This window comes from Aliarcobacter butzleri (genome assembly GCF_900187115.1).
Classification (GTDB): domain Bacteria; phylum Campylobacterota; class Campylobacteria; order Campylobacterales; family Arcobacteraceae; genus Aliarcobacter; species Aliarcobacter butzleri.
Genome location: NZ_LT906455.1, coordinates 1,557,130 through 1,614,800, shown reverse-complemented (window position 1 = coordinate 1,614,800; position 57,671 = coordinate 1,557,130). Strand labels below are relative to the sequence as shown.

At 27.6% G+C, this 57,671-nt stretch carries 60 protein-coding genes (1 of these 60 running past the window's edge); 49 read left to right on the top strand and 11 right to left on the bottom strand.

Annotated elements, in window-relative coordinates; genetic code table 11:
* Positions 1–217 precede the first annotated feature (217 nt).
* The 29 genes from CKV87_RS08025 (at position 218) to CKV87_RS07885 (ending at position 25,120) form a co-directional block, all read left to right on the top strand.
* Positions 218–919: a DUF5625 family protein gene (locus CKV87_RS08025; protein ID WP_012147592.1), complete on the top strand. Its 702-nt coding sequence runs from the start codon at positions 218–220 to the stop codon at positions 917–919.
* 93 nt (positions 920–1,012) lie between these two features.
* Positions 1,013–1,648, top strand: coding sequence for a biotin--[acetyl-CoA-carboxylase] ligase (locus CKV87_RS08020; RefSeq protein ID WP_012147591.1), 636 nt, complete (start codon positions 1,013–1,015; stop codon positions 1,646–1,648).
* Positions 1,645–2,421 (top strand): ParA family protein, encoded by a 777-nt coding sequence (locus tag CKV87_RS08015; protein WP_004509834.1) that lies wholly within the window; start codon positions 1,645–1,647, stop codon positions 2,419–2,421. Before CKV87_RS08020 ends, CKV87_RS08015 begins: the two co-directional genes overlap by 4 nt.
* 20 nt (positions 2,422–2,441) lie before the next feature.
* Positions 2,442–3,296, top strand: coding sequence for a ParB/RepB/Spo0J family partition protein (locus CKV87_RS08010; RefSeq protein ID WP_012147590.1), 855 nt, complete (start codon positions 2,442–2,444; stop codon positions 3,294–3,296).
* A gap of 118 nt (positions 3,297–3,414) precedes the next feature.
* Positions 3,415–3,837: a F0F1 ATP synthase subunit B family protein gene (locus CKV87_RS08005; protein ID WP_004509832.1), complete on the top strand. Its 423-nt coding sequence runs from the start codon at positions 3,415–3,417 to the stop codon at positions 3,835–3,837.
* Between the two features lie 13 nt (positions 3,838–3,850).
* The gene (locus CKV87_RS08000) at positions 3,851–4,363 is read left to right on the top strand and encodes a F0F1 ATP synthase subunit B (RefSeq protein ID WP_012147589.1); all 513 of its coding nucleotides are present in this window, start codon (positions 3,851–3,853) and stop codon (positions 4,361–4,363) included.
* The gene (locus CKV87_RS07995) at positions 4,363–4,893 is read left to right on the top strand and encodes a F0F1 ATP synthase subunit delta (protein WP_004509830.1); all 531 of its coding nucleotides are present in this window, start codon (positions 4,363–4,365) and stop codon (positions 4,891–4,893) included. The genes CKV87_RS08000 and CKV87_RS07995 overlap by 1 nt, the downstream gene beginning before the upstream one ends.
* Before the next feature lie 21 nt (positions 4,894–4,914).
* Positions 4,915–6,432 carry a F0F1 ATP synthase subunit alpha gene (atpA, locus tag CKV87_RS07990; protein WP_004509829.1) on the top strand — a complete coding sequence of 506 codons (1,518 nt, stop codon included), beginning with the start codon at positions 4,915–4,917 and terminating at the stop codon, positions 6,430–6,432.
* Positions 6,433–6,442: 10 nt separating this feature from the next.
* The gene (atpG, locus tag CKV87_RS07985) at positions 6,443–7,330 is read left to right on the top strand and encodes an ATP synthase F1 subunit gamma (protein ID WP_012147588.1); all 888 of its coding nucleotides are present in this window, start codon (positions 6,443–6,445) and stop codon (positions 7,328–7,330) included.
* A 19-nt stretch (positions 7,331–7,349) separates the two neighbouring features.
* Positions 7,350–8,744 (top strand): F0F1 ATP synthase subunit beta, encoded by a 1,395-nt coding sequence (atpD, locus tag CKV87_RS07980; protein ID WP_004509827.1) that lies wholly within the window; start codon positions 7,350–7,352, stop codon positions 8,742–8,744.
* Between the two features lie 23 nt (positions 8,745–8,767).
* The gene (gene atpC, locus CKV87_RS07975) at positions 8,768–9,145 is read left to right on the top strand and encodes an ATP synthase F1 subunit epsilon (protein WP_004509826.1); all 378 of its coding nucleotides are present in this window, start codon (positions 8,768–8,770) and stop codon (positions 9,143–9,145) included.
* A gap of 6 nt (positions 9,146–9,151) precedes the next feature.
* A complete protein-coding gene (locus tag CKV87_RS07970; RefSeq protein WP_004509825.1) occupies positions 9,152–9,712 on the top strand; it encodes a MotA/TolQ/ExbB proton channel family protein in 561 nt (186 codons plus the stop codon).
* A gap of 4 nt (positions 9,713–9,716) precedes the next feature.
* Positions 9,717–10,106 carry a biopolymer transporter ExbD gene (locus CKV87_RS07965; protein WP_004509824.1) on the top strand — a complete coding sequence of 130 codons (390 nt, stop codon included), beginning with the start codon at positions 9,717–9,719 and terminating at the stop codon, positions 10,104–10,106.
* Positions 10,107–10,111: 5 nt separating this feature from the next.
* Positions 10,112–10,843, top strand: a complete 732-nt coding sequence (locus tag CKV87_RS07960) for an energy transducer TonB (protein WP_012147587.1) — start codon at positions 10,112–10,114, stop codon at positions 10,841–10,843.
* A gap of 4 nt (positions 10,844–10,847) precedes the next feature.
* Positions 10,848–12,140 (top strand): Tol-Pal system protein TolB, encoded by a 1,293-nt coding sequence (gene tolB / locus CKV87_RS07955; protein ID WP_012147586.1) that lies wholly within the window; start codon positions 10,848–10,850, stop codon positions 12,138–12,140.
* Between the two features lie 160 nt (positions 12,141–12,300).
* Positions 12,301–12,825, top strand: coding sequence for an OmpA family protein (locus tag CKV87_RS07950; protein WP_004509821.1), 525 nt, complete (start codon positions 12,301–12,303; stop codon positions 12,823–12,825).
* Positions 12,826–12,829: 4 nt separating this feature from the next.
* The gene (locus CKV87_RS07945) at positions 12,830–13,771 is read left to right on the top strand and encodes a tetratricopeptide repeat protein (RefSeq protein ID WP_041645087.1); all 942 of its coding nucleotides are present in this window, start codon (positions 12,830–12,832) and stop codon (positions 13,769–13,771) included.
* A gap of 21 nt (positions 13,772–13,792) precedes the next feature.
* Positions 13,793–14,380, top strand: coding sequence for an FKBP-type peptidyl-prolyl cis-trans isomerase (locus CKV87_RS07940; RefSeq protein WP_012147584.1), 588 nt, complete (start codon positions 13,793–13,795; stop codon positions 14,378–14,380).
* A gap of 134 nt (positions 14,381–14,514) precedes the next feature.
* Positions 14,515–15,444 carry an ACP S-malonyltransferase gene (gene fabD, locus CKV87_RS07935; RefSeq protein WP_012147583.1) on the top strand — a complete coding sequence of 310 codons (930 nt, stop codon included), beginning with the start codon at positions 14,515–14,517 and terminating at the stop codon, positions 15,442–15,444.
* Positions 15,437–16,132: a 5'-methylthioadenosine/adenosylhomocysteine nucleosidase gene (locus CKV87_RS07930; RefSeq protein WP_012147582.1), complete on the top strand. Its 696-nt coding sequence runs from the start codon at positions 15,437–15,439 to the stop codon at positions 16,130–16,132. Before fabD ends, CKV87_RS07930 begins: the two co-directional genes overlap by 8 nt.
* 132 nt (positions 16,133–16,264) lie before the next feature.
* Positions 16,265–17,701 carry an alanine/glycine:cation symporter family protein gene (locus tag CKV87_RS07925; RefSeq protein WP_012147581.1) on the top strand — a complete coding sequence of 479 codons (1,437 nt, stop codon included), beginning with the start codon at positions 16,265–16,267 and terminating at the stop codon, positions 17,699–17,701.
* Between the two features lie 71 nt (positions 17,702–17,772).
* Positions 17,773–18,897 (top strand): sensor histidine kinase, encoded by a 1,125-nt coding sequence (locus tag CKV87_RS07920; protein ID WP_012147580.1) that lies wholly within the window; start codon positions 17,773–17,775, stop codon positions 18,895–18,897.
* Between the two features lie 2 nt (positions 18,898–18,899).
* A complete protein-coding gene (locus tag CKV87_RS07915) occupies positions 18,900–19,580 on the top strand; it encodes a response regulator transcription factor (protein ID WP_012147579.1) in 681 nt (226 codons plus the stop codon).
* Between the two features lie 65 nt (positions 19,581–19,645).
* Positions 19,646–21,052 (top strand): aspartate ammonia-lyase, encoded by a 1,407-nt coding sequence (gene aspA, locus CKV87_RS07910; protein WP_012147578.1) that lies wholly within the window; start codon positions 19,646–19,648, stop codon positions 21,050–21,052.
* Complete coding sequence (locus CKV87_RS07905; protein ID WP_041644969.1) at positions 21,039–21,542, top strand: asparaginase domain-containing protein; 504 nt, start codon at positions 21,039–21,041, stop codon at positions 21,540–21,542. The genes aspA and CKV87_RS07905 overlap by 14 nt, the downstream gene beginning before the upstream one ends.
* A gap of 5 nt (positions 21,543–21,547) precedes the next feature.
* A complete protein-coding gene (locus CKV87_RS07900; protein WP_012013207.1) occupies positions 21,548–22,147 on the top strand; it encodes a lactate utilization protein in 600 nt (199 codons plus the stop codon).
* 119 nt (positions 22,148–22,266) lie between these two features.
* On the top strand, positions 22,267–23,187 hold the full coding sequence (locus tag CKV87_RS07895) for a manganese-dependent inorganic pyrophosphatase (RefSeq protein ID WP_012013206.1): 921 nt from the start codon (positions 22,267–22,269) through the stop codon (positions 23,185–23,187).
* 71 nt (positions 23,188–23,258) lie between these two features.
* Complete coding sequence (locus CKV87_RS07890) at positions 23,259–24,467, top strand: mechanosensitive ion channel family protein (protein WP_012013205.1); 1,209 nt, start codon at positions 23,259–23,261, stop codon at positions 24,465–24,467.
* 77 nt (positions 24,468–24,544) lie between these two features.
* Positions 24,545–25,120 carry a superoxide dismutase gene (locus CKV87_RS07885; protein WP_012013204.1) on the top strand — a complete coding sequence of 192 codons (576 nt, stop codon included), beginning with the start codon at positions 24,545–24,547 and terminating at the stop codon, positions 25,118–25,120.
* 25 nt (positions 25,121–25,145) lie between these two features.
* On the opposite strand, the gene CKV87_RS07880 is transcribed toward CKV87_RS07885, so the two are convergent.
* Positions 25,146–27,263, bottom strand: a complete 2,118-nt coding sequence (locus tag CKV87_RS07880) for a TonB-dependent receptor (RefSeq protein WP_012013203.1) — start codon at positions 27,261–27,263, stop codon at positions 25,146–25,148.
* Positions 27,264–27,381: 118 nt separating this feature from the next.
* Between CKV87_RS07880 and CKV87_RS07875 the strand changes: the two genes are divergently transcribed.
* From CKV87_RS07875 to CKV87_RS07855, 5 genes are all read left to right on the top strand, one after another.
* Positions 27,382–28,335 (top strand): helix-turn-helix transcriptional regulator, encoded by a 954-nt coding sequence (locus CKV87_RS07875; protein WP_012013202.1) that lies wholly within the window; start codon positions 27,382–27,384, stop codon positions 28,333–28,335.
* Positions 28,336–28,403: 68 nt separating this feature from the next.
* Complete coding sequence (locus tag CKV87_RS07870) at positions 28,404–28,664, top strand: AbrB/MazE/SpoVT family DNA-binding domain-containing protein (RefSeq protein WP_004509806.1); 261 nt, start codon at positions 28,404–28,406, stop codon at positions 28,662–28,664.
* Positions 28,658–28,987, top strand: a complete 330-nt coding sequence (locus CKV87_RS07865) for a type II toxin-antitoxin system PemK/MazF family toxin (protein ID WP_012013201.1) — start codon at positions 28,658–28,660, stop codon at positions 28,985–28,987. Before CKV87_RS07870 ends, CKV87_RS07865 begins: the two co-directional genes overlap by 7 nt.
* A gap of 9 nt (positions 28,988–28,996) precedes the next feature.
* Positions 28,997–29,782 (top strand): helix-turn-helix domain-containing protein, encoded by a 786-nt coding sequence (locus CKV87_RS07860; protein WP_012013200.1) that lies wholly within the window; start codon positions 28,997–28,999, stop codon positions 29,780–29,782.
* A gap of 180 nt (positions 29,783–29,962) precedes the next feature.
* The gene (locus CKV87_RS07855; protein WP_012013199.1) at positions 29,963–31,264 is read left to right on the top strand and encodes a 2-isopropylmalate synthase; all 1,302 of its coding nucleotides are present in this window, start codon (positions 29,963–29,965) and stop codon (positions 31,262–31,264) included.
* A gap of 22 nt (positions 31,265–31,286) precedes the next feature.
* Here CKV87_RS07855 and CKV87_RS07850 read toward each other — a convergent pair whose 3' ends face one another.
* Positions 31,287–32,348: an agmatinase family protein gene (locus CKV87_RS07850; RefSeq protein WP_012013198.1), complete on the bottom strand. Its 1,062-nt coding sequence runs from the start codon at positions 32,346–32,348 to the stop codon at positions 31,287–31,289.
* A 136-nt stretch (positions 32,349–32,484) separates the two neighbouring features.
* Between CKV87_RS07850 and CKV87_RS07845 the strand changes: the two genes are divergently transcribed.
* Entirely contained in the window at positions 32,485–32,958 is a 474-nt protein-coding gene (locus tag CKV87_RS07845; RefSeq protein WP_012013197.1) for an RNA polymerase sigma factor, read from the top strand.
* The gene (locus tag CKV87_RS07840) at positions 32,959–33,933 is read left to right on the top strand and encodes a FecR family protein (protein ID WP_012013196.1); all 975 of its coding nucleotides are present in this window, start codon (positions 32,959–32,961) and stop codon (positions 33,931–33,933) included.
* Positions 33,934–33,937: 4 nt separating this feature from the next.
* On the opposite strand, the gene CKV87_RS07835 is transcribed toward CKV87_RS07840, so the two are convergent.
* Together CKV87_RS07835 and CKV87_RS07830 are read right to left on the bottom strand one after the other, a co-directional pair.
* Positions 33,938–34,282, bottom strand: a complete 345-nt coding sequence (locus CKV87_RS07835) for a type II toxin-antitoxin system HicB family antitoxin (protein WP_012013195.1) — start codon at positions 34,280–34,282, stop codon at positions 33,938–33,940.
* Between the two features lie 23 nt (positions 34,283–34,305).
* Positions 34,306–34,530: a type II toxin-antitoxin system HicA family toxin gene (locus CKV87_RS07830; RefSeq protein ID WP_012013194.1), complete on the bottom strand. Its 225-nt coding sequence runs from the start codon at positions 34,528–34,530 to the stop codon at positions 34,306–34,308.
* A gap of 167 nt (positions 34,531–34,697) precedes the next feature.
* On the opposite strand from CKV87_RS07830, the gene CKV87_RS07825 reads away from it, so the two are divergent.
* Positions 34,698–37,079 carry a TonB-dependent siderophore receptor gene (locus CKV87_RS07825; RefSeq protein ID WP_012013193.1) on the top strand — a complete coding sequence of 794 codons (2,382 nt, stop codon included), beginning with the start codon at positions 34,698–34,700 and terminating at the stop codon, positions 37,077–37,079.
* Between the two features lie 279 nt (positions 37,080–37,358).
* Here the strand turns inward: CKV87_RS07825 and CKV87_RS07820 are convergent, their stop codons facing one another.
* Complete coding sequence (locus tag CKV87_RS07820) at positions 37,359–38,018, bottom strand: class I SAM-dependent methyltransferase (RefSeq protein ID WP_004509797.1); 660 nt, start codon at positions 38,016–38,018, stop codon at positions 37,359–37,361.
* Between the two features lie 198 nt (positions 38,019–38,216).
* On the opposite strand from CKV87_RS07820, the gene CKV87_RS07815 reads away from it, so the two are divergent.
* The 4 genes from CKV87_RS07815 to CKV87_RS07800 all read left to right on the top strand — a co-directional run bounded on the left by CKV87_RS07815 (position 38,217) and on the right by CKV87_RS07800 (position 42,225).
* Positions 38,217–38,840 (top strand): DJ-1/PfpI family protein, encoded by a 624-nt coding sequence (locus CKV87_RS07815; protein ID WP_041644966.1) that lies wholly within the window; start codon positions 38,217–38,219, stop codon positions 38,838–38,840.
* Positions 38,841–38,850: 10 nt separating this feature from the next.
* The gene (locus CKV87_RS07810; RefSeq protein ID WP_012013191.1) at positions 38,851–40,215 is read left to right on the top strand and encodes a pentapeptide repeat-containing protein; all 1,365 of its coding nucleotides are present in this window, start codon (positions 38,851–38,853) and stop codon (positions 40,213–40,215) included.
* Between the two features lie 91 nt (positions 40,216–40,306).
* Positions 40,307–41,143, top strand: a complete 837-nt coding sequence (rhuM, locus tag CKV87_RS07805) for a RhuM family protein (RefSeq protein WP_041644963.1) — start codon at positions 40,307–40,309, stop codon at positions 41,141–41,143.
* 8 nt (positions 41,144–41,151) lie between these two features.
* Entirely contained in the window at positions 41,152–42,225 is a 1,074-nt protein-coding gene (locus CKV87_RS07800) for a DNA alkylation repair protein (RefSeq protein ID WP_012013189.1), read from the top strand.
* 1 nt (position 42,226) lies between these two features.
* Here CKV87_RS07800 and CKV87_RS07795 read toward each other — a convergent pair whose 3' ends face one another.
* A complete protein-coding gene (locus CKV87_RS07795) occupies positions 42,227–42,814 on the bottom strand; it encodes a YceI family protein (RefSeq protein ID WP_012013188.1) in 588 nt (195 codons plus the stop codon).
* 128 nt (positions 42,815–42,942) lie between these two features.
* On the opposite strand from CKV87_RS07795, the gene ybaK reads away from it, so the two are divergent.
* Together ybaK and CKV87_RS07785 are read left to right on the top strand one after the other, a co-directional pair.
* Positions 42,943–43,410, top strand: coding sequence for a Cys-tRNA(Pro) deacylase (gene ybaK, locus CKV87_RS07790; RefSeq protein ID WP_004509789.1), 468 nt, complete (start codon positions 42,943–42,945; stop codon positions 43,408–43,410).
* Between the two features lie 136 nt (positions 43,411–43,546).
* Positions 43,547–43,744: a hypothetical protein gene (locus CKV87_RS07785; RefSeq protein ID WP_004509788.1), complete on the top strand. Its 198-nt coding sequence runs from the start codon at positions 43,547–43,549 to the stop codon at positions 43,742–43,744.
* Here CKV87_RS07785 and CKV87_RS07780 read toward each other — a convergent pair whose 3' ends face one another.
* Complete coding sequence (locus tag CKV87_RS07780) at positions 43,745–44,686, bottom strand: DMT family transporter (RefSeq protein ID WP_012013187.1); 942 nt, start codon at positions 44,684–44,686, stop codon at positions 43,745–43,747.
* 103 nt (positions 44,687–44,789) lie between these two features.
* Here CKV87_RS07780 and CKV87_RS07775 point away from each other — a divergent pair, with 103 nt between their 5' ends.
* On the top strand, positions 44,790–45,272 hold the full coding sequence (locus CKV87_RS07775; protein ID WP_004509786.1) for an outer membrane beta-barrel protein: 483 nt from the start codon (positions 44,790–44,792) through the stop codon (positions 45,270–45,272).
* A 10-nt stretch (positions 45,273–45,282) separates the two neighbouring features.
* On the opposite strand, the gene CKV87_RS07770 is transcribed toward CKV87_RS07775, so the two are convergent.
* Positions 45,283–47,838, bottom strand: a complete 2,556-nt coding sequence (locus CKV87_RS07770) for a putative bifunctional diguanylate cyclase/phosphodiesterase (protein WP_012013186.1) — start codon at positions 47,836–47,838, stop codon at positions 45,283–45,285.
* A 72-nt stretch (positions 47,839–47,910) separates the two neighbouring features.
* Positions 47,911–48,345, bottom strand: coding sequence for a globin domain-containing protein (locus CKV87_RS07765; RefSeq protein WP_012013185.1), 435 nt, complete (start codon positions 48,343–48,345; stop codon positions 47,911–47,913).
* Between the two features lie 106 nt (positions 48,346–48,451).
* Between CKV87_RS07765 and CKV87_RS07760 the strand changes: the two genes are divergently transcribed.
* From CKV87_RS07760 to CKV87_RS07745, 4 genes are read left to right on the top strand one after another with little or no spacing between them, the layout of a single operon-like run.
* Positions 48,452–49,048, top strand: coding sequence for a paraquat-inducible protein A (locus CKV87_RS07760; protein WP_004509783.1), 597 nt, complete (start codon positions 48,452–48,454; stop codon positions 49,046–49,048).
* Positions 49,049–49,633, top strand: coding sequence for a paraquat-inducible protein A (locus CKV87_RS07755; protein WP_041644962.1), 585 nt, complete (start codon positions 49,049–49,051; stop codon positions 49,631–49,633). It abuts the gene before it with no gap.
* Positions 49,623–52,277, top strand: coding sequence for an MlaD family protein (locus CKV87_RS07750; RefSeq protein ID WP_012013184.1), 2,655 nt, complete (start codon positions 49,623–49,625; stop codon positions 52,275–52,277). The genes CKV87_RS07755 and CKV87_RS07750 overlap by 11 nt, the downstream gene beginning before the upstream one ends.
* Positions 52,278–52,298: 21 nt before the next feature.
* A complete protein-coding gene (locus CKV87_RS07745) occupies positions 52,299–52,769 on the top strand; it encodes an ankyrin repeat domain-containing protein (protein WP_012013183.1) in 471 nt (156 codons plus the stop codon).
* Positions 52,770–52,781: 12 nt separating this feature from the next.
* Here the strand turns inward: CKV87_RS07745 and ciaB are convergent, their stop codons facing one another.
* Positions 52,782–54,665 carry an invasion protein CiaB gene (gene ciaB / locus CKV87_RS07740; protein ID WP_012013182.1) on the bottom strand — a complete coding sequence of 628 codons (1,884 nt, stop codon included), beginning with the start codon at positions 54,663–54,665 and terminating at the stop codon, positions 52,782–52,784.
* Positions 54,666–54,775: 110 nt separating this feature from the next.
* Positions 54,776–56,983: a catalase/peroxidase HPI gene (gene katG, locus CKV87_RS07735; protein WP_012013181.1), complete on the bottom strand. Its 2,208-nt coding sequence runs from the start codon at positions 56,981–56,983 to the stop codon at positions 54,776–54,778.
* Between the two features lie 218 nt (positions 56,984–57,201).
* Here katG and htpG point away from each other — a divergent pair, with 218 nt between their 5' ends.
* On the top strand, positions 57,202–57,671 hold the 5' end (the start) of the coding sequence (htpG, locus tag CKV87_RS07730; protein WP_012013180.1) for a molecular chaperone HtpG. Its footprint extends 1,441 nt past the window's final position; the window shows 470 of its 1,911 coding nt (coding positions 1–470); the start codon lies at positions 57,202–57,204; its stop codon lies off the right edge, out of view.

The window sequence follows — 57,671 nt, the reverse complement described above, 5'->3', positions numbered from 1 at the left end:
TGAAATTTTAAAATAAAAGCTTGATTATAATTAATATAATCTTCCAATTTAATTATGTATGTTTATAAATAAAAAAATAAGATTAGATAAAATTAATTTTACACAAATTTGATAAATTAAAATAATTGTGACGCAAACTGTGACAATTTTTTGTTATAGTTTTGTATTAAAATAATAATTGATTTCAAAGTTAGTTTAAAAAGGAGAGAAATATAGAATGAAAACTTATATTAAAATATTTTTTTTACCACTTTTAATAGTATTTATTTTTAATGGATGTGTTCGAGTAGCATATGGATTAGTAAATCCTTTTACAGAAGAAACCGTAGTTTTAAAAGAGATAGATGTAGAAAAAGCAGGTGTTGTTGCAGATTTTGATATAGATATTTCAGAACCAGAATATTACGAATTTAATTTTAACTATATTTCAATTACTGAGGAATATAAAATATCACAAGAAAATTTTAAAAAAGGGATAAAAACTGAAAGTGATAAAATACGTAAAGATATTGTAGGTGATGAGTATGAAAATAAAAAAGGAACAAAAATAGTTTTAAAACTTACTATAACACCTTTATCTCTAGATAAAAGTGAAAATATATTTAGTTTAGGTAGTAGATACACAGAAGATAGAGCTAAAAATTTACAAGTTGGTAAAGCTATGGAATATACTATGGATTTATCTGAAATATTTGCTAATACATATAAAAGTTATTGTTTTGATAGTAAGAAATCTGAATGGAAAAAAGGTGATGTAAAAAAATGCAGGTATCTAAGTGCAGGTAAATTGATAACAGAAATAGTACTTTCAAAAGGGAAATATCATATAAAGCTAGAAAATTTAGAAGATGTTCCAGAAATAAAGAAAATAAAAACAACATTATTAGATATCTATTTTTTTAGACCAAATCTCTATTAAGGATTAAATATGAGTGAAAAATACTATTTTGCTTTAAATATGTTGTTTATTTAATTAATACATTATTCCAATTTAATTATATATAATCTCCAAATGAAAATAATAAGACTAGATGAAGTTGATTCAACTCATAAATATTTGAAAGAGTATATTTCAAAAAATGAATATACAAATCCTTTGTGTATAGTTACAGATTTGCAAACACAAGGAATTGGAAGTAGAGGAAACTCTTGGATAGGAAAAAAAGGAAATTTATTTTTCTCTTTTGCTTTGGATATAAATAGTTTGCCAAAAAATTTACCACTTCAAAGTACTTCTATATATTTTACCTATATATTAAAAAATATTTTAAAAAACTTAGGCTCACAAGTTTGGATAAAGTGGCCAAATGATTTTTATATAGAAAATAAAAAAATTGGTGGAACTATAACATCTATGTCAAAAAATCAGATTTTTTGTGGAATAGGATTAAATCTTTTAGATGTTGAAAAAGAGTATGAAAAGCTTGATATTAAAATAGATGTTGATGAAGTTTTAAAAAATTATTTTTTTGAAATTGAAAAAAAAATTTCATGGAAGCAAATATTTAGTGATTTTAAGATAGAATTTGAAAAAAGTAAGAAATTCCAAACAACCATTGATAATCAGAAAATATCTTTAGAAAGTGCAATTTTAAATGATGATGGTTCCATACAAATAAATAACAAAAAGGTATTTAGTTTAAGATGACAGAAATTATTTCAATAGCTAATCAAAAGGGCGGAGTTGGTAAAACAACAACTGCTGTAAACTTAAGTGCCGCACTGGCACTTGAGGGTAAAAAAGTTCTATTAATAGATGCTGATCCTCAAGCAAATGCGACTACATCTTTAGGATTTCATAGAGATACTTATGAATATAACATATACCATGTAATGCTAGGTACAAAAGAATTAAATGAAATTATTTTAGATTCTGAAATAGAAAATTTAAAAGTTGCACCTTCAAATATTGGTCTTGTTGGAATTGAAAAAGAGTTCTATAAAAATACTAAAGAAAGAGAACTTGTATTAAAAAGAAAAATTGATACAGTTAAAAGCGATTATGACTATGTTATCATAGACTCTCCTCCAGCACTTGGACCAATAACAATTAATACTTTGAGTGCATCAACTTCTGTTTTAATACCTATTCAATGTGAGTTTTTTGCATTAGAAGGGCTTGCACAGTTATTAAATACAATAAAATTAGTAAAACAAACTATAAATCAGTCTTTACAAATAAGAGGATTTTTACCAACGATGTATAGTTCTCAAAATAATTTATCAAAACAAGTTTTTGCTGATTTAGCACAACACTTTGAAAATAAATTATTTAAAATTGATGATGACTCTTATGTTGTTATTCCAAGAAATGTTAAACTTGCAGAAAGTCCAAGTTTTGGTAAACCAATTATGCTTTATGATACAAATTCTATTGGAACAAAAGCTTATGTTAATTTGGCAAAAGCAATTACAGGATAATTTTATTTATAGGAAATAGTATGGCTTTAGGTAGAGGATTAGGAGAATTATTAGGTGAAGTTGAGTCTGCTTATGAGAATTCAAATGGTAATGTTAAATCTGGAATAAGAAAAATCAATGTTTCATTGATTAAAGCCAATCCAAATCAACCAAGAAAAATATTTGATGAAGAAAAATTACAAGAGTTAAGTGAATCAATAAAAGAACATGGTTTATTACAACCAATAGTTGTTGTTGAAAATGATGATGGAACTTTTACTTTAATTGCAGGTGAGAGAAGATTAAGAGCTCATAAATTAGCTGAAATTGAAGAGATAAAAGCAGTTATTGTTGATGCTGAAGAGCTAAAATTAAGAGAATTAGCACTAATTGAAAATATTCAAAGAGATGATTTAAATGTTATTGAATTGGCATTTTGTTATGCACAATTATTAAATGAACATAATATTACTCATGAAGAATTATCAAAAAAAGTGTTTAAAAGTAGAACTTCTATAACTAATACTTTAAGATTATTACAATTAAACTCTTATGTTCAACAATTTCTTGCAACTGATAAAATTAGTGCAGGTCATGCAAAAATAATGTTGGGACTTGATAATGATGAACAAAAAATGATTTGTGATTCTATCATTGGACAAAAACTTTCTGTTAGAGAAACTGAAAAATTAGTTAAAGAAATAAAAGAAAAAAAAGAAGATAAACCAAAAAAATCAAAACCTACATCTGAATATAATTTTAGTTCTTTAGATAATATAGTACAAAAATTACAAGAAAATAATCTAAAAGTAAAAACTGAAAAAAATTACTTTAAGATTGAATTCAACTCACAAGAAGACATAGATAAAATATCTAGTTACTTTAATATACAATAGTTAAACTTTTTAAAAAAAACTAGAGTCTTATTCACTCCTTTAATATTTTTTTATATTTTATTTTGTTAGAATATTAGCGTTTTAGTTAAACTAAACTGTAAAAAATATGGAGGAATGAATGTTAGACATAAGTCCTGTATTATTGCTTAGCTCTGGTATCATCTTTCTTTTAGTTGTTGCTAGACTAAACAGTTGTCTTTTCAAACCACTATTAAAACACATGGATGAAAGAACATCTTCTATAAAAAAAGATTTAGAAGATGCAAAATCAAACGGTGCAGATGTAGAAGGGATGTTAGCTGAAGCAAATGAAATCATTTCTAAAGCTAAAAAAGAAGCGGCTGTTATTAGAGAACAAGCATATAAGGAAGCAAAAGAGAGTGCTGATGCGAAACTTGTAAGTGCTAAATTAAATTTAGAAGCAAAATCTGCTGAGTTTGCTAAAAATTTACAAGATGAAACAAAAGCATTAAAGGATTCTTTAATATCATCAATGCCTCAATTTAACGATAGCTTAAAAGCTAAGCTTAGTTCTATTTAAGGGGATTGGAAATATGAAAAGAATTTTATTACTTGGGTTAGCTTTAGCTCCTGTTGCATTATTTGCAAGCCAAGGTGCGGTAGAGACTGATATAGTACAAAGAACCGTTAACTTTATTATATTTGCTGCGATTTTATGGTATTTACTTGCTGATAAAATTAAAGCATTTTTTGCTAATAGAACTTTATCTATTCAAGCAGAACTTGATAAAGTTCAAGAAACTTTAAAAGCTTCTCAAGATAAAGTTACAGATGCACAAAAAAAATTAGAAGAAGCAAGAAAACTTGCTGCAGAGATTATTGAAAGTGCGAAAACTGATATTGATTCAGTTAAGCAAAAAGTTACAACTGCTGTAGATGCAGATATTACTAATCTAAATAGAAATTTAGAAGAGATGATGAAAATTGAGACATCAAAAGCTAAGAAACAAGTTGTTGCTGAAGTTCTTGAAGAGCTATTAAGTTCTGAAAATATTAAATTGACTCAACAAGAGTTAGTAGATGTTGTTCTTAAGAAGGTAGCATAATGAAAGATTTAGTAGCAAAAAGATACGTAAAAGCATTAATTGATGGTAGAAATAGTGAATCAATTAACACAATTAGTAATAAATTAAATCAAGTAGCTTCAGCTTTTGCTGATGAAAGATTTAATTCTATTATATCTTCACCAGAGATATCTGATAAATCAAAAGTAGATTTAATAATCTCTTTCGTTGATGGTACTGATAATTCATTAAATAATTTTATTAAATTGCTTGGTGAAAAAAGAAGATTAGATTTATTACCATTTATTGCAAAAGATTTAAATATCCAACTTGCAAAAATGAATAACAATTATATAGGTGTTGTTTATACTAATCAAGAATTATCAAGTGATTATATATCATCAATTGAAAAACAATTTAGTAAAAAATTTGATGTTAAATTATCTTTATCACAAAATGTTTGTGATTATGATGGTATTAAAGTTGATATTGATGGACTTGGGGTTGAAATATCTTTTTCTAAAGATAGATTAAAATCACAGTTAATTGATCATATTTTAAAAGCAGTTTAGAACTTATAAAGGAGAAATTGAATGGGTGCAAAAATTCAAGCTGATGAAATCAGTTCTATAATTAAAGAAAGAATTGATAACTTTGAATTAAATGTAGATGTAAATGAAACTGGTAAAATTATCTCTTATGCAGATGGTATTGCTCAAGTTTACGGTCTAAAAAATGTAATGGCTGGAGAAATTGTTGAGTTTGAAAATGGTGAGAAAGGTCTTGCTTCAAACTTAGAAGAATCTTCTGTTGGGGTTGTTATACTTGGAAAAGGTGAAGGTTTAAGAGAAGGTACTTCTTGTAAAAGAGTTGGAAAACTTTTAGAAACACCAGTTGGAGAAGCTTTAGTTGGAAGAGTTGTAAATGCACTTGGTGAGCCAATTGATGGTAAAGGTGCTATTGCTGCTACTGAAACAAGATTTGTTGAAGAAAAAGCTCCTGGAATTATGGCTAGAAAATCAGTTCATGAGCCATTACAAACAGGTATTAAAGCTATTGATGCATTAGTTCCAATCGGAAGAGGGCAAAGAGAGCTTATTATTGGTGATAGACAAACTGGTAAAACTACAGTTGCGATTGATACAATTCTTAACCAAAAAGGTGAAAATGTAATTTGTATTTATGTTGCAATTGGACAAAAATCATCTTCTATTGCTTCTGTTGTTAGAACATTAGAAGAATCAGGTGCTATGGATTATACAATTGTTGTAAATGCAAGTGCTGCTGATTCATCTGCTTTACAATTCTTAGCTCCATATACTGGTGTTACAATTGGTGAGTACTTTAGAGATAATGGAAAACATGCATTAATTATTTATGATGATTTATCTAAACATGCTGTTGCATATAGAGAAATGTCATTAATTTTAAGAAGACCTCCAGGAAGAGAAGCATACCCAGGGGATGTATTCTATCTACACTCAAGATTATTAGAAAGAGCTGCAAAAATGTCAGATGAAAGAGGTGCTGGATCAATGACAGCTCTGCCAATCATCGAAACACAAGCTGGAGACGTTGCTGCATATATTCCAACAAACGTAATTTCTATTACTGATGGACAAATTTTCTTAGAAACTAACTTATTTAACTCAGGTATTAGACCTGCAATTAACGTTGGTTTATCAGTATCAAGAGTTGGTGGAGCTGCACAAATTAAAGCTACAAAACAAGTTGCTGGTACTTTAAAATTATCTTTAGCACAATATAGAGAACTTGAAGCATTTGCACAATTTGCATCTGATTTAGATGAAGCAACAAGAAGAGAGTTAGAACTTGGACAAAGAATGGTTGAAGTTTTAAAACAAGGTGTTAATAAACCATTAGTTATTGAAAAACAAATTGTAATTATTTATGCAGGTACTAAAGGGTACTTAAATGATATTGCAGTTAAAGATGTTGTTAGATTTGAAGCTGAATTACATGCGTTCTTTGAACAAAAATATTCAAATATTTTAGAAGCAATTAAAGCAAGTCAAAAAATCGATGACAATACAGAGACACAATTAAAAGCTGCATTAGAAGAGTTTAAAACTGTATTCAATGCAAACTAAGGATTAGTCAATGGCTAACTTAAAAGAGATAAAATTAAAAATAGGTAGTGTTAAAAATACTCAGAAAACAACTAAAGCTATGAAGCTTGTGTCTTCTGCAAAACTTACTCGTACAAGACAATTGTCTGAACAAGCAAGAAGTTATGCACATAAGATAAATGATGTTCTTTCTGATATTGCTGCTAGAGTTAGCAAAGTTCAAGATGATGGAAATATTGGTAGATCATTTTTACAAAATGATAATCCAAAAACAGTTGATATTGTTTTTGTAACTGCTGATAAAGGGCTTTGCGGTGGTTTTAATATGGCAACAATTAAGACTGTTAGTAGATTAATTTCTGAATATGAAGCAAAAGGTACAAAAGTTAGATTAAGAGCTGCTGGAAGAAAAGGTGTTGACTTTTTCTCATTCCAAGGAATGACAATAGAGCAAAAAGCTACTGATTTATCATCTGCACCTGATTATGATAGAGCTGCTGAGTTTATTCATAATGTTGTTGAAGATTTTAAAAATGAAGTTACTGACAAAGTAGTAATTGTTTATAATGGGTTTTTAAATATGCTATCTCAAGAAATTAGGGTTAGAGATTTATTACCAATTAGTTTAGATGATGTTAAAATTCAAGATAATGCTTCTATGTTAAATATTGAACCAGAAGAAGACGAAGATGAAGTTTTAAATGAATTAACTGATAAATATATTGATTTTAATATGTATTACGCTTTAATTGATTCTTTAGCTGCAGAGCATAGTGCTAGAATGCAAGCTATGGAAGCTGCAAGTAAAAATGCGAAAGAAAAAGTTAATAGTTTAACGGTTGAATACAATAAAGCAAGACAAGCTGCAATTACAACAGAGCTGATAGAGATTATCAGTGGTGTTGAAGCATTAAAATAATTTATAAGGAGCTGCCCGTATGAAAGGTAAAGTTATTCAGGTAATGGGTCCTGTTGTTGACGTAGAGTTTGACGGATACTTACCAGAAATCAATGAAGCTATTGATGTTACATTAGCTGATGCTAGTAAAGATAGATTAGTACTAGAAGTTGCTGCACATATTGGTGATAGTAGAGTTAGAACTATTGCAATGGATATGACAGAAGGTTTAGTTAGAGGTCAAGAGTGTATAGCTACTGGTGGACCAATTAAAGTTCCAGTTGGTGAAGCTGTATTAGGAAGAATTTTCAATGTTATTGGTGATCCAGTTGATGAAGGTTCTGCTATTCCTGCTGACACTGAAAGATGGTCAATTCATAGATCTGCTCCAACTTTTGAAGAGCAATCAACAAAAACTGAAATGTTTGAAACAGGTATCAAAGTTGTTGACCTTTTAGCTCCTTATTCAAAAGGAGGAAAAGTTGGACTATTCGGTGGTGCTGGAGTTGGAAAAACAGTTATTATTATGGAGTTAATCCATAACGTTGCGTTTAAACACTCTGGTTATTCAGTATTTGCTGGAGTTGGAGAAAGAACAAGAGAAGGAAATGACCTTTATCATGAGATGAAAGACTCAAACGTTCTTGACAAAGTTGCACTGTGCTATGGTCAAATGAGTGAACCACCAGGTGCAAGAAATAGAATTGCATTAACAGGTCTTACAATGGCTGAGTACTTTAGAGATGAAAAAGGACTTGATGTTCTTATGTTTATTGATAATATCTTTAGATTTGCTCAATCAGGATCTGAAATGTCAGCTTTATTAGGAAGAATTCCTTCAGCGGTTGGATACCAACCAACACTTGCTTCAGAAATGGGTAAATTACAAGAAAGAATTACTTCTACATCTAAAGGTTCTATTACTTCAGTTCAAGCTGTTTACGTACCAGCGGATGACTTAACTGACCCTGCACCAGCTTCTGTTTTTGCTCACTTAGATGCAACTACAGTTTTAAATAGAAAAATTGCTGAAAAAGGTATTTATCCAGCGGTTGATCCACTAGATTCTACTTCAAGAATTTTAAGTGCTGATATCATCGGGCAAGAACACTATAATACAGCAAGAGGTGTTCAATCTGTATTACAAAAATACAAAGATTTACAAGATATTATTGCAATTCTTGGTATGGATGAGTTATCAGAATCTGATAAACTTGTTGTTGCAAGAGCTAGAAAAATTGAAAGATTTTTATCTCAACCATTCTTCGTTGCAGAAGTATTTACAGGAAGCCCAGGTAAATATGTTGAATTAAAAGATACTATCGCAGGATTCCAAGGAATTTTAGATGGTAAATATGACAACATTCCTGAAATGGCATTCTATATGGTTGGTGGAATCGACGAGGTTCTAGCAAAAGCTGAGAAAATGAAATAACAAAAAACCATTAAGGCATAACTATGGATACAATTAAACTATCAATCGTTACACCTAATGGAGAAATATTTAATGATGATGTGAAAACTGTAACTCTTCCTGGTAAAGAGGGAGAGTTCGGTGTTCTACCAGGACACTCATCATTAGTTTCTTCATTAACTGTAGGTGTTATCGTTATTGAAAAAGTGGATTCTACAGAAGCTGTTGCTATTAATTGGGGACATGTTAAAGTAGATGAGAAATCAGTTGATGTTTTAGCAGATGGAGCTATTGCATTAACGGCTGGAAAAGATTCTGAAATTGCTAAAAATATTGAAGCAGCAAAAGAGTTAGTTAATTCTGTAAAAGATTCTAACATTTCAGTTGCGGCAGTTGAAGCTAAAATCAATTCATTTGCATAAAAATACATGATTACTACATTACTAAATTATTTGGCAAATAGTAGTGCTATAACTTATATAGTTTTAGCACTATTGTCAGTTTATATCGTACTTACTTTTTGGATTTTTTTGCACAGAAATAATGTTCTAAGTTCACTTATTAGCAATGAAAAAAGATCTCTAGAGGCATTAACTTCAAGAGAAACTAGATTTTCACCTTTATCTGCACTTAATAAATGTTCAAACAATATAGCTTCAAAAGAGTTATTACATGCATGTGAAATTAATATAATTAAAGATGCAAGTTCTGGACTTTCTTGGTTAGCAATTATATCTTCAACATCACCATTTATCGGTCTTTTTGGTACAGTTATTGGTATATTAGAATCATTTGCAAAATTTGCAAATCAATCAAAAGTAGCATTTTCAATTATTGCACCAGCAATCAGTGAAGCATTAGTTGCTACAGCTGCAGGTATTTTAGTGGCAATTTTCGCTTATACATTCCATCAGATTCTTTCAAGAAAAGTTTATGAATTAAGCATTTTTCTTAAGGCTCAATCACAAATTTTAATAGCTAAAGGATAATCTAGTGTATGATTTTAATCAAAAACCAGATTTAAATATCACTCCTTTAGTTGATATCATGCTAGTTTTATTAGCAATATTAATGGTAACAGCACCTGTTATTGAGTTTGAAGAACCTATTAATCTTCCAACAGGAAGTAGAAGTCAACAAACTCAAGATGTTCAAAAAATTGATATTATAATTACAAAAGATAGAATAGTTACATTAAATAAAAATAAAGTAGAAATTGCAAATTTTGCAGATAGTTTTTTACTATTTTCAAATGGAAAAGATCAAAATACTCCAGTTCATATAAGAGCTGATAAAAGTTTAAAATATGATGATATTGTTTATGTTTTAAAATCAGTAAAAGAAGCTGGATTTTTTAAAGTAGCATTAGTTACAGATGGATAATATAGATGCAAAATAAAACTTCATTTATAATTTCAGGGATAATTGCAATTACAGTATATCTTTCTTTTTGTCTCTTAGTTATGATTTATATTTTTTCTCCAACTAAAGAACAAATAAATATTACACCAAGTTCAACAACTATTGAACTGGAGATGATAGAAGAAATAGCTGAGAAAAAAATGGTACAAAAAAAAGTAGAAAAAATAATTGAAAAAGAAGAAGTAGTTGAAAAAGCAACTTCTGCTTCAAATGAAAAGAGACCTGATTTAAAATCTTTATTTGCTAATGTAAAAGAGACAGCACAAAAAGTTGTAAAAGAAGAGGTTAATAATGTTGAAAAATCTATCGATCCTAAAAGATTTAAATCAAAATTTGAAAAAGAGAAAAAATCTACAAATATTAAAATCGATAGATTATTAGAAGATGAAAAAACTGCAACAGATTCAAAAGTAAAAAGCTCTTCAAAGGGTGAAAAAAATGATGATTATGCAAGTAAAATTTATGAAATATTACAATCAGGTGCACCTATTTCTCAAGACACTAATTTAGTAGCAAAAGTAGTTATAACGATTGATGAAAATGGGAAGTTTGATTATAAATTTCAAAAAGTATCTGGTGATGCAGCTTATGATGCATCTTTAAAAGCATATTTAGATGGACAAAGAAACGTGGCTTATCCTGTACCTCCAAGTGGAAAAGTCGTTAAGTATTCTGTTGATTTTAAATTTGAAGGATAAAATTATGTTAAAAATATTTTTATTTGTATCTTTAATGTTCTGCTCTGTTTTTGCAGAAGTTGATGGACATTTAGATATTGTAAAAAAAGGAATGGTTCTTCCAAAAATTGTGGTTACTATCGCGACTGATAGCCCTGAAAAAGGAACTCTAAGTAAAATTAAAAAAAGTTTGTCTGATGACTTAGGCATTAGTGGACATTTTGATGTTGCTACTTCAACTACTCAATTTTCATATAACGGAATGCCTGATTTAAGTTTAAGAAATCAAGGAATTAGCCTTGTTATAAATTTATCAGCAGAAAGAGAAGCTGGTGGTAACTATACATTAAAAACAAAGCTATATGATCTTAATGCTGTAAATGCATTAAGTGGAAATACTTCTGGGCTTGTTTTAGAAAAAAACTTTACAACTTCATTAGAAGAAAGATTTGTTTTTTTAGCTCATAAATCAGCAATAACAATAAATGATTATTTTAAAGCACCAAGTATTGCTTGGATGGATAAATTTGTTGTTTTTGCAGTATATGATGGACCAAGAAAATCAGATATTATGATTGGTGATTACTCTTTAACATATAAAAAGAAAGTTGTAACTGGTGGTCTTAATATTTTCCCAAAATGGGCAGATAAAGAACAAAAAACTATCTATTATACTTCTTATAACTATGATAAACCAACTTTGGTTAAATTAAATATTTATAATAGAAGTAAAGAAGTTATAATGGATTCAGATGGTATGTTAGCTTGTTCAGATGTAAGTAAAGATGGTTCTAAATTATTAATTACTGCTTCTCCTACTGGACAACCAGATATATTTTTATATGATGTAAATACAAGAACAAAAAAACAAGTTGCTGGTGGTCCTGGATGGATTGATGTTGGTGGACAATTTGTGGAAGATGATAAAGAAATAGTTTTTGTTTCTGATAGATTAGGAAATCCTAATATTTTTAAACAAAGAATTGGTTCAAGTTCTGTAGAAAGAATGGTTTTCCATAGTAAAAATAACTCTTCAGTTACATCAAATGGTAATAACATAATTTTTAGTAGTAAAGATTCTGATAATGAAATGGGTAAAAGTTTTAACTTATACTTAATTTCTACTAGAACTGACAATTTACAAAGATTAACAACTCAAGGAGTAAATCAATTTCCTAAATTTTCTCCAGATGGACAAAGTGTTTTATTTATAAAAACAGTTGGTGATGCAAGTGCGGTTGGTATTATTAGATTAGAATATAATAAATCGTTCTTATTCCCATTAACTGGTAAAAGAATTCAATCTATAGACTGGTAAAATACCTAATACAATTAATGTATTTTTACATTAATTGTATTTATTTCTCAAAATATCTTTTTATTTTTTAATTTATCCCTAATAATCTGCAAAATATAAACAATAATTAAGTTTCACTTTAGTAATATTTCTTGAAAATTTTAATTTCAAGGAAAAAACAATGAAAAAGTTAGGTCTTTATTCTGTATTAGTTTCAGCTTTATTATTTACTACTGGTTGTAGTGAAAAAAATGCTGATGTAGATAACGTAGTTGGTGCAAATGATGCAGCATCTGTTGAGGCTCCAATCCAAGATGGAACTTTATTAGAAAAAGCTTCAAATGGTAACTATTACATGATCAATGGACAAAGAGTTTTAATTGAGCACGTTTATTTTGGTTTTGATAAATACAATTTAACTGCTGACAATAAATCTAAAGCAGTTTCAAATGCATCTAAATTATCAGCTGTAAGTTCTGATACTACTGTTAAAGTATTAGGAAACACTGACGAATGGGGTTCAGATGAGTATAACTATGCATTAGGTTTAAAAAGAGCTAACGCTGTTAAAGATGTATTAGTTGCAAATGGTGTAACTACTAACATTTCTTTAGTTTCTTTAGGTGAGAGTAATCCAGTTTGTACTGAAAAAACAAAAGATTGTTGGGCACAAAACAGAAGAGTTGAGCACGAATTAGAAAAATAATTTGATGAAAAAATATCTTCCTTTACTACTAGTAGTAACTTCATTAACCGTAGCCGAAGAGGTTTCGGTTTATGGGGATTCAAGTGCTTCTTATAACCTTACTTCTACTGAAAAACATATTTTAAAAACACAAACAAGTGTTAGTAATTTATCGTCAAAACTTGATGAAATTAATAGTTTAGTCAATTCAATAAATAGTAGATTAAATGGTTTAGAGTCTACATATGAAGGTGATTCTGCAAGATTAAATTCAAAATTGAATGAATTGCAAAGAAATGGTGTATCTTCAGATTTAGGTTCTAATAATGATTCAACAGCTAATCAATCAGATTTAAATGCTTTAAAAGCTGCTATTACAAAATTAACTGCTCTTGTGAATAAAATAAATTCTGAGTATGTTTCTTCTACAGAGCTAGAAAAAAATATGCAACAATTTGTTACAAGAGAAGAATTTGAGGCAGTAAAAAAAGCTATGGGTGTAAAAACATCTTCGGTAGCTCCTACAAAAACTACAGAAACAAAATCAGCATCAATAGATGATAGTTCTTCTTCAACAGTAAGTATTGGAGAAGTTAAAACAGCTGAAGATAAAGCTAAATTGATGAGTGAAGCAAAAAAAGATTATGATGCAAAGGCTTATACTACCGCAATTCCAAAATATGAAAAACTTATTGAAGTTAATTATAAACCAGCAGAAAATAATTTTTATTTAGGAGAAATGTGGTATAAAAGAAAAAAATATGATACTGCAATAAGTCATTTTAAAAAATCTGCGATGTTAAATGACAAAGCAGCTTATATGCCAACATTATTATTGCACAGCGCTATTTCGTTTGAGAATGTAAAAGATAAAGAAAATGCAAAAAGTTTTTATGGTACTTTAATTGAGCTTTATCCAAACTCTTCTGAAGCAAAAGAAGCAAAAACTAAATTATCTAAATTATAAAATATAAAAGGAAAAAATATTATGTCAAATAAAGTTATAGGTATTGAATATACATTAAAAGATGCAAAAACTGGTGAACATTTAGATTCTAATGTTGGACAAGCTCCATTAGAATTTATTTCTGGAAAAGGGCAAATTATCCCTGGTTTAGAGTCAAAATTAGTTGATATGGCTGCAAATGAAGAAGCAGATGTATTAGTAGAAGCAAAAGACGCTTATGGTGAGTATAATGAAGAAGCTGTTCAAACTTTACCAAAAGAACAATTTGCAGGTATTGAATTAGTTGAAGGTATGTCTTTATATGGTACTGGTGAGCATGGTGAAACTGTACAAGTAGTTGTGAAATCTTTTACAGATTCAGATGTTACAATTGATTATAATCATCCAATGGCTGGAAGAACTTTAATGTTCTCTGTAGCAATTTTAAGTTTAAGAGATGCAACTGAAGAAGAAGTTCAAACTGGTGTTGTTGGTGGAATGGCTGCTATGGGTGGTGGTTGTTGTGGAGGTGGCGGACATAGTCACTCTAATGGAGGTGGTTGTTGTAGTTCAAATGATGACCATGGTCATGACCACGGACACTCTCATGGTGGTTGTGGTTGTCACTAATCTTTTAGTACAAAAACCTTTTCTTTTGCCCAAGTGTATTTATACATTTGGGCAAAACTATTTTTTAGAGTTAAGTTTTTTAGCTTTAAAAAATAGTTTTAAATAAATTTAACAATATGAAGAGGTATTTATTAATGAAAAAAGTTGCTTTTATATTCCCAGGACAAGGAAGTCAAACTGTTGGGATGGGAAAAGATTTTTTTGAAAATAGTCAAATAGCAAAAGATATGATTTCAAATGCAAGTAAAAGATTAAATATTAATTTTGAGAAATTACTATTTGAAGAGAATGAAAATTTAGGAAAAACAGAATTTACTCAACCTGCAATTTTACTTGTTAGTTCAATTGCAAATGCTATTTTTAAAGAAAAATTTGATATTCAACCAGAGTTTGTTTTAGGACATTCATTAGGAGAATTTTCAGCTTTAGTATCTGCTGGAGCAATTGATTATTTAGATGCTATTGAATTAGTTCATAAAAGAGGTTTATTCATGACTGAGGCTTGTAGTGGTGGAAGCGCAGGAATGATGGCATTAGTAGGAATAGATGATGAAACAGTTGAAAAAATTTGTAAAGAGCAAAGAGCAGAAGGAAAACAAGTTTGGCCAGCAAACTATAATATGGATGGTCAACTTGTTCTTGCGGGAGTTAAAGCTGATTTAGAATCTTTAGTTGATACATTTAAAGGTGCAGGAGCAAAAAGAGCAATCGTTTTAGATATGAGTGTTGCATCACATTGTGAATTATTAAGAAGTGCTGTTGAAAATTTAAAACCATATTTACAAGAGTATTTAAATGATGAATTTTTACCAGTTATTTCAAATGTTAGTACAGAAGTTTATACAACAAAAGATGAAGCAATCGAATTATTATCTTCTCAACTTGTAAGTCCTGTAAAATATAAACAATCAGTAAAAGCACATGATAACAAAGTTGATTTATTTATTGAATTTGGAAATGGTGCAGTTTTAAAAGGTTTAAATAAAAAGATTACAGAAAAACCAACTTTAAATGTTTCTGATATGGCAACACTTGAAGCGGTAATTGGTGAATTAAATGACTAAATTAGCGATAATGGGAGCGATGGAAGAGGAAATTGAGCCTCTTTTATCTTATTTTGACAAAATAAATGTTGTAGAGTTTGCTAATAATAAATATTATGAAGTAAATTACAAAGGTCTTGATATTGTAATAGCTTATTCAAAGATTGGAAAAGTACATGCAAGTTTAACAGCTGCAACTATGATTGAAAAGTTTTCTTGTGATACTTTACTTTTTTCAGGAGTTGCTGGGGCTGTTAATCCAAGTTTAAAAATTGGTGATTTGATAATTGCTGATAAACTTTGTCAACATGATTTAGACATTACTGCATTTGGACATCCTAATGGTTATGTTCCTGGAGGAAAAGTTTTTGTTGAAACTACAAGCTCTTTAAGAGACATAGCAAAAAAAGTTGCAACAAAAAGTAATCTAAAAGTTATTGAAGGAACTATTGCAACTGGTGATCAATTTGTTCATTCAAGTGAAAGAAAAGAGTTCATTCAAAATACTTTTAATGCTGATGCTTTAGAAATGGAAGGTGCAAGTGTTGCAGTTGTTTGTGATGCTTTAAATGTACCATTTTTTATTTTAAGAGCAATTTCTGATAGTGCAGATATGGATGCTGGATTTGATTTTGATGAATTTTTAAAATCAAGTGCGAAAAACTCTGCTGATTATTTGATGAAAATTGTAGAAGAATTAATCAAATAAATTTATTAAAAAATAGAGTTGAAATTATATAAATATTTCAACTTTATCTTTTTTGTCTATTTTTTCTTATTTAAAACCCTCTTTTAACACTCTTAGCAATGATAAAGTTTTCTAATAAAAAAAGGAGACAAAATGTTAGCTGAAATAAATACATTTTTAAGTGATCTGATTTGGGGTTCAATATTAATTTATTTACTACCAATATTAGGATTGTTTTTTACAGTAAGTTCTAGATTTGTACAATTTAGATATTTTTTTAAAATGTTTCATATTCTAAGAGAAACAGTTAGAGATAAAGAAGGGCATATTTCTTCATTTCAAGCACTGATGCTTAGTGTCGCTGGACGTGTTGGTGGTGGAAATATTGCTGGTGTTGCTGTTGCTATAACACTTGGTGGTCCAGGTGCTGTTTTTTGGATGTGGGTTATTGCTCTTGTTGGTATGGCTACAAGTTTTTTTGAATGTTCATTGGCTCAATTATATAAAGAAAAAGATGGTATTGATTCTTGTCTTTATAGAGGAGGACCTGCTTATTATGCTACCAAGGCATTAAATCAAAGATGGCTTGGTGTTGTTATTTCTGTTTTACTTTTAATTACTTTTGGTTTTGCATTTAATGCTACTCAATCATTTATTATCTCAACTTCTTTTCAAGCTTCTTTTAATCTTCCTACTTGGATAACGGGATTAGGATTAACTTTAGTTTTTGGTGTTACAATTTTTGGTGGAGTAAGAAGAATTGCTAAAATGTCTGAGGTTATAGTTCCAATTATGGCTTTAGGATATTTATTAATTGCTTTAGTTGTTATAGTTTTAAATATTGATAAAATTCCTTCTTTAATTGTTATGATAGTTACTGAAGCTTTTAATCCAAGTTCTGCTATTGGTGGAGGAATTGGTGCTGTTATTATCCAAGGTGCAAAAAGAGGAATGTTTTCAAATGAAGCGGGACTTGGAAGTGCACCAAATGTTGCAGCAGTTGCTTATGTAGCTCATCCTGTACAACAAGGAATTGTTCAATCTTTTTCAGTATTTATTGATACAATAATTTTATGTTCTTGTACAGCATTTATTATTCTTTTATCAGGTGCATATGTTCCAGGAATTAGTGGTGTTCAAGGAGTTTTATTAACTCAAAATGCATTAATTGAACACATTGGTCCACTTGGTGGAATTTTTGTAACTCTTGCACTATTTTTATTTGGTTTTTCATCTATGATTTATAACTATTATTTAGCTGAAAATAGTTTAAATTTCTTTAGTAAAGGAAATGCAACTGTATTTACTATTTTTAAAACATTATGTATTTTGCTTGTTATTTGGGGTTCTTTCCAAGATTTAAGTTCTATTTTTGCATTCTCTGATTTATCTATGGGATTACTTGCAATTATAAATATGATTGTTATAGCAATATTATATAAACCTGTACTTCAATTAATTAGAGGTTATGAAAGACAATTAAAAGAAGGAAAAGTTCCAGTTCTTAGATACAATGATTATACAGAATTTAATTTTGACAAAGAGACTTGGAAAGAGATAGTTGATAATATCAACGATAAAAAAGATTAAGAGTTATCTCTTAATCTTTTAAGCAATTTTTAGACATCATATAAACTAAAAGATATAAGTAAAGGTTTTTTATGTTTAATAAAGAAGGAATACCATTTTTTATTATAGTTATACCTTTTTTATCTATATTATTCTTGTCTTTTCTTTCAATCTCATACTATTTAAAACTATCAAATGAAACTTATGAAACTGAAATAAATGAGTATAAAAGAATTCATTTACAAAAATTAAGCAATACTGAGATTGTCGATAAAACCTTAGAAATAAAAATAAAATTGCATGAAGAAGAGGAAAAAAAATTTAAAAAATTTTTATTTACTGCAACAGGAGTAATTTTGATTTTTATGATACTTTTTACTTTTCTAATGTTATCAATTATAAGAGATGTAGTTAAAAAATATAAAAAGCAAGTTCAAAATAGAGAAAATGCACTTGAAAGTTTGAATCAGAATTTATCTTTAAAAGTTCAACAAGGAATTGAACAAGCTAAACAAAAAGATAAAAAAATCTTAGAACAAGCAAAATTAGCAAGAATTGGTTCTATGATTAGTATGATTGCTCACCAATGGAGACAAGCTTTAAGTCAATTATCTGGGATTTTGATGGAATTAGAAACTACAACAAGATTTAAAAAAGTTGATAACAATTATATTTTAAATGCTATTGATAAAAGTGATAAAATGATTGAATTTATGTCAAATACAATAGATGATTTTAGAAATTTCTATAAACCAGATAAGAAAAAAGAGGATTTTTATGTTTCTAATGCTTGCAAAAAGGCTATAAATATTATAGATGCAACTTTGGAAAACCTTGGAATAAATCTTATTTTAGATATAAAAGATGATAAAAAAATTTTTGGATATCCAACAGAATTTTCTCAAGTTATTTTAAATATTATAAGTAATGCAAAAGATATTTTGATTGAAAGAAATATAAAAAACCCAAAAATAGAGATAAATATAGAATCAAAAGGTGTTTTATCAATAATTACTATAAAAGATAATGCAGGTGGAATTGAAGAAAAAAATTTAGAACAGATTTTTGACCCATATTATAGTACTAAAGATTTATCAAAGGGAACTGGACTTGGACTTTATATCTCAAAATTAATAATTGAGCGAAATATGGGTGGAGATTTGAGTGTATCAAATAACAACGAAGGTGCTGTTTTTAAAATAGTTGTAGTAGGATAGAAATGAGACCAGAATTAATTGAAGAGTTAAAAAATATATCTATTTTATGTGTTGAAGATGAAGATGGAATAAGACAAACAATTGTAAACACGTTAAATTACTATTTTAAAGATGTTTATGAAGCAACAAATGGAAATGAAGGTTTTGAACTTTATGAGTATTATAAACCAAAAATTGTGATAACAGATATTCAAATGAGAGATGGAAATGGTCTTGAATTAGTTAAACAAATTAGAGAAAATGATACTGAAACAATGATTATTATGTTAACTGCTTATTCAAATGAAGAGTATTTAATGGAATTAATAAATTTAAATATAAATTATTATATTTTAAAACCTTTAAATTTAAAGAAATTATTTGAAGCTTTAGAGAAATATCTTGTAAAATCTTCAAAATTAGTAATGTTATGTGAAGATTTACTTTTTGATTTACAAAAAAGAGAATTGATATATAAAAATAGTGAAATAATTCCTTTAAGAAAAAGAGAAAAGGATTTTTTATATCTTTTATATGAAAGAAAAGGTTCGATTTTAAAATATGAAGACATAGAATTTGAACTTTGGAATGATAAAGAGATGACAACTCATGCATTAAAATCTTTTATAAAAGAATTAAGAGCTAAATTACCAATAAATGTAATCAAGAATATACCTCAAGAAGGGTATACTTTACAGAAATAATAAAAGACACTTTTTACATACTTTTATTTTATAAAATTTTAAAATATATTAATTAAGGATTAACAATGGAAAAGCAATATAGAATTGAAAAAGATTTTCTAGGTGAAAAAGAGATTGAACTTGATAAATATTATGGTGTTCAAACTTTAAGAGCAAAAGAAAATTTTAATATAACTACTCTTGGAATATCTATATTTCCAACTTTTATAATATCTTTAGCAAAAGTAAAAAAAGCTTGCGCTTTAACAAACTATGAGCTAGGTGACCTAACTGATATTCAAAAAAATGCTATTGTTGAAGCTTGCGATAGGATTATTGCAGGTGAGTTTCATGATCAATTTATAGTTGATCCTATTCAAGGTGGAGCTGGAACTTCTACAAATATGAATGCAAATGAAGTAATAGCAAATGTTGCTTTAGAGATTTTGGGTTATCCAAAAAGTTCTTATGACATTATCCATCCAAATAATCATATAAATATGAGCCAATCGACAAATGATGTTTATCCAACAGCAATAAAAATTGCTTTATATGAGTTAATTTTTAAACTTCAAGATAGTCTTAAAATTTTAAGAGATTCTTTTCACGATAAAGCAGTAGAATTTAAAGATATTTTAAAAATGGGAAGAACTCAACTTCAAGATGCTGTTCCTATGACTTTAGGACAAGAATTTAAAACTTATGCAACAATGATAGATGATGATATTTTTAGGCTGTCACGAGCACAAGATATGCTAAAAGAGGTAAATCTAGGAGCAACAGCTATTGGAACTGGTATTAATACAAAGCCAGAATATCAAGAATTAGTTATAAAAAACTTAAGAATAGTTACTGGAACAGAATACTATAAAGCAAATGATATGATAGAAGCTACTCAGGATACGGGTTCTTTTGTACAAATTTCTGGAAGATTTAAATCTATTGCAATAAAAGTTTCAAAAATTTGTAATGATTTAAGACTTTTAAGTTCAGGTCCAAGAGCTGGATTAAATGAGATAAATCTTCCTCCAATGCAACCTGGAAGTTCAATAATGCCAGGAAAAGTAAATCCAGTTATGCCAGAAGTTGTAAATCAAGTTGCTTTTGAAGTAATTGGTGCAGATACAACTATCGCAATAGCTAGTGAACACGGACAACTTCAACTAAATGTTTTTGAACCAATAATTGCATATAAATTATTTATTTCTATAAATATGATGAGAAGAGCATTTGAAAGTTTAGCTGAAAAATGTATCAAAGGAATTACTGCAAATCCTGAAATTTGTATGAATAATGTTTTAAACTCTGCTACTTTAGTAACTTCTTTAAGTCCAATTATTGGATATGAGAAAAGTTCAGCAGTTGCAAAAGAAGCATTAAGAACTGGAAAAAGAGTTTATGATATTTTATTAGAACAAAATCTTTTTACAAAAGAAGAGTTAGATGAACTTTTACAACCAAAAAATATGGTGCAAAACTATGATAAAATCTAAAATAACAGTTTTAAATACAGGTGGAACTTTCAATAAAAGATACAATCCACTAAAAGGAGAACTTGAAGTTCCAAGTGATAATATCGCACTTGATGAGATAATCCAAAGTTGTTTTAATATAGATTTTGAAATCATAAATATCATTTCAAAAGATAGCTTAGAAATAGTAGATGAAGATAGAGATATTTTGGTAGAAACTATAAAAAAACTTGAAAATGAAAATATTATTATAGTTCATGGAACAGATACTATTGATATTACAGCAAAATATTTGAGTGATAGAATAGAAAATAAAAAAATAGTATTAACAGGTGCAATGGTTCCTATGAGTATAAAAAAAGTTGAAGCAACTTTAAACTTTGCACAAGCAATAGGGTTTTTAAATGCTTCAATTCAAAATGGTGTATATATTTCTATGCATGGATGTGTGACAAATTATGCTAAACTTTTAAAAAATAGACAATTAGGACAATTTTTAATAGAGGAATAAATAAGATGAAAGAGTTTTTAGCAGTTTTAAAATCTTGTGGTTATGATGCTTATTTTGTAAAGGATAAAGCGGAAGCTTTATCTTTAGCAAAAAGTTATATTAAGCCAAATATGAGTGTTGGACTTGGTGGAAGTGAAAGTGTAAAAGAGATAGGTTTACTTGACTTTTTATTGGACAATAAAGAGATTACTTTACATAATCAATATGAAGCTGGTATTTCTATGGAAGAGAACATCAAACGAAGAAAACAAGGATTAATTAGTGATATTTTTGTAACAAGCACAAATGCAATTACAAAAGACGGAAAACTTGTAAATGCTGATGGAAGTGGAAATAGGGTAGCAGCACTTTCTTATGGTCCAACAAATGTTTTATTAATCGTTGGAATTAATAAAATAGTTGATTCTTTAGAAGATGGTTTTAAAAGAGTTATGGATGTTGCTGCAACAAAAAATATAGACAGAATGAATAAAAAAGCTATCTCTTTTGGAAAAGAACCAAAATATAACTTAGACAATATTGCACGAAAATTCTCTTGGATAAAAGCTGATGATGAAATAGGAAGAATAATCATCATTTTAGTTGATGAAGAGTTGGGATATTAATACTAATTTTTTTATTTAAAAGTAACATAACTTCTTTTTAGATAAAATGCCCGAAAATTTAACAAACAAAATTTATGGTTTCCCTTTTTTATCGGAAACCAAAAAAAAGGATACAATTTATGGCATTATATACATGTGGACATATTATTCCCGATTCTGATTCAATCTGTTCAGCAATCTCTTTAGCTTACCTTTTAAATAAAATTGGGCGTCCTGCAATTCCAGCACGTCAAGGTGAACCAAATCCAGAAACAAAATTTATTTTAGAAAAATTTGGATTTGAAGCACCACTACTTAAAACATCTTTTGCAGGTGATGAACTATTTATCACTGATTATTCAGATGTTGCTCAAGCTCCACAAGAACTTGATAAAACTATAATTGTTGGAATAGTTGACCATCATAAACTTGGTGACATCACAACTTCTGCTCCATTAGAGTGTTGGATTAGACCAGTTGGGTGTACAAATACAATTGTAAAAGAGATGTATGATTTTCATAAAGTTGAAATTCCTGCAAACATCGCTGGAATTATGATGTGTGCGATTTTATCTGACACAGTAATTTTTAAATCTCCAACATGTACAGAAACAGATATCAAAGCTGTCAGAGAGTTAGCAAAAATCTGTGGAATAGAAGATTTTGGTGCACTTGGAATGGAAATGTTTAGAGTAAAATCAGCAGTTGCAGGAACTCCAATTAGAGAGCTTGTAATGAGAGATTATAAAAACTTTGATATGCACGGAAAAAAAGTAGGTGTTGGACAACTTGAAGTTGTTGATGGAAGTGTTTTTGATGCAATCAAAGATGAATTAATGGCTGATATTAAAAAAGTAAAAGAAGAACAAGGTTTACATACTGTTGCTTTACTTTTAACTGACATTATGAAAGAAGGAAGTGAAGTTTTAGTAACTTCTGATGATACTTCAATTTTTGAAAAAGCATTTAACTGTAAACTTGTAGATAATAAAGTTTGGTTAGATGGTTGTTTATCAAGAAAAAAACAAATTATTCCTTTCTTAGAACCTGCATTCGCTTAAAATTTTACAAAGCCATTAAGGCTTTGTAAGCAAATATAAATTTCTCAATAAAAAACTTGTAGGAGAAAAAAATGAAAAAATACTTAATAGAATTTTTAAAAGATATAGGTATTGAACCTACATTTATTACTGTAAGTTTTATATTTATTGGGATTATTGTTTTAACTGCTATTGTTGTTCATATAATACTTCATAAAATTATTTTAAAGTCTATAAAAAAAGTTGATAGAAAAAGACATAATTTTATAACTCAAAGCTTATTAGAATATAACCTTTTCCAAAGATTAGCGCTCGTATTTCAAGGTTTGGTTGTATATTGGCAAACATCAATTTGGGTAGATAAACAAAGTGTCTTTTATGAAATATTTCAAATATTTTCACTTATTTGGATATCTATTTTTGGGCTTTTATCTTTTTATTCGATAGTTGATAAAAGTTTCAAAACACTTCATAATAAAACAAAAACACCATTTTTTGCTATGCAAAGTGTTATTCAAAGTATAAAACTTATCTTTGGAATAATATGTTTTATATATGTAATTTCTATAATAATGGATAAATCACCAGTTGCAATTTTGAGTGGACTTGGAGCAATGTCTGCTGTTTTAATGTTGGTATTTAAAGATACTATTTTAGGGTTTTCAGCTGGGCTTCAACTTTCAACTAACAAAATGGTTCAAGTTGGAGATTGGATTGAAATGCCAAAATATGGTGCTGATGGAGACATTATAGATATTGGTTTAAATGTTGTAAAGGTTAGAAACTTTGATAAAACGATAACAACAATACCAACTTATGCTTTAGTATCAGATTCTTTTAAAAACTGGCAAGGAATGAGAGAATCAGGTGGAAGAAGAATAAAAAGAGCAGTTTTAATAGATATTAATTCAATATCTTTTTTAAGTGAAGAAGATATAAAAAGATTAGAAAAAGCAAATCTTTTGATACCATATTTACACACTAAACAATCAGAAATAAAAAATTATAACGAATCGCATAATTTTGATTTAAGTGTAGCAATGAATGGTAGAAGACTTACAAATATTGGAACATTAAGAGCATATTTGGTTACATATTTAAAAAATCATCCAAATATAAACAAAGATATGACAATTATGGTAAGACAATTAGCTCCTAATGAATATGGAATACCTTTAGAAATATATTGTTTTACGGCTACAACAGTTTGGATTGATTATGAAAATATTCAAGCAGATATTTTTGATCATGTTTATTCTATATTGAAAGAGTTTGGTATAAAACCATATCAATATGGTTAAGAAAAATTATTAAGTGAAAAAATATATAAAAAAGGGTATTCTTAGGTTCAATTAATTTTTTTTAAAAGGATAATAATATGAAACACGAATTAATGAAATTACCTTATGCAATAGATGCATTAGCACCATGTATGTCACAAGAAACTTTAGAGTTTCACCACGGTAAACACCACCAAACTTATGTAAACAATTTAAATAATTTGATTCCAGGAACTGAGTTTGAAAACTTATCTTTAGAAGATATCGTAAAAAAATCAAGTGGTGGTATTTTTAATAATGCCGCTCAAGTATTTAACCATGATTTTTTCTTTAGTGGTCTAACTCCAAATCAAGGTGCTATTCCAGCTTCTGTTGAAGCAGCTTTAACAAAAGCTTTTGGTTCAGTTGAAAAATTTAAAGAAGAGTTTACAGCTAAAGCTATCGGACAATTTGGTTCAGGTTGGGCTTGGTTAGTAAAAGATGCAAGTGGTGATTTAAAAATCGTTACAACTTCAAATGCAGGCTGTCCTATAACTGAAGGTTTAACTCCAGTTTTAACATGTGATGTTTGGGAACATGCTTACTATATTGATGTTAGAAATGCAAGACCTAAATTCTTAGAAAACTTCTGGCAATTAGTAAACTGGGATTTTGTAGCTAAAAACCTAGGATAGTAAAATATGAAATTAAAATACTCTTTTAAAAAGAGTATTTTAATCCAACACCTATAAATCTTCCTTTTCCATAAGTTAATTGTCTAAATTCAGCCATTTCTTCAAGAGCAACTATATAACTTTCATCTGTAATATTTTTAACATAAGTATATACATCAAAATCATCAAATAAATAACCAATTTTTGCATTTGCAATAGTATAAGAGTCTTGTTTTAAACTATTTTGTGCATTAAAATACATATCTCCTTGATTTTTTACATCAACTCTTCCATATAATCCACTATCACCATAGTATGAAACTCCAAAGTTAGCTGAGTGAGAAGGTGTTCTTTCTATTTTATTATCTTTATTATCATTTCCATTTGCATCTATATAATTTGAATAAGTTGCTTTCATTATACCAATAGAAGTATCTACTTTCCAATTATTATTTATGTTATATGATACTTCCAATTCTATTCCTTTAGAATCAGCCTCTCCTGCATTTGAAGTGTACATCATACCTGTTGTTTTATCTGTACTATAAACATGAATATCTTTAATATCTAAATAAAATAATGATGTTGCAAATAAAAGTTTATCATCTAAGAATGAACCTTTTAATCCAATTTCATAGTTCATAGATGTTTGTGCATCAAATCTATTGTCTTCCTCATTACCTGAAGAAGCAAAGTTATTATATCCTCCTGGAAGATAGCCTTTTGAAGCACTTATATAAGTAGTTAATTTATCATCAAATTTTTTTGAAATAGCAATTTTTGGTAAAAAGATATTCCAAGTATTCTCTTCATCAAATTGAAAAATTGGATTTGTTGATATATTAATAGGATTAAAATAGTAATCTAAATTCATCTCTTTTTTTATTTTTTGATATCTTCCTCCTAAAGTTAATTCATAAGTTTCTAAAAAAGGAATAATTACTTGCCCAAAAGTTGCATAAGTTGAACTATCTGCTTGGGAAATAGAGTTAAATTCTGCTCCAACTCCTGTACCAAAAGGATTTCCTACTAGATAACTTGGATATTCCATGCCATAATTGTCAAAATCAAAACTATCTTTTTCAAAATATATTCCCGTAACATATCTAAATAGATTATTCTCACCAGTTAGTCTAATTTCTTGAGAAAAATTTTTTGATTTTGCATCCTGATACATAGACATTTCATCATAACTTCGATTATTTCCATAATCAACATCCCACGTTCCATCTATATTCATGTGTTTATTTGCAGTTATTGAAGTCAAGGTATTATTTTCATCAAATGAATACTCCATTTTAAGTGATTGAGCATTTGATTTATTTTTCATATAAGAATCTGTTTCAAAATTTACATCTTTAAAATCTTTTCTTTTATAATTATTTATATTTTGTGTTTGAGGTACAGCTCCACCTTCAAAACCATACTTATAGTCTTTGTCATTAAAAATATTTAAAACCATACTAAAATTATCTGTTGCATTATATTTTAGATTTGTATTTAGTTGATGAAACTCTTTTCTTGTAGAATCTTTATCTTGGTTTGGATTGTGATTTGTTTGCCAGCCATTATCTTTTCCTACTTTACCATTTATTCCTAAAAAAAGTTTATCAGCAATTACTGCACCATTTGCATTAAAACTTGTTTGCATAAAGTTATTTATTCCATACTCTACACCAACAAAACCATTTAATTCATTTTTTGGCTCTTTTGTAATTATATTTATAACTCCTCCAATACTATCTTTACCATATAAAGCCCCTTGAGGTCCTCTTAAAACTTCAACTTGTTGTGCATTTTGTAAAGATGCATCAAAGCCATAAACACTACTATGTGGAACTCCATCTATATAAATAACAACTGGATTGTTATTTGTAAAAACTGAAGTATTTATACCTCTAAAATTAACTCTTTCAGAATACATATATGTTGAAGATAGATTTGGTATTTTTTCAATAACATCTGAAACATTTTTTATACTTTTTTCTTCAATGTCATTTTCTGTTACAACACTTATACTTTGTGGTACATCTTGGATATTTTCTTCCATTTTATTTGCACTAACTGTTATTTCATCTAAAGTAGTAGTTTTTTGTTCATTTGCCAAACATATTTGACTTGTAATGAGTGAAATAATAGTAAATTTTGTAAATGTTTTGTACATCTTTTCTCCCTAAATTTTATTTAATGAAGATTATAAGCAATAATCGTTATCATTAGCAATTAATTTTTTAATCTGTTAGTATTTGTTTTTATTCTAATAGTATTTTTAAAGGGGAACTATGTCTTTAAATGAAACTATTTTTCAGTTTGATGATGAAGGATTTATGTCTTTTCCCAAAGAAAAAGTGGAAGCTTCTATTTTTGGTAAAAAAGTTATTGACGAGGTATATTTTGTAAAAGCAAACTTGACTTTAAAAGATGATATTACCGTTCAATCAAAGTCAAAAGTTGATGGAATATTACTTGATTTTAATCTTATTGGAGATGTAAGTTATAAATCAAAAATCCATAACTATGGCTTTTCAACTTCAAAGAATAGAACAGATATAGAACTAATCAAAGAAGAAAATACTGAATCAAAAGCAAAAAAAGGTGAAGTAAATAAAATTTCTTTGATTGTAAAAAAAGATTTTTTAGCTAAGAATTTACCATTAAACAAAAAGAGTGAGTATGTTTTAAATGCTTTAGAAAAAAATAGTTGTCAGGAACTTTTAAAAAGTGAAGCTACAAATTTTTTAACAAACAAAATTTTAAATCAACTTTATCATTTTGATATGTATGAAGGAAATTTAGGAGATATTTTTTTACAATCAAAAGTTTTAGAACTTTTGTATTGTGAATTTTTTGAACTTTTTAAAGAAGAAACAATATCTAAAAATAGTATTGTAAAGTTTGATGAAAAAGATATGCAAGCTTTGTATAAAGCAAAAGATTTGATTTTATCTTTCGAAGAAGATTTTACAATAACGACTTTATCAAAAAAAGTTGCATTAAATGAATTTAAACTAAAAACTGGATTTAAAAAATATTTTAATACAAGTCCTGGAAATTTGATAATTGAGCAAAAAATGTTAAAAGCTAAACAACTGCTTGAAACAGGTGATTATAATGTCAATGAAATTTCACAACTTGTTGGATATAAGTATCAACAAAGTTTTACAACTACTTTTACAAAATATTTTGGAGTTAATCCAAAAACTGTTATAAAGACAAAAAGTATATTTTATAAGTAAAAATAATTGACTAACAAATGTTATTACAATATAATTACAAAATAAAATAAAAATTGTAGGATTTAAAAATGACAATGCTTACAAAAATAGGAAATTCACAAGGTATTAGAATACCAAAAGCTCTTATAAAAGAAGCTCAACTCGAAAATGTTGAAATAGATTTAGAAGTAGTCGAAAATGGTTTACTTTTAAAACCTGTTAAAAAAACTGCTAGAGAAGATTGGGAAAAAAATATTAAAAAAGTTATTGAAAAAAATAAAAATAAAAAAGATGATGGAATTCTTGAAGATTTTTTAAATGATAGTGATTTGGAAGATTATGAATGGTAGAAGAAACAATAAAAAGATTTGATATTTATTTAGTAAAATTAAATCCAACAATAGGAAGTGAAATTCAAAAAACTAGACCTTGTATAATTATTTCTCCCAATGAAATGAACGTTTTAAATACAGTTATAGTTTCTCCTCTTACAAGTAAAGGCTTTGATTTTATATTTAGACCAAAAATAAATTTTGAAGGAAAAAAAGGTTTAATTTTACTTGACCAGATTAGAACTGTCGATAAATCAAGACTTTTAAAAAAAGTTGGAACTGTTGATATTGAAAAATCAAAAGAGATTTCTTCAACACTAGTAGAAATTTTTAAATATTAAACCAAATAGATGAAATCAGATATCTTTAAAAACCCAAAACTAGACTTTATCGAGTTACGATATGTAGAAGATATCGAAGATTGTGTAAAGATGCATTTACATGAAGAACTTACAATCACTGCAATAAAAAAAGGTTCATTAACTCTTATTTTTAATGATACTTTTATTGGACTAAACCCAAATGAAATTGCTATCATAAATAGTCAAATTCCTCATAGTGCAACAACAAATGAAAAGTCAAAAGATGGATATGTTTTATACTTGAAAAAAGATTATTTAAAGAATTTAGATTTTAATTTCTCATCAGCTTTTGAGTTAATCAAAAATAAAAACATCTATAAAAGTTTTATAAAGTTATGTGATTGTTTACTTGATATTAAAGTTTCTTTGATAGAAAAAGAAGAAAATATTTATCTATTTTGTCTGGCATTTTTCTCTTTTGAACAAACAGAACAAAACTATAAAGAAGAATCAATTTTAGCAATGAATATAAAAAAATATTTAGATGAAAGTTATCTTGAAGAGTTTATTTTAGATGAGTTAGCTTTGAAGTTTGATTTAACAGTTGTTCATCTAATACGAGTATTTAAAAAAGAGTTTGGACTTCCAATTCACTCATATATTTTAAATAAAAAAGTTCATCTAGCAAAAGAGTTATTGACTTCAAATATTTCTATTTCTCAAATAGCACAAAATAGTGGTTTTTTTGACCAAAGCCACTTAAATAGAAGTTTTAAAAGAATCTTTCAAATTACACCAAAAGAGTATCAAAAAAATATTTTTTCAAAATGTTAATTTTGTACAAGATTTTATTTTTTGTAAAAGTTATAATTTGCAAAATTTAAAAAGGAGTTTATCATGGATGTAAATATTATAAAACAAATTATCTCTTTTTCTCTCCTCTGCCTCAAAACTTTCTAATACTTAAAACATAAAAAAACAAATCAAAAAATAAAAATCATAACGGAGTAAACCATGAGTTTCAAAAAATATCAACAATATCCAATTGTCAAAAATTTTAAAAGAGAGTGGGCAGATAAAACTATAACACACGCACCAATTTATTGTAGTGTAGATTTAAGAGATGGAAATCAAGCTTTGATAAATCCTTTAACTGTTGAGCAAAAATTGGAGTATTTTAAAGCTTTAGTAAAAATGGGCTTTAAACAAATAGAGGTTAGTTATCCAAGTGCTAGTGATACAGATTTTAACTTTACTAGAAAATTAATCGAAGAGGATTTAGTGCCAGATGATGTGGCTATTCAGATTTTAATTCCTGCAAAAAAAGAGTGGATTAAAAAAAGTGTAGAAGCTATGAAAGATGTAAAAAATGGAATCTTTCATTTATACAATCCAACGAATGAGTTTCAAAGAAGAGTTGTTTTTCAAAAAAGCGATGATGAGATAATACAAATGGCTATTGAAGCTATGCAATATTTAGTTGAACTTACAAAAGATTTTAAAGGAAAAGTAACTTATCAATATTCACCAGAGAGTTTTTCTCAAACAGATTTAGAGTTTGCTGTAAAGATTTGTAATGAAGTTATAAATGTGGTAAAACCAACAAAACAAAATAAGATGATAATAAACTTACCAAATACTCTTGAGGCTTGTACAGCAAATATTTATGCAGATAGAATAGAGTGGATGTGTAAAAATTTACACAATCGTGAAGCTTTGATTATTAGTGTTCATCCACACAATGACAGGGGAACTTCTGTATCAAGTGCAGAGTTAGCTGTACTTGCAGGGGCAGATAAGGTTGAGGGAACATTGTTTGGAAATGGTGAAAGAGCAGGGAACTTAGACATAATAAATTTTGCTTTTAATATCTATTCGCAAGGAATTGACCCAAAACTTGATTTATCAATAATTGATGAGGTAAAAGCTATGTATGAAGAAAAAACACAACTTTTTGTGCATCCAAGACATCCATTTGTTGGTGATATGATATTTACTGCTTTTAGTGGTGGACATCAAGATGCTATCAAAAAAGGAATAGATTTTTATAGACAAACAAATAGCCAAAGTTGGAATGTGCCATATTTACCAATTGACCCAAAAGATATAAAAAGAGGATATGAAAAAGTAATACGTGTAAACTCTCAATCAGGAAAAGGTGGAGCAAGTTTTATAATAAGTGAATTCTTAGGCGTAAATATGAGTAAAAATGAAGCTATAAAATTTGGTTTAGTTATAAAAGAAGAATCTGATAGATTAAAAAGAGAGTTAGAAAAAGAAGAAATAATCGAACTATATAAAAAGTTAAATAGTTAAAAGTAAGTTTTAAAACTTACTTTTATTTGTATTCTATTTTCCCTTGACTTGCAAGTAATGCACCACATAATTGGTATAAAACTCTTGAGCCAACATTTGCATCCCAACCATCAGCACTATCGCCAACTTCACAAAGGTCAAATCCTATGATATTTTTACCAGCTTTTACAACCATAAATATTAGATGCTCAAGCTCTCCATATCTTAATCCTCCTGGAACTGGAGTTCCTGTATTTGGACAGTTTAATGGCTCTAATCCATCAATATCTATTGATAAATAAACATTTTGTGGAAGTTGATTTATATATGGTGCAAAAACCTCTTCAAGCGATTTTCCACTAGCAAGTTCTGATTGCATTAAAGTATCATATAAACAGGCACCTTTTGAACCATAATTAATCATTCTAGTTGCTTCTTCTTTACTATAATCACGAATACCAACTTGAACTAGATTTGAAACTTTTTCACATTCTTTCATAACGTTATAAAAAATTGAAGCGTGAGAGTAAGTAAAACCTTCATAAGCTTCTCTTAAATCGTGGTGAGCATCAACATGTAAAATCCCAAAAGACTCTTTTTGAGTATCACTTAAAGCTTTGATAAGTCCAAGAGGACAAGAGTGATCACCTCCAACAACTGCTACAAATTTCCCTTTTTTTATTTGTTCAAGAGATTTTTCATAAACTGATGAGTTTAGAGTAGCTGAAGCTTCATTTACATATTTTAATGCTTTTTCATTTGTATTTCCATCTTCAAGAGCTTCAATAACTTTTAAAGCTTTTTTTCTTGCTTTGTTGCTAAGTTTATGTAAACTTTTATCAGTCTCAAGCATAGCAATACCAGCAGTATATGGTTTGATATAGTGATAGTTTTCTACATCTAATTGATGGCTTGAAGTTCTGATTGCATCAGGAGCATTTGCAGTTCCTTGTCCAAATGAAACAGTAGCTTCCCAAGGAACAGGAACTAAAACTAAACTAGCTTCCTTTGGGTCTAATCTTCCACCGATAAATCCATCACCTTCTTGTGGAGGAAGACCTAGTTCTAATACTTTTATCTCTTCTTCTAAAGTTCTATAAGACATCTTATTTCCTAATATTATTTTTTTAATTATAAAATAATTTTGGAAATAACAAAGTTAATTTGTCATGACATAACTTTTATAATAACTTTTTTAAGATAATTTATGATAACCTCTATCAAAAAAAATAGGTAAATAGATGTTGAGATATTATGATGAACTTTTGTATTATGCTCAAAAGTTAGTTGGAGATAAAGAAAAAGCCAAAGATATTATTCAAGAAGCATACATTAGAGTTCTTGAATCAAAAGACAAATATGAAATTGAAAACCAAAGAGCATATTTATATAAAATAGCAAAAAATATAGTTGTTAAAGAGGCTTTAGAAAATCAAAAAATACAAACTACACTATTTGAAGAAAACTTACATTTTGGACCAGCGTGTGAACAACCAGAAGAGATAATATTTCAAGAAGACCAAGAAAAGATTTTTATGCAGATTATAGAAGAACTACCACAAAGAGCAAAAGAAGCTTATATTTTACATACTATTGAAGGATATAGTAGAAAAGAGATAGGAAATATGCTTGATATAACTTCAAATGCAGTGGAAAAACTTATAAAAAGAGCATCTTTAAAAGTAGAAGAAGAATTAGCAAAGAGAGGATTTTAAGTGAATATTGAAACTAAAATCAAAGAAGAAGCAACATATTGGCTAATACTTGAAAAAGAGGGCTTAAATAATGAACAAAAAGAGAACTTAAATCTTTGGTTAAAAGATGATAATAATAAAAAAGCATATAATAGAATAAAATTTGTACATCAAATGTCAAAATCTTTATCAAAAGAAAATAGCCAAATTCTAACACAAGAAATACACAATAAAATAAGCAAAAAAAAGCTTTCAAGTAGAATAAAACATTTTTCAAGTGCAGCTGCGATTTTACTAATATTCTGTTTTTTTGCTTTTAAAGTTTATGAATATAACTTTAAAGTTCAGTTTTCACAAAATTTGATGACAGATAAAAGTAGCTTAAGTAGAGAACTTCCTGATGGTTCGATTATCTTTGTAGATGCAAAAACAAATCTAAATATAGAGTATTTTAATGGAAAAAGAGAAGTAAATCTAATAAATGGACGAGCTATGTTTGAAGTAGCAAAAGATGAAAATAAACCATTTATCATAAAAAGTAAAGATATAAATATAGAAGTGGTTGGAACAAAGTTTGAAGTTATACATAAAGAAGATACGACTACAATAAATGTAGAAAATGGTGTAGTAAAAACTTACTACTCTAAATATTTTTTTGATAAAAAAAATCAAGCTATTTTGACAAAAGCTCAAAGTTTGACTTACTCAAATGAAATAGGTGCTATAAGTCAAATAAAAATTATTGAACCAGAAAAGATAGCTCTTTGGAGAGAAAATAAAATCTTATTTGATAAAACAACTCTAAAAGAGGCTTTGGAAGAGTTTTCAAAATATAGTGATATTTCAGTTTTATTTTTATCAAAAGAGTTAGAAAACTACTCTATAACTGGTGAATTTTCATCAACTCAACTTGATATATTTATAAAAACTATCTCAAAAATATATCCAATAAAAATAGAAAAAAATGAAAAAGAGTTAAGAGTTTCAAAAAGATAATAAACTAATTTAAAGATAGTTTATTATCTTTTTCTATTAAACTTTTGATATAAGTATTCAAAGAAACCCCAATTTTAGTAGCATTTAATACAGCGAGTCTATGAAGTTCACTTCCTGTTCGTACATTAAAAACACCTTTAAATGCTTTTTGTGGTTCTCTATTTAGTTGTTTACATGTTTGTACATATTCATCAACTGCATTTTTAAAATTTTCTTCCAGTTCTGTAGCATTTTGGGCTTCAAATGTTATTAAATCATTTATCATATCAATTTTTCCAAAAAAACATTTATCCTCTTGAGAATACTCTATAGTACCTATATATCCGTTATATTCGATGATATTTGACATTAGATAATCTCCTTTAATTTATTTTAAATTTGTTTTATTAGATAAACTTTTAAAATATCACTTGGATGTGGTTTATGAAGATTTATTAATAAATCTTTTTCTTTATTGTAAAACTTTACAGCAGAACCAGCTCCTTCGATTTTCTCAAAACCTAAAGATATAAGTAAAGTACTTAGTTCTTTAAAAGTTAAATCTTTCCTTGGAGGAATTTCCAAAAATTTTATTAATAGTTTATCTTTTTTACTCATAATAAAATGATACCATATTTTAGTTGCATATTATTAAATTTATCTAAAATTTTTACAAATTTCAAAATTTATAAAAATTAGTGTCCGTTTTTTGAAAATTTTTTACTCTTACTAAATATGAAAACAATTATTATAATTGTTAGAATGTATATATAGGAGAAAACTAAATGAATTTATTTAAGAAAAGTTTATTAAGCCCAGCTGTTGCTTTACTTATTTGCTCAAATATTTATGCAGATAATATAAGCTATTCAATAGAAAAACAATCTTTAAAAGACGCTATTGAAAAAATATCTAAAAAAGCAAATAAACCATATATTGCAAGTGGTGAAATCTTTGATGGAAAAACTTCAAATGCTATCAAAGATATAACAGGTACACAAAATGCCTTAGATGAGGTACTAAAAAATAGTGGATTAGAAGCTGTACTTGAAGATGGTGCTATTATCATAAAAAAATTGCCTGTTATAGGACAAGGTACAGTTTTAGAGCCAATTTCTGTTAATGAAAAATCATTAAATACCACAGAAGGTACAGGTTCATATACAACAGAACGAATGAATACAGCAACAAAGTTAAATCTCTCACAAAGAGACACTCCACAATCAGTTAGTGTTATGACTAGACAACAAATAGAAGATTTTGGATATACAACACTCGATGATGCTATGCAAAATATGACAGGTATAGTATTAGAAAAAGGTTATGATGCTGGAGATTCTGCAAGATTTAATGCTAGAGGGTTTGAAATATCAAATATTATGTTAGATGGAATACCTACAAGCACAGAATCAAATGGAACTTATAATGCAAATAATGATTCTTTAGATATTTATGATAGAGTTGAAGTAGTACGTGGAGCAACAGGACTAACTACAGGTACAGGAACACCATCTGCAACAGTAAACCTAGTTAGAAAAAAACCAACAAAAGAGACAAAAGGGAATGCTAGTATAAGTTATGGTAGTTATGATAATTATCGAGGAACTTTTGATGTTGGTGGAGCTTTAAATGAAGATAAAACTATAAGAGCAAGAACTGTAATAACAGCTCAAGATAGGGATATGTTTTATGATAATGCAGAACAAAAAAATTATCAATTTTATAGTGTTGTAGAAGCAGATATAAATGATAATCTTATGGCAACTTTAGGATTCCATTATAGAAAAGTTGATAATACAGGTGGTTATGCATACTTACCAACAAATGAAGATGGTAGTTTTTTAGATATTAGTAGAAAAACAAACTTATCAAATGACTTTGATTATTGGAAACAAACAGATAAAACAGTTTTTTCAGAATTAGAATATAACTTTAATAATGATTGGAAAGCAAAACTAGCAGGAAATTGGAAAAGACCAGAACAAGATATTTTGTTTTCAACTTTAAGTAGAATTTCTGGAGATTTGTATCAAGGTACACAAGGATATAAACTTGATAATAAACAAGATTCTTATGATGTATCATTAAGTGGACCATACTCTTTATTTGGAAGAAATCATGAATTAATGCTTGGTACAGATTATAGAAAATTTGAAAATAGAAACTGGGGAGGTTGGGCTCCTTATGAATGGACAAGTAATGGTCCTTTAGTTGATCCATATAATTGGAACTCTTCTTCTGTGTCAAAACCATATATTGATATGAACAAATGGAAATATGACTTCGACCTAACTCAAAAAAGTACATATCTAGCAACTAGATTGAATTTAACTGATTCTTTAAATTTTATTTTAGGTTCAAGATTGAGTTGGTATGAAAATGAAAATTTGGGAACAAATACTACATATAAAGCAACAGCTGAAGTTGTTCCTTATGCTGGAATTGTTTATGATATAGATGATAATCACTCTATTTATACAAGTTGGACACAGATTTTCCAACCACAAAGTAGTAAAGATAAAAGTGGAAATTTATTAGAACCAATTACTGGAACAAATTATGAAGCTGGTATAAAAGGTGAGTATTTTGATGGGGCATTAAATGCAAATATAGCAACATTTTTAATTAAACAAGAAAATAGAGCAGTTAATGATTTAGAAGGACCAAATCCTTGTCCTGGAAGTGTTTCAGGATTTTGTAAAAGAGCTTCTGGAGAAGTTGAAAGTAAAGGTTTTGAAACAGAAATTAGTGGAGCTGTTACTGATAATTGGCAGTTAATTGCTGGATATACTTATGTAAAAACAGAATATACAAAAGATGCTGATAGCAATAATATAGGTAAGATTTTTGATGCTACTTTACCAAAGCATCAATTGAAACTTTCAACTACGTATAGATTACCTGCTGAGTTTAATAAATGGATAGTTGGAGCAAATATTTATGCTCAAAATGATATAAAATCAAATGATTTTGATAAGATAAAACAAAGTGGATATTACACTCTTGGGGTTAATACAAAATATCAATATAGTAAAAATCTTGATGTATTATTGAATGTATATAATTTATTTGATAAAGAATATTATCAAACTTTAGGTTGGGATACTGGTGGAAATGCAATAGGAACTCCTAGAACATTTTTGTTATCTATGAATATGAAATTTTAATTTAAGAATTTATAAAGAGAGCTTTCTCTCTTTATAAATTTAAGTGTAGAAATTTATTAATTTTTAGTTAATTCTATATTAATGCTTATGATTTATAATTTCTTTACTTAAGTTTATAACTTGTTTTGTAAACTTAACTCATAGGTGTATGGATTAAACTCTTTGTACGTTCGTTTCCTTGACTACAAAGTTTTATATTTAATTATGAGAATTTTGAGAATTACTTCTTTCCCCCCCACTTAAAATCCATCACCTATGATTTTCTCTAAGGCTTTCGCCTTAAAGATTTCTAGTATATTTAAAAATTTTTCCTTTATACGGTTCATCCAAATAATCTGTATTTGTAGGCTCAAAAGATATACAAGAAAAACCATATTCTTCCATTTTGCTTGTAAATTTTCCTTGATGTCCTCTATTTGGATTAACTAAAATAACTTTACATTTTGGATTTGCATGAGCATTTATAAAAGCTGATAATAGTTCAGCATGATTTCTTTCATATAGTAAATCACTACCTATTATAAGGTCAAACTTTCCTAGTTCTTCTGTAAATTCATCACTCCAACTAGTTCTTACAAAGGGTATTTCATCATCTTGATTTAATTGAGTATTTATATCTAAAAAGTTTTCTGCTTCAGGATGATAATCTGTTGCAGTTATATCAGCATTTAGTCGATTTAGAACCAAACTTGAAAGTCCTATTCCACAACCAACTTCTAAAATTCTTTTATTTTCAAAGTCATAGTCATATATAAAATTTGCCAAAACTTCACTAGAAGGCCAAACAATTCCAAACAAAGGCCAAGTCGCACTTGAAATTCCTAGTTTTTCAGCTTTTTTTTCTTCATCACTAAATTGTTGTTTATCTCTTAGTGTCCTTAGATGTATATCATCTTCCCCAAACTCTATGGTTTGATATTTAAATCTAATATCTTTCATGACTCTGGTAAAGCTCTAATATTTTTTCTAAATTTAACCATTTAGTAGGTGTTATATTTTGTTTTTTCATCGCAATTCCTTATATCTCGCGTTTTGATTCATTCTATCCAAAATATAGTATTAAAGCAAATTTGTAGGCTAAAATACTCAATTATACTCGACCAATAGGATATAATAGTGTTAAAAAAAAGGAGATTTATGCAAAAAGTAGTTGGGATTTTTGTTTTTGATGATATAGAAGTTTTAGATTTTTGTGGACCATTTGAGGTTTTAAGTGTAACAAGACTTGATGAATCAAAGAGATTAGAATCTCTTTCTCCTTTTGATGTAAAACTTGTAGCTATGACAAAAGATGTTATTTTTACAAAAGGAAATATGAAAATAATACCAGACTTTGATTTTAAAACTTGTCCAAAACTTGATATTTTGATAGTTCCAGGTGGAATGGGTACAAGAAAACTTATGTATGATGAAAGAGTTTTAGATTTTATAAGTAAAAAAGCAAATGAGGTAGAATTATTGACTTCTGTTTGTACGGGTTCTCTTATTTTAGCAAGTGCAAAACTGCTTGATGGTGTAAATGCCACAACACACTGGAAAAGTCTTCAAAGAATGGAAGATGAATTTAAAAATGTAAAAGTGTGTAAAGATAAACACTATGTAGAAGATGGAAATATCATCTCAAGTGCAGGAATCTCAGCAGGAATTGATATGGCACTTTATATTGTAAAAAGATATTTTGGAGAAAATGTTTCAAGAGCAACTGCAAAACATATGGAATATCCATATTTAGAAGAGAATAAAAGAAGAATAGAAATATAAAGAGTAATAAATGTCAAAAAATATATGTAATGTTTGCAATAAAGAATTTGAAGATAAATATTTTGATAAAAAGCAAAATAAATGTATTTTACATTGTGAAAAAGATGGTTGGTATGAAATTGATGATAGTGGAAATAAAAACTGGTATAAATCAAAAGGAAATATAAACTTATTTTGGGAAAAATTCTATGAAGAATATGATTCAAGACAAATTTTATTTGGAATAAAAAATGTTGTATTTCCTAAATTTGAATCGCAAGGTGGCTTAGCTGAAGGAAGTTCTAGAAAAATAGTATTTGAAGAAATAGATAATTCTTTAACATTTGAAAATTGTACTTTTGAAGGTAAAATATCTTTATATAAATATATAAATAAATTAGAATTTAAAGAATGTAAATTTTTAGCTAATTTAGAATTATCAAGAAATGATATTCAAAAAGGACTTACTTTTATAAATTGTACTTTTAACAAAAACTTAATTTTAAAAAATCTTACATTTAAAATAGGTTCAAAACTTAGAATTAAGGATTGTTCGATAATTAAAAATGTAAATTTTGAGAATACTACATTTGAAGATTTAGCTGATTTTAATAAAACACGTTTTAATGAGATTAATTTTTATAAAACTACATTTAAAGATATATCAGTTTTTACTGAAACGATATTTAATAAAAAAGTAGATTTTAAACATACTACTTTTGAGAAACTATCTATCTTTCGAAATTCTGAGTTTAAAGATTCAATAAATTTAAAAGATGCAATTTTTAAAGAAAAAGCAAATTTTTTAGAAATAAAAACAGATGTCTCAAATCGTGAAACAGCAAGAATAATAAAAGACTCTTTTGAACAACAGAACAACATCATAGAAGCAAACAAATATTATGCCTTAGAGATGAAAGAAAGAGAAAAAGAGCTAGATTTTAAAAAAGATTTTTTTGAATGGTTGGTTTTTAAAATTCATGGTTTATCTTCAAATCATTCTCAAGATTGGACTTTAGCTTTATTTTGGATTATTAATCTAACATTTTTTTATTCATATTTGAATATTCAACCAAATGATAAAATATTAGTATTTAAAATTATATTTTCATTTATAGCTATTATTCTTATAACTTGTATGATAATTAAAATACCAAAGAATTTAGAAAGACGCTGGCTTACAACTATTCCAACAACAATAATATGTTATGTTCTTTATGGATATTTAGTTGAAACTGATTGGAGTTTAGCTGAGTTTTCAAAAAATTTAAATCCCTTTTCAATTATGAGAGGTGATGAACCAATAACATTAGGAACTTTGATTTTCAAAATCATCATCGCATATCTAATATATCAATTGATTATCTCTATTCGCCAAAATACAAGAAGAAAATAGATGATAATAAAAATCTTTCAAAATGCAATATTTTAGAAGTTAAATTTATTTTTACGTTAGAATTTATTTGATTCTACATAAAGGTAATATTATGAGTGATATATCAAATCTAGTAGTTTATTCTGATGGTGAGTTAGAACTCAAAGTTTCGGTAAATAATCAAACAGTTTGGTTAAGTGCAGATGAAATTGCATATATTTTTGATGTAAATAGACCAGCTATCGTGAAACATATTGGAAATATTTACAATGATGAAGAATTAGAACAAAATTCAACTTGTTCCATTTTGGAACAGGTTGCAAAAGATGGAAAATTAAGAAAGATAAATTTTTATAATCTCGATGTAATAATTTCTGTTGGATATAGAATAAATTCTAAAAAAGCAACAAAATTTAGAAAATGGGCTACAACAATACTCAAAGATTATATAAATGATGGCTACGCTATAAATCAGCATAAAATAACAGAACAAAGATTACTATTATTAGAAAACGATGTAAATGTTATAAAATCTAAAATAAAAGATAATAAACTAGAAACTAATCAAGGAATATTTTATGATGGACAAATATATGATTCATACTCTTTTATAAATGATTTATTAAAGTTAGCCAATAATGAAGTAATTTTAATAGATAACTATGTAGATGATACTGTATTAACTTTATTTTCAAAATATCAAAATATTAATTTTATAATTTATACAAATAATATTTCAAAGCAATTAAAACTTGATTTTGAAAAGTATTCTAAACAATATAAAAATATCACTCTAAAAACTTTTAAAAGTTCTCATGATAGATTTTTGATAGTTGATAAAAAAGAGATTTATCATATTGGTGCAAGTTTAAAAGATTTAGCAAAAAAATGGTTTGCTTTTTCAAAAATAAACTTAAGTGTTAAAGAAATTTTAGAAAAATTAAATTAGGAAAAAATATGGCAGAACTTTTAAAAGATTTATATTCAAAAGAGTTTATTGAAAAATTAGGTGAAAAACTTTTTATGGTTTATCCCAATTTTCAAAAAAAAGAGTTTATAGAAAATGTATTTTGTTCTACTTGGCAAGAGTTGGAATTAAAACCTAGAATGAGACATATTTCTACGACTTTGCACAAATTTTTGCCTTTTTCTTATAAAGAACAACTTGATATATTAAAAAAAGTAAAAGAAGATTTTGGTGGACTTGAAGCTATGATTTTTCAAGATTTTGTTGAGGTTTTTGGACTTGATGATTTAAAAGAGTCTTTAAGAGCTTTGAAAGTTTTTACTATAGATTCAAGTAGTGAATTTGCAATAAGACAATTTATACTTAAGTATGAAGAAGAGACTATGAATCAAATGAAACTTTGGGCAAAATCTTCAAATGAGCATTTAAGAAGATTAGCTAGTGAAGGTTGCAGACCTAGACTTCCTTGGGCTATTGCATTGCCAAAGTTTAAAGAAAATCCAAAAAAAGTGCTTGAAATAATAGAACTTCTAAAAAATGACAAATCAAAATATGTTCAAAAAAGTGTAGCAAATAATCTAAATGACATTTCAAAAGATAATCCTACTTTTGTAATAGAATTTGTAAAAGATAATTTAGGTTTTTCAAAAGAGCTTGATTTTATTTGTAGGCATGGAAGTAGAACACTACTTAAAAGTGGAAATATAGAAGTTCTAAAGCTTTTTAGTTTTGAAAAAGTAAATCATATAAATTTATCAGATTTTTATTGCGATGAGAGTGTAGAAATAGGGCAGGATTTGAACTTTTCTTTTGAACTTAATTCTGATGAAAAACTAGGAAGTATAAGAGTTGAATATATAATAAAATATTTAAAACAAAAAAACAAATATAGTCAAAAGATATTTATGATAACTCAAAGTGATTTTAAAGAGAAGTTAAAAAGATTTAATAAAAAACAGAGTTTCAAAGATATGACTACACGAAAACATATAAGAGGAGAACATAGTTTAAGTATAGTCATAAATGGAGAAAAAGTTATCGAAAAACCTTTTGTTGTAAATTAGATTATTTACAACTTGCAGGAACTTCGAAATTTATATCAATTTCATTCCAAGATTTACCGTGGTGGAAACTTTTGCAAACGGCAGTAAATTGTGCCCAAGCTTTATCAACACCAAAAGCTAAAACATCAAGTTTTCCAGTTGCTTTGATAGTATCACCTTCTGTTTTATAAGCAAATGGAATAACTTTTGTAATACCATTCATTTTAAACTCAACATCCATTGAATTTGCTGCAATTTTTACGATTTTTACATCAACTTTACCTGCATCTTTTTCAAATAGTTTGAAAAAGTTATTTGAAATATTGTTATTTCTAACTGTAACCATAGCTGCAGGCCATTTTGCTGCACCATTATTTAAATCAGCACTTGTATCAATAGAAAAAGCATCTATATTTAGTGTTGCATTTAATAATTTTTCACTTGGGAAATTGCTCGTTGCAGTTTTGAAAGTATTTTTTGTAACTACATAAGATTTATCTTCAGCTCCATAAAATGTGAAGTCATATTTTAATTTGTCTGAGCAAACACCAGCATATAAAGAACTTGTCATTAAAGCAAGACCTAAAGTTGAAATAACTACTTTTTTCATATTTATCCTTTTTTAAAAATACAGAATTTTATCAGAAGTAAAATAATGATAATCTTAATCACTATCACTAAAATTTAATTTATTTATAATTTTGTATAATAATATTCAGAAATAAAAAAAGGAATATTGTGACACCAGCAATTAATCTATTAAAAAAAAATAAATGTGATTTTAAAATACATAAATATGAGCACGATTCTGATTGTACAAATTTTGGAGATGAGGCAGTTGAAAAACTAGGATTAGATGCAAATCAAGTATATAAAACTTTACTTGTAGAATTAACTCCAAAAGAGTTAGTTGTTTGTGTTTTACCTGTTGCAAACCAACTAAGTCTTAAAGAAGTAGCAACTATCTTTGGTGTAAAAAAAGCTGAAATGGCTTCAAAAGATGAAGCACAAAAAGTAACTGGATATTTACTTGGAGGAATTTCTCCTTTAGGACAAAAAAAACTTCTTAGAACAGTTTTAGATGAAAGCACAAAAAGTTTTGAAACTATTTTTATAAGTGGCGGAAAAAGAGGACTTGATATAGAAGTTAAACCAAAAGATTTAGAAGTTCTTTTAAAAGCAAAAATAGGTAAGATTACGGCATAGGGAAAATTTCTTATAGGCTTTATTCTTAAAGCCCTTTAGGTTTTGCTACTTTTATGGATTTTTTAAATCCTGTTAAAAAGTAGTTATTAAATGTATGGGTTCCTTTTAAATTGGAACCATTTAAAAGGAGTATGTCATGAGTAAAAATAAAGGTGAACCAACTTTAGAAAAAATTGATGATTATAATGGAAATGAATCAAAACAAAAAAGAAATGTTATAAGACTAGTAATAGTTTTACTTTTAGTATTTGGTGCAGTTCTTACATATCTTAATCAACCAACACAAAATGAACTAAAAAAAGTGGAAGAGAAAACAGCAATTCCTGCTAAATAACTACTTCCATCTCCAATATCTTAGAAAAGTATATTTTACTTTATGAATAGTAGTAAATATCTTTTCTAAGCTCATACTTTTTCCAATTATTATCAATATAACTGAGATTAAAATTAAAGATATTCCAATTGATATTTGAAGAGTAAATTTTTCATCAAAAATTGTAACACCGATTAAAACAGCAGTAAGTGGTTCAAATGCCCCAACAATAGCAGTTGGAGTTGAACCAATAATTTGGATAGCTTTTGCTAAAAAAATCAAAGATAATATTGTAGGAACAATTGCTAACATCAAAGCATATAACCACATATTAGTTGTTGTTAAAAGTTCTATAGACTTTGAACTATCAAAAAGAGAGTAGATAAATATCGTTAAAGTACAAAATATAGATACATAAAAAGTAAGTTTTATTGAAGACATAAATATTGATGATTTGTTTGAAACTACGATATAAATGGCATAAAATAATGCTGAAAATAAAACTATCATTACACCAATAAAGTTTAGTTTTATATCTCCACCTTTATATAATAAAGCTATTCCTACAAGTGCTAAAAATATAGATATAGCAGTCATTAGTGATATTCTTTCTTTGAAAAAGATTGCTAAAATAATAGCAACAAATACAGGAAAAACAAAAAGAATCGTACAAGCAATTCCTGCATCCATATATAAAAAACTACTATATAAAGCTAAAGCAGATATTCCAAATAAAACTCCTAAGATGGCTAATATAAAGATTTCTCTTTTTGTAACATAAAAAGATTTTTTTTGAAATACCATCAATAAACCAAGAAGAATTGAGGCTAAAAAGAATCGATAAAATATAATACTATTTGTATTTAATCCTTCTTCATATAGAAATAAAGCACCTAAAGGATTTGTCCCATAACAAATTGCTGAGATAATACCAAATAAGATACCTTTTAATTTTTCATTCATTTTAATACTTTGTCTAAATTTTTTGCAATTCTATAACAATATAGCTTATTTGAGTGTTTAAGTGGCTTTTTTATATACTTCTGCAAAAAATTAAGGATTTATTATGATGAAAAAAAGTCTTTTAGCTTTTTCAGCTGTTAGTTTATTATCTTCTATATATGCAAATGATTTTGATACAAAAGTTTATGTTGGAGCAACTTCAGGGAAACTTGATGGAGAAAGATACAATCAATTTGGAGTTGGTTATACAGCAAATACAAAATTTGATAATGATATTTTACTTGGATTTGGAAATAGTGTTTATTATGGAGAAGTAACAAGTAATAGAAGTGCTACAACTGTTGATTTAGATTTAAGAGTTGGTTATGAGTTGTTAAGAGACTTAACAGCTTACGCAATAGGTACAGGTGTTTATCAATATTATGATAATAGTTCAGCAACTGGACTTGGATATGGTGGTTCTTTAGAATATAAATTTACAAGAAATTTTGCGTTAGAAGGAACATATAAAACTGTAGATATGGAACATAATTCACATAAATATGATTATGATACTACAAACTTAGCAGTGAAGTTCAGCTATTAAAAGCTGAACTTTATTTTAGGTTTGTAAAATTCTGAGCAGGTCTTCCTATATGCCAACCTTGGTAGTAATCAATTTTTAAAGTATCTAAAACTTCTATAATCTCTTCATTTTCTACAAATTCTGCAATAGTTTGAATATTTAACTCTTTTGCCAATGTTATCATACTACTTACAAATGCTTTGTCTTTTTCGTCATTATTTATATTTATAATAAAATCACCATCAATTTTTAGATAATCAATAGGGAATTTTTTTACATAGTGGAATGATGAAAAACCTGCTCCAAAGTCATCTATTGCAAATTTGAAACCTTCTGATTTTAAGTTATGAACAAATTTTTCTAATAGAGTAAAGTTTTTAACAGTCTCTCTTTCTGTTATTTCAAATACGATTTTTTCTTTATTAATATCATATTTTTTTGCAAATTCATTTATTTTATCTATAAAGTTACCGATGATAAGCGATTTTGGAGATAAATTGATAAATAAAAGACCACTATATAAACTATCTTGAATTTTTTGGAAAGCTTTTTCTATAACCATTAAATCCATTATGTTAATTAATCCTTTAGATTCAGCAATTTCTATAAACTCAAAAGCAGAAATGATTTTGTCATCTTGATGAATTCTCATTAAAAGTTCATGTATAACAATATTACTATCTTTTGAAGATGGTTTTATTGGTTGGAAATATGGTTCTATTTTATTATTTTCAATAGCTTTTAAAAGTAGAGCAGTTTTTTCTTGTTTTAGTTTTAAAATATCTGAAATATCATTTTTTGTTGGTATTTTAATAGCATTTTTACCTTCTTCTTTTGCTTGATACATCATAGAATCAGCGATGATAAACATATCTTTTTGAGAAGTTGTATGTGTTGGATAAACACAAATTCCAATAGAAATAGTAATTCCAATATTTGAACCATCTGGAGCAACTATTTTTTCTGTTGCCATTTTTTTTGAAATTCTATTTGCAACTATCATTGCCTCTTTTTCTGTACATTCTGGAAGTATTATTGTAAATTCATCCCCTCCATATCTAGCAACTATATCTTCATCTCTTTTCTCTTTTTTTAGAGTAGTTGCAACAGTTTGAAGTAAAGTATCTCCAAAAGAGTGCCCAAAGTTATCATTTATAGGTTTAAAGTTATCACAATCAATAACCATTAATGCAAAAGAGTAGTTATGTCTTTGAGCTCTTTTTATCTCATATCTCATCATATCATTAAATACTCTTTGATTAAATAAGTCAGTTAATGGATCTCTTGCTGCATAGTATTCTAAATCTTGAGTATATTTATTTATAGCTTTTACAGAACCAACTAAGTTTGCCATTGTTGTTAAAATTGATTCAACAATTATATGTCTTATTGGATCATCAGAGAATACTGATTGTAAACCAATACCTACAATTCCTCCAATTTTTGGACTATCTAAGAATAGCGATTTAGTCTTATATTCAAAACAATCTTCATTTAAAAAAGATAAATTTGCATTTTTATTTGCAATAATATGTTTAATTTTAAAATCAGTTAATCCTTGGAAATAATCAGACTCTTTAATAGTTTTATTGATATATTTATCAAACATATGAAGTTGTGTTTCACTTGGTGTTGCAAGCCAGAAAACATCTACTTCAAATTGATCTTCTGAAACTCTAAAGATAGTTACTAAAGCGTAAGTTTCCATGATTTTATTTATTTCAAGTAATAAATCACTAATATATTCTCGCCAATCTTTTACTACATCAGAAGTTATTATGAATTTATCTAAAAGTTTTACTTCAAATTCTAATAACTCTTTATCAACAGCTATATTTTTGAGTCTTTCTGCCATTAAGTCAACATTTTTAATGATTTCATTAAATTCATTGAAGTATAAATCCAAATCTTTTGAATTAAATTCTTTAAAATCTTGAATAGAGTTTATGCTTTCAACTTTACCATGGAATAACTCTAAATTATCTGTGATTTTTTTAGTTGTATATCTTGATGAGATAAAAGCTAAAATATAAAAAATTGGAATAATCACTAAGAAAAATGCAATAAATTGATATTTTGTTTCCTCAAAAATAGAGTTTAAATTTTGTTTAACTTCTATAACTCCTAAAACATCACCTTCATTTACATTTGTATGACAAGCTTTACAGTCCGTTGTTGCTTTTAGTGGTAAAATATTTCTTACGATATTGTCTTTAAAATTATCAAATTTTTCAATTTTTCCATTTAAAACATCAACTAAAGTTATATCTTTTTCTTTTTCTTTAATCTCTCCATAAATAGCTTTTACTTTATCTGCTCTATAAATATTTATTTCGTAATTACTTCCTTGAAAATTATCATCCAAAGAGCTTGTAAAAAGCATAACATCATCTCTACTCCAACCTTTTTTCATAACTTGATACATAGATGAGAAAAGTTGATTTGATATAGCTTGAGCTTGAACTAATGCTTCTTTTTTAGCTAAAGATGTATGTAAATATGTCGTAAATACAAAACATATTAGAAATACAGCAGATACTAAAATAATTTGTCTTGAAAAAATATAATTCTTAAAAGTTTTTTTCATAAAGAGCCTTGTGTGATTTGTGATTTATAATGATAACTTATTTAAGATTAAATAGATTAAAAGCGAAAGCTTTTAATCTTGAGGAGTGTTGATCATCCAGATTGAGAAAATATCTAAATAATTCCAAAAAGATTGTTTTAAATCTTCTGGCATTTCAATATTTTCTAAAACTTTAATATATGATTGAAGCCAAACAAGTCTAGCTTTAGGAGTAATTTTAAATGGTTGATGCCGACCTACCATCATTGGATTTCCTCTATTTTGATTAAAATAATCAGGTCCACCACAGATTTGTATAAAAAAATCTGCTGAATGTTGTTTTGCTAAAGCAAAAGCCTCTTCATTTTTTGGAAATAAATCTTTAATTTCGCTTGTTTTTAAAATATCGTAATGTTCTGATATTAATTTTCTCATTCCTTCTTCACCTAAAAATTCTAAAACCTTAGGGTCAGGCTTTGTAACAGGAGGTCTTACTCCAAATTGTGCTTGTGTAATATTATAATTCATTTTATTAACCTTTTATATATGTAAAAATTTGACTACTATAATACAATATTACAGTTAAAAAATGTTTAGTATGATAAAATGCTACCACTTGAATTTTAGGATTTTTATGTATCAAAAACTAGATAATATCGAAGAGTGTTATAGTTGTGGTTTATTTATTGAAAAAGATAAACGAACAAAATTATCTCAAAGATGTCCTAGATGCAATAGTAAATTATCAGTAGATAAAGAGTCTTCTTTTGACTCTTTGTATTATGCTATTTCAGCTCTTTTGTTATTTGTTATTTTAAATATTTATCCAATAATTACTTTAAATATTTCAGATAATGAACTAAAAACAACTTTAATAGGAGCTGTTGTTGCTTTAATAGAACAAGAGTTTTTTCTAATAGGAGCTGTTGTATTTTTTACTATTTTATTTGCACCTGTATTAAACTCTTTTGTTATTATTTTTGTGTATATTCAAAGAAAATTAAAAATAAAAATCTTTTCAAAAACTTTACTTTATGATAGTTTTTATTTTTTTAAGCATTGGGGATTTATAGAAGTTTTTATCATAAGTATTATTGTAACTTATATAAAACTAATAGGAATGGTATCAACAACAAAGTTTGATATAGGATTTTATGTGATGTTGATTTATATTTTTTGTTTTTATATGTCAAATAAAAAATTTAATGCAAAAAGTATTTTTGGAGAATAAATGGTTTTAATCTCTTGTAAAAACTGTCATAAAGTTTATGAAAAAGAGGATTATAGTGAATTTATTTGTACAAGGTGTAAGCATAAAGTTACAAAAAGAGTAACAAACTCTTTTCAAACATCATTTGCTTTACTTATTTGTGCAATTTTATTATATATTCCAGCGATGATTTATCCAATTATGGAAATAACTCAATTTGGAGTTGATGTTCAAAGTACTATTTTACAAGGGGTTATTAGCTTTTTAGAGATGAAAAGTTATTTTATAGCAATTGTGATTTTTACTGCAAGTATTGTGATTCCTTTGATAAAACTAGTTGGATTACTTTTTATTTTTATATCTTTAAAAACAGATGTAAAAATGGAAAATAAAACAAAGATTTTGATATACAAGTTTATTGAAGCTATTGGGAAATGGTCAATGATAGATATTTATGTAGTTGCAATTTTATCTTCAACAGTGCAACTTGATGAGATTTTTAATATAAAAGGTGGGATTGCTGCAACATCTTTTGGATTGATGGTTATTTTAACAATGATGGCAGCAAACAGATTTGATACAAGGATAATTTGGGATGGGAAATGATATAGAAAAAGCAGTAGTTTATAAACCAAAATTAGTAGAAAAAAATAAACTTTCATTTATTTGGATTTTACCTTTAATAATTCTAGGGGTTTTAGGTTGGATTGCTTACGAATCTTATGCAAAAAAAGGTACAAATATTACAGTTGTATTTAAAAGTGCAGAAGGATTAAAAGAGAATATTACACCTTTGGAATATAAAGGTTTACAACTTGGAAAAGTAACAAAAATCTCAATGCACGAAGATTTACAAAGTGTAAAAGTAAATATTTTAGTAAATAATGATGTAGCAAGATATGTTGCAAATGAAGGCTCAAAATTTTGGATAAAAAAACCAACTATCTCTTTGACAAAAATTTCTGGACTAAATACTTTGATAAGTGGTTACAAAATTGAACTTTCACCTAGATTTAAAACTCAAGATGACTATAATAAAGGTGCTTATCAAGACTATTTTGAAGGATTGGATACTCAACCAAATGATGAATGGGAACTAAATGGTTACTATATAAATCTGATTGCTTCAAATGATAAAGATAACATAGAAGTAGGAACACCTATATTTTACAATAAGTTTCAAATTGGAGAGATTGTAGCAAAAGAGTTTAGATATGAAAAAGTATTTTTAAGTGCATATATTTATGATAAATTTAACTATTTGGTAAATAAAAGTTCAAAATTTGTTATGAATGAAGCTTTAAAAGTAAACTATGGAGCAAGTGGACTAAATATCGAACTTGGTTCTTTATATTCTGCACTTGTTGGTGGAATTACTGTAATAACTTCAAATAAAGATGATGCAAAAATAGAAAATAGTGATATATATGAAGTTTATGCAAGCAAAGATGACTTAAAAAATAAAGAGTATTTTACTATTAATTTTACTGATGTAAGTGGTATAGAAGCAAATACACCTATTATGTTTAAAGGAATAGAAATAGGTAAAGTATTGGAAGTGAATTTAAATAAAGACGTTTTAACTACAAAAGCTTTTGTTTATGGCGAATATAAATATATTTTGACAGATAAAACTAGATTTTTTGTCGAAGAACCTACTATTTCACTTGATGGAGTAAAAAATCTAGGAAATATTATAAAAGGAAATTTTATTTCACTTGATTATAAAAATGGTGAGTTTTCAAATACTTTTAATGCAATAAATAAAAAAGATTTAAACAAAAGTTATAACACAATAAAACTAGAACTTCTAAGCGAAAACTTAAATTCTATCTCTTTAAACTCAAAAGTATTTTATAAAAATATTGTAATAGGGCGAGTTGATAATTATGCTTTGACTCCTGATTTAAAAAATGTAAAAATCACAGTTTTAATAGATAGCAAATATAAAGATTTATTAAATGACTACAATCTTTTTTATGATATGAGTTCAAAAATTGTTGAAATAAAAAGTATGAATCTGAATATAAATTATAGTGGAGTTGAACCACTTTTAAATGGAGCAATTGGTTTAATTGCAGATAAAAGAGGCGATGCAGAACTTACAAAAAAAGAGTTTAAATTATATAACTCTTATAAAGAAGTTGAAAGACTAAAAAGATTTTATAATACAGGATTTACTATTGAAGCCTCTTTTGATAATAGTTTTGAAATAAAACAAGATATGGCAATTGTTTATAAAAATCAAGAAATAGGTTTTGTAAAAGATATAAAATTTGATGATAAAAAATCAAAAGTAAATCTTTTTATCTATTCTCCATTTAAAAAATATATTACAGATAAAAGTAGATTTTATAAAAAAGGAGTTGTTGATTTTAAAGCTAGTCTTAGTGGAGTTTTATTTGAAGTTGATAACTTCACTTCATTAATCGATGGTTCAATTCATCTTGATACAACTTCAGCTCAATCTTTTGAGAAATTTGAAATATATGGAAATGAAGATGAGATGAAAAACTCAACAAATAGCCTAACAATAGTTTTTGATGATGTTGAAGGTTTACAAGAAAATTTTTCACAATTAACTTATAAAGGTGTAAATGTTGGAAAAGTTAAAAAAATCTCTTTAAATTCTAAACAACAAATAGAAGTAAAAGCACTAATTTATGATGATTTTGCCTCTTTTGCGAAAGAAGGAACAGTTTTTTACTTGAAAAAACCACGAATCTCTTTACAAGAGGTTGCAAATGTAGGTTCAACAATAATGGCAGTAAATATTGGAGTTATAAAAAGTGAAAGTTCAAATATTCAAACAGTTTTTAAAGGAACGCAAAATCAACCATCAGTCGAAAAATCTCATTTAGGAACAGTTTATAAAGTAGAAGATGCAACAGCTTCAAGTGTAAATGTCGATGCGCCAGTTTATTATAAAAATGTTCAAATTGGAAAAGTAAGTAAAATAGACTTAAGTGAAGATGGTTCTAAAGTTGTAGTTGATTGTTTGATTTTTGATAAATATACAAAACTAATCAGAAAAAATTCAGAGTTTTATGACATAAGTGGATTTGAGATGAAATTCTCTATTTTAACAGGTTCAAAAATAGAATCAAATACTTTTACAAGTTTATTAAAAGGTGGATTAGTGGTTGTTACTCCTTACGAATATTCGCAATTAGCAGATCCTGGAGAAAAGTTCACTTTGGTAAAAACTTTAAGAGATGATTGGAAAAGTATAAGTCCAAGTATTAAGTAAAAAATATAGGAAATAATTAAAATGAAACCTAATGATTTAAATAGTTATGAAGAGTTAAATTTGATTGCTTTTGATTATGCAAGAGCAGGGAAAACGCAAGATTTAAAACTATTATTAAATACTGGAATGTCTGTTGACCTTTGTGATTATAAAGGTAATACTTTATTGATGTTGGCTTCATATAATGGAAATATCGAAACTGTAAAACTTTTAATAGATAATAAAGCACAAGTAGATAAAAAGAATAATAAAGGACAAACTCCTCTTGGTGGAGTTTGTTTTAAAGGTAATTTCGAGATTGTAAAGTTATTAGTTGAAAATGGTGCAAATATCCATGAAAATAATGGCTTTGGATTGACTCCTTTTGCTTTTGCTGTAATATTTGGAAATACTGATATTGTAGAGTATTTTAATGAACAAGATAAAAATAAAAGCTTTAAATCAAAAGTTTATTTATCTTTTTCAAAGTTTATAAAAAGATTTAAAAAATAGGAGTTTTATATCCTATTTTATATAATTTTCTTTTTTATCAACTGTATCTAACTCTTGACCAATCTCTTGGTATCTTTTGAAGTAATATTTTACAAATGAGTTTATAGTTTCATCATTTGGCATAAAGTATTTTTCAGTTTTTGTAGCATAGTTATTTAAAAATAAAGTTGCATCTTTTTTATCTAAATAGTGTTTCGCAAGTGCAGTATAGTTTGTGATATACCAAGCTTTTAAGGCTTCAAATTTTGCATCACTTATATCTATAGATAATTTTTTATTTTCATTATCCCAAGTTAAAACACCACTTTCAAAAAGTCCATTTAAGTGGATTAACCCTTCGCAATAGTATGGTTGAACTTCATCAACTTCCATCCAACCAATCAATCCTACACTTCGTTTTACAAGGTCAATTAAAACTTGCTCTTTTAGGTGAAGTTCGTCTGTATCTTCGTCCAATAAATATGAGATTAAACCACCTGTTGTTGCTTTGAACTCTTCGATATTTTTGAAATTCCCAGTTTTATTCATAACTGATTCTGTTTGCTCATCACACCATAAAATATGTCCATATTCATGCCCAATAGTACTAATATCATAAACTTGATGCCAAGATGTTGTTTCATTAAATAAAAACATTCTATCACGAGTAAGAAGTTCTTGCCCAAATATTTCTTGGCTTAGTTTTAAAAATGGTTTAGCACGGCTAGTTTGTAAAATCTCATCACTAAATGCAAAGATTTTTTTACCTTCTTCTAAAGATACAACTTCATCATTTGGTACAACTTGAGCTGAAAATAGTCCATTGAACTCTGCTCCAAAAAATAGTGCTGGTCGTCCCACATAAAGTTGCACTTTATCAAGTGATTTGAAGCTAAAATCATAGATTTTTTTATAACTATCATTTGGCTCAAAACTTGAATATATTTTTGAAAATGCTGATTTGATTTTATTTACTCTATGGTCATTTTGTGCAAATTTTGGATTTGTAAGTCTAATATCCCATTCAAGTGCAACAGCTTTTCTAAAGTGGTCTTCATAGTATTCTAAAGGATGTCCTATTTGAATTGGAGTTTTTATTTTCATCCAAGCTCTATCCACATCTGCCCATTTTGAAACCAATTCATTTGTTCTATCTTCACTAAAGGCTTTAATCAGTGCTTGAATATATAAAACATAATCCCATTTTTGGTTGTAGATTTCATCTTCAAGTTCGATTAGTTTATCTGCAAACTCTTCAAGTGCATCTACAACTTCAGTTGTCTCTTTTTTGAAAGCTTTTATATATGCTAAAGATTTGTATTTGTCAGCATCTTTTACTAAAGCAGAATAACATCTATCAGCAGTGATTCCACCATGTCCTAAATCAAAAAGTTTTTCATCTTCAAGATATTTCATAATTTTTGCTTCATCACCTTCAAACTTGGCAACCAACTCTTTATTTATTCCATTTATAATATGAGCTGTCCAAGAAGTTTGCCATGCGCTCATTTGAAGTCCTACATTATAAACTCCAATAAATACTTCTCTATAAAATGGAGTTAATAACTTGTTTTCAACGATAAAATCAATAAATTTTGTATGAATATCGTGCCAATACTCTTTTACAAATTGGTATGCTTTTTCTTGCAGTTCTATGATTTCTTTTTCATTTTTTTCAAGCTTTTTTAGAACTTGCACTAAACTATCATCTCTTAGATTTACAAGTCTAGTAACAAGTGCAAATCTTAAATCACTATTCATTTCAAGATTTAAAGATTTTGCAAAATCATCAATAAGAGTTAGTTTATCAAACTCTTCATTTTCTAAAAATTTTATTAGTTCATTTGTTTTTGTTTTTTGGTCATTTAAAAAATCATATATTTTTTGTAAGTCATTTAAAAATTGTTCTTTTGTCATTATAAAAATCCTTATTTTTTGTAAGAGAGTATTTTATCGAATTTAGAATTATAAAGATTGAAAAATAGGTTTATAAAAGTTAAATATAGCAGTAAAAACTGCTATATTTTTTATTTTTTGATATCAAATCTATCAAGATTCATAACTTTTGTCCAAGCATTTATAAAATCTTGTACAAATTTTTCTTTTGAATCTTCTTGTGCATAAACTTCAGAAACTGCTCTTAATTGTGAGTTAGAACCAAATAGTAAGTCAACTCTACTTGCAGAGTATTTCATAGAGCCACTTTGTCTATCTTTCCCTACAAAACTATCTTCTTCTTGTGTTGTTGGATACCAAGCAGTTTTCATATCAAGCAGATTTACAAAGAAATCATTACTTAAAACTCCAACATTTGAAGTAAATACTCCTAAATCACTATTTGCATAATTAGCTCCTAAAACTCTCATTCCTCCAACCAATACAATCATTTCAGGAATTGTCAAAGATAGTAATTGTGCTTTATCAATCAACAACTCTTCAGTACTTAAAGTGTATTTTGCTTTTGAATAGTTTCTAAAACCATCTGCTATTGGCTCAAGATGTGAAAATGATTCTACATGTGTTTGCTCTTGTGTTGCATCAGCTCTTCCAGCTGTAAAAGGAACTTTTATATTAAATCCAGCATCTTTTGCTGCTTTTTCAACTGCTGCACAGCCTCCTAAAACTATCAAATCTGCAAGTGAAACTTTTTTATTTGAATTAGAAGAGTTAAATTCACCTTTGATAGTTTCTAAAATTTTTAAACTTTCATCCAAATTTAAATAGCTATTTGATTCCCAACTTCTTTGAGGTTCAAGTGCAATTCTAGCACCATTTGCTCCACCTCTTTTATCAGAATCTCTATATGTACTAGCACTTGCCCATGCTAAAGATACAAGTTTTGAAACTCCTAATGAAGAACTTAATAATTTTTCTTTTAAAATTTCTATATCTTTTTCATCTATTATTTCATAATTTATTGGAGGAATTGGGTCTTGCCAAATCAAATCTTCTTTTGGAATTTCAGGCCCTATATATTTTGATTTTGGTCCTAAATCTCTATGCGTTAGTTTAAACCAAGCTCTTGCAAAGGCATCTGCAAATTCTTGTGGATTTTCATGGAATCTTTTTGAGATTTTTGCATAAATTGGATCCATTTTCATAGCCATATCAGCTGTTGTCATAATAGTTGTAACTTTTTTAGTTTTATCATGAGCAGCAGGTGCAAGATGTTCTTCTTTAGGATTTTTAGGAATCCATTGCCAAGCACCTGCTGGTGATTTTGTAAGTTCCCAGTCATAACTTAATAAAATATCAAAATATTCATTGTCCCATCTTGTTGGATTTGCTGTCCAAGAACCTTCAATTCCGCTTGTGATTGTATCATCACCCTTACCGCTTAAAAATTTACTAAGCCATCCAAGACCTTGTGCAACTAATCCCTCAGCTTCTGGTTCAGCTCCAACATTAGCTGCATCTCCTGCACCATGACATTTTCCAAAAGTGTGACCACCAGCAGTAAGTGCAACTGTTTCTTCGTCATCCATAGCCATTCTAGCAAATGTTTCTCTTATGTCAATTCCTGATTTTATAGGGTCTGGAACTCCATCTGGACCTTCTGGATTTACATAAATAAGTCCCATTTGTACTGCTGCAAGTGGATTTTCTAAATCTCTATCTCCACTATATCTACTATTTTCTTTATCGCTAGTTGCAAGCCATTGAGCCTCTTTTCCCCAGTAAATATCCTCTTCAGGTTCCCAAACATCAACTCTTCCACCTGAAAAACCGAAAGTTTTTAATCCCATAGATTCTAAAGCAACATTTCCTGCTAATATCATCAAATCAGCCCAAGAAATTTTATTTCCATATTTTTGTTTTATTGGCCATAAAAGTCTTCTTGCTTTATCCAAGTTTGCATTATCAGGCCACGAGTTAAGTGGAGCTAATCTTTGACTTCCTGTACTTGCTCCTCCTCTTCCATCACCTGTTCTATATGTTCCTGCACTATGCCAAGCCATTCTTATAAAAAGTGGACCATAGTGTCCATAATCAGCAGGCCACCAATCTTGTGAATCAGTCATTAATGCAGTTAAATCAGCTTTTAAAGCATCATAATCAAGTTTAGAAAACTCTTTTGCATAATCAAAATCACTTCCAAGTGGATTAACTTTATTTGAGTGTTGAGATAAAATCTTTAAGTTTAATTGATTTGGCCACCAATCTTTGTTCGATGTACCACCATTTCTTACCATTGGATTAGTTGTTCCAAATCCCATAGGACATTTACCAGCCATATTCTCTCCTTTTGATATTTAGTAAATACGATAAGACAATCTTACACAGAAAAACTTAAAAGTATATAAAAATTATTATAGGATAATTATTATCCTATATGATATTATTTAGCACTCAATATATAAAAGTGCTAAATTTATAAAAAACTTTAGCTAACTTTTATAAAGTTATCACTAAAATTCTTTTTTAGAAATTTAAATTTTATAGGAGAATTAGTATGGCAAAACATCAATTCCAAACAGAAGTAGGACAATTATTACATTTAATGACACACTCTTTATATTCAAATAAAGAGATTTTTATAAGAGAACTTGTATCAAATGCGAGTGATGCTATTGATAAATTAAACTATTTAAGATTAACAGATGAAAATTTAAAAGATAAATATGCGCAGTGGAAGGGTGAGATAAATATCTCTTTTGATGAAAAAGATAAATCTTTAAGCATTATAGATAATGGTATTGGTATGAATGAAGCTGATTTGATAGCTTCTATTGGAACTATTGCAAAATCTGGAACAAAATCATTTGTTGAAGCTTTAACGGGTGATGCAAAAAAAGATTCAAATCTTATTGGTCAATTTGGAGTAGGGTTTTATTCAGTTTTTATGGTTGCAGATAAAGTAGATGTTATCTCTAAAAAAGCTGGAGAAGAACAAGCTTATAAGTGGTCATCAACTGGAACAGG

What these genes read in the sequence shown, in the direction of transcription:
- CKV87_RS08025 (WP_012147592.1), top strand. Translation starts at nt 218, where the DNA reads ATGAAAACTTATATTAAAATATTTTTTTTACCACTTTTAATAGTATTT.
- CKV87_RS08020 (WP_012147591.1), top strand. Translation starts at nt 1,013, where the DNA reads ATGAAAATAATAAGACTAGATGAAGTTGATTCAACTCATAAATATTTG.
- CKV87_RS08015 (WP_004509834.1), top strand. Translation starts at nt 1,645, where the DNA reads ATGACAGAAATTATTTCAATAGCTAATCAAAAGGGCGGAGTTGGTAAA.
- CKV87_RS08010 (WP_012147590.1), top strand. Translation starts at nt 2,442, where the DNA reads ATGGCTTTAGGTAGAGGATTAGGAGAATTATTAGGTGAAGTTGAGTCT.
- CKV87_RS08005 (WP_004509832.1), top strand. Translation starts at nt 3,415, where the DNA reads ATGTTAGACATAAGTCCTGTATTATTGCTTAGCTCTGGTATCATCTTT.
- CKV87_RS08000 (WP_012147589.1), top strand. Translation starts at nt 3,851, where the DNA reads ATGAAAAGAATTTTATTACTTGGGTTAGCTTTAGCTCCTGTTGCATTA.
- CKV87_RS07995 (WP_004509830.1), top strand. Translation starts at nt 4,363, where the DNA reads ATGAAAGATTTAGTAGCAAAAAGATACGTAAAAGCATTAATTGATGGT.
- atpA (WP_004509829.1), top strand. Translation starts at nt 4,915, where the DNA reads ATGGGTGCAAAAATTCAAGCTGATGAAATCAGTTCTATAATTAAAGAA.
- atpG (WP_012147588.1), top strand. Translation starts at nt 6,443, where the DNA reads ATGGCTAACTTAAAAGAGATAAAATTAAAAATAGGTAGTGTTAAAAAT.
- atpD (WP_004509827.1), top strand. Translation starts at nt 7,350, where the DNA reads ATGAAAGGTAAAGTTATTCAGGTAATGGGTCCTGTTGTTGACGTAGAG.
- atpC (WP_004509826.1), top strand. Translation starts at nt 8,768, where the DNA reads ATGGATACAATTAAACTATCAATCGTTACACCTAATGGAGAAATATTT.
- CKV87_RS07970 (WP_004509825.1), top strand. Translation starts at nt 9,152, where the DNA reads ATGATTACTACATTACTAAATTATTTGGCAAATAGTAGTGCTATAACT.
- CKV87_RS07960 (WP_012147587.1), top strand. Translation starts at nt 10,112, where the DNA reads ATGCAAAATAAAACTTCATTTATAATTTCAGGGATAATTGCAATTACA.
- tolB (WP_012147586.1), top strand. Translation starts at nt 10,848, where the DNA reads ATGTTAAAAATATTTTTATTTGTATCTTTAATGTTCTGCTCTGTTTTT.
- CKV87_RS07950 (WP_004509821.1), top strand. Translation starts at nt 12,301, where the DNA reads ATGAAAAAGTTAGGTCTTTATTCTGTATTAGTTTCAGCTTTATTATTT.
- CKV87_RS07945 (WP_041645087.1), top strand. Translation starts at nt 12,830, where the DNA reads ATGAAAAAATATCTTCCTTTACTACTAGTAGTAACTTCATTAACCGTA.
- CKV87_RS07940 (WP_012147584.1), top strand. Translation starts at nt 13,793, where the DNA reads ATGTCAAATAAAGTTATAGGTATTGAATATACATTAAAAGATGCAAAA.
- fabD (WP_012147583.1), top strand. Translation starts at nt 14,515, where the DNA reads ATGAAAAAAGTTGCTTTTATATTCCCAGGACAAGGAAGTCAAACTGTT.
- CKV87_RS07930 (WP_012147582.1), top strand. Translation starts at nt 15,437, where the DNA reads ATGACTAAATTAGCGATAATGGGAGCGATGGAAGAGGAAATTGAGCCT.
- CKV87_RS07925 (WP_012147581.1), top strand. Translation starts at nt 16,265, where the DNA reads ATGTTAGCTGAAATAAATACATTTTTAAGTGATCTGATTTGGGGTTCA.
- CKV87_RS07920 (WP_012147580.1), top strand. Translation starts at nt 17,773, where the DNA reads ATGTTTAATAAAGAAGGAATACCATTTTTTATTATAGTTATACCTTTT.
- CKV87_RS07915 (WP_012147579.1), top strand. Translation starts at nt 18,900, where the DNA reads ATGAGACCAGAATTAATTGAAGAGTTAAAAAATATATCTATTTTATGT.
- aspA (WP_012147578.1), top strand. Translation starts at nt 19,646, where the DNA reads ATGGAAAAGCAATATAGAATTGAAAAAGATTTTCTAGGTGAAAAAGAG.
- CKV87_RS07905 (WP_041644969.1), top strand. Translation starts at nt 21,039, where the DNA reads ATGATAAAATCTAAAATAACAGTTTTAAATACAGGTGGAACTTTCAAT.
- CKV87_RS07900 (WP_012013207.1), top strand. Translation starts at nt 21,548, where the DNA reads ATGAAAGAGTTTTTAGCAGTTTTAAAATCTTGTGGTTATGATGCTTAT.
- CKV87_RS07895 (WP_012013206.1), top strand. Translation starts at nt 22,267, where the DNA reads ATGGCATTATATACATGTGGACATATTATTCCCGATTCTGATTCAATC.
- CKV87_RS07890 (WP_012013205.1), top strand. Translation starts at nt 23,259, where the DNA reads ATGAAAAAATACTTAATAGAATTTTTAAAAGATATAGGTATTGAACCT.
- CKV87_RS07885 (WP_012013204.1), top strand. Translation starts at nt 24,545, where the DNA reads ATGAAACACGAATTAATGAAATTACCTTATGCAATAGATGCATTAGCA.
- CKV87_RS07880 (WP_012013203.1), bottom strand. Translation starts at nt 27,263, where the DNA reads ATGTACAAAACATTTACAAAATTTACTATTATTTCACTCATTACAAGT.
- CKV87_RS07875 (WP_012013202.1), top strand. Translation starts at nt 27,382, where the DNA reads ATGTCTTTAAATGAAACTATTTTTCAGTTTGATGATGAAGGATTTATG.
- CKV87_RS07870 (WP_004509806.1), top strand. Translation starts at nt 28,404, where the DNA reads ATGACAATGCTTACAAAAATAGGAAATTCACAAGGTATTAGAATACCA.
- CKV87_RS07865 (WP_012013201.1), top strand. Translation starts at nt 28,658, where the DNA reads ATGGTAGAAGAAACAATAAAAAGATTTGATATTTATTTAGTAAAATTA.
- CKV87_RS07860 (WP_012013200.1), top strand. Translation starts at nt 28,997, where the DNA reads ATGAAATCAGATATCTTTAAAAACCCAAAACTAGACTTTATCGAGTTA.
- CKV87_RS07855 (WP_012013199.1), top strand. Translation starts at nt 29,963, where the DNA reads ATGAGTTTCAAAAAATATCAACAATATCCAATTGTCAAAAATTTTAAA.
- CKV87_RS07850 (WP_012013198.1), bottom strand. Translation starts at nt 32,348, where the DNA reads ATGTCTTATAGAACTTTAGAAGAAGAGATAAAAGTATTAGAACTAGGT.
- CKV87_RS07845 (WP_012013197.1), top strand. Translation starts at nt 32,485, where the DNA reads ATGTTGAGATATTATGATGAACTTTTGTATTATGCTCAAAAGTTAGTT.
- CKV87_RS07835 (WP_012013195.1), bottom strand. Translation starts at nt 34,282, where the DNA reads ATGTCAAATATCATCGAATATAACGGATATATAGGTACTATAGAGTAT.
- CKV87_RS07830 (WP_012013194.1), bottom strand. Translation starts at nt 34,530, where the DNA reads ATGAGTAAAAAAGATAAACTATTAATAAAATTTTTGGAAATTCCTCCA.
- CKV87_RS07825 (WP_012013193.1), top strand. Translation starts at nt 34,698, where the DNA reads ATGAATTTATTTAAGAAAAGTTTATTAAGCCCAGCTGTTGCTTTACTT.
- CKV87_RS07820 (WP_004509797.1), bottom strand. Translation starts at nt 38,018, where the DNA reads ATGAAAGATATTAGATTTAAATATCAAACCATAGAGTTTGGGGAAGAT.
- CKV87_RS07815 (WP_041644966.1), top strand. Translation starts at nt 38,217, where the DNA reads ATGCAAAAAGTAGTTGGGATTTTTGTTTTTGATGATATAGAAGTTTTA.
- CKV87_RS07810 (WP_012013191.1), top strand. Translation starts at nt 38,851, where the DNA reads ATGTCAAAAAATATATGTAATGTTTGCAATAAAGAATTTGAAGATAAA.
- rhuM (WP_041644963.1), top strand. Translation starts at nt 40,307, where the DNA reads ATGAGTGATATATCAAATCTAGTAGTTTATTCTGATGGTGAGTTAGAA.
- CKV87_RS07800 (WP_012013189.1), top strand. Translation starts at nt 41,152, where the DNA reads ATGGCAGAACTTTTAAAAGATTTATATTCAAAAGAGTTTATTGAAAAA.
- CKV87_RS07795 (WP_012013188.1), bottom strand. Translation starts at nt 42,814, where the DNA reads ATGAAAAAAGTAGTTATTTCAACTTTAGGTCTTGCTTTAATGACAAGT.
- CKV87_RS07785 (WP_004509788.1), top strand. Translation starts at nt 43,547, where the DNA reads ATGAGTAAAAATAAAGGTGAACCAACTTTAGAAAAAATTGATGATTAT.
- CKV87_RS07780 (WP_012013187.1), bottom strand. Translation starts at nt 44,686, where the DNA reads ATGAATGAAAAATTAAAAGGTATCTTATTTGGTATTATCTCAGCAATT.
- CKV87_RS07775 (WP_004509786.1), top strand. Translation starts at nt 44,790, where the DNA reads ATGATGAAAAAAAGTCTTTTAGCTTTTTCAGCTGTTAGTTTATTATCT.
- CKV87_RS07770 (WP_012013186.1), bottom strand. Translation starts at nt 47,838, where the DNA reads ATGAAAAAAACTTTTAAGAATTATATTTTTTCAAGACAAATTATTTTA.
- CKV87_RS07765 (WP_012013185.1), bottom strand. Translation starts at nt 48,345, where the DNA reads ATGAATTATAATATTACACAAGCACAATTTGGAGTAAGACCTCCTGTT.
- CKV87_RS07760 (WP_004509783.1), top strand. Translation starts at nt 48,452, where the DNA reads ATGTATCAAAAACTAGATAATATCGAAGAGTGTTATAGTTGTGGTTTA.
- CKV87_RS07755 (WP_041644962.1), top strand. Translation starts at nt 49,049, where the DNA reads ATGGTTTTAATCTCTTGTAAAAACTGTCATAAAGTTTATGAAAAAGAG.
- CKV87_RS07750 (WP_012013184.1), top strand. Translation starts at nt 49,623, where the DNA reads ATGGGAAATGATATAGAAAAAGCAGTAGTTTATAAACCAAAATTAGTA.
- CKV87_RS07745 (WP_012013183.1), top strand. Translation starts at nt 52,299, where the DNA reads ATGAAACCTAATGATTTAAATAGTTATGAAGAGTTAAATTTGATTGCT.
- ciaB (WP_012013182.1), bottom strand. Translation starts at nt 54,665, where the DNA reads ATGACAAAAGAACAATTTTTAAATGACTTACAAAAAATATATGATTTT.
- katG (WP_012013181.1), bottom strand. Translation starts at nt 56,983, where the DNA reads ATGGCTGGTAAATGTCCTATGGGATTTGGAACAACTAATCCAATGGTA.